This is a genomic window from Bacillus sp. RC240, from assembly GCF_044907945.1.
Taxonomy (GTDB): Bacteria; Bacillota; Bacilli; order Bacillales; family Bacillaceae_G; genus Bacillus_A; species Bacillus_A mycoides.
Map to the genome: position 1 here is coordinate 1 of NZ_JBIYCT010000003.1, position 57,671 is coordinate 57,671.

Here is a 57,671-nt window from a genome sequence, read left to right on the forward strand (position 1 = left end):
ACGGCATTATCACCAGCATGTCCCGGAGAGGAAATTGCCATGATAATGCCGTCATGGAAAGCTTCTTTGGTCATTTAAAAAGTGAAGCTTTCTACTCACAAAAGATAACAAAAGTATCCAACACAACTGTGCGAAAGATTGTGCTAGAATACATTCATTACTACAATTGTGTGCGAATTCAAGAAAAATTAAACCACCTATCCCCTAAAGAATTTAGGGAACAGATGGTTTAGGTGTTTTGATATGTGTCCCGTTTTCGGGGTTCACTTCAAAATGTAAGGGTTTTAATATGTTACACAACCAGCAATTACAATTCCGATGGAAAGTGATAAAAACATAAGGAAAAGACCAACTGCTTGATTATCTTCTTCAAGGCTTTTATTAATATTAAAACGTGGTGTAAGCCATTCCGCTAAATAAAAGACAATAATTTGAGCTAATATCCCAACAGCCCCCCATGAAACCATATCAAGAATTGAAATAGAATTAGCAGCCGTTGAATATAAAACGATAGCAAGGCCAAGTAGTCTTCCTCCAAGTACATAGCTTACCGCTTTATTTCCTTGAGCCATTAACTTAAATTCCTTAACTTTCGTTGTCACTTCCATAAGAAAAAGACCGATACATAAAAGTGCAAGTGATACTGCTAAATATAGTAAAAAATTAATCATTTATTTTCCTCCTTCTTAATACCTACCGGTAAATAATACGATTCATTTCCCGTAATTTTTTCTCCAGCACGTATACCGATGCTACTCGCTTTTCCAGCAATTAAAAACGCCCCAAACACGTACGAAAGCTTCTCAATTCCTTTTTCAGTTTCCAAAAATACAACTGGAAGATCTGTATATTTCTGAAATATAGGAAGTGATGATTTATACGTTTCATGTGCATTTCGAATCATAACATTCGTATCCTTATCACGAATCGTAATCGTGTCACCTTCTCTACCGAACGAAGGTTTTTGAACGAAAGGACTTTTCCCAAAAAATAAATCTGGCTCTAAATATGTAGGAAGCATATATTCTTTAATCCACTTTTGTTCCTCACTTGTGTAAAAAGCACCTTCTTCTGCTAATCCCCAAATAAGACATTGAATTGATTTTGGCTGAAGTAAAAAGGCTGACAAAGGATTTATAATACAAAGCTTTCCTTCTTTTACAAGTTGCAAGAGTTCCACTCCCACCAAATCCCCCGTTTCGGGATCTTGATCTTCAATCAAGTCTTCAATTGGATATGTTTGGCGATATAAAATATCAATTGGTACACCATCTCTATCTACTAAAGCATCGGCTGTAATTCTAAGTTCTGTCATTGGCATTACTTTATTTTCAACATGACATAACCCACTCAAATACATAGTCGTATTCCAATCTTCTATATGTTCATGATGAGCTGTGAAAACAACATTTGGATCTTCCATTCCTTTTGCAAACTCCATTACGGCTTTTGTAATACCAGAAGAAAGTAAGCGCTCTTGATTTGCATTTGGATTATCATATCCTAATTCTTCACAAACTTTTCCATTCATTTGAAAGCATTCCACAATAAAAGTCGGAGTGTCACTATTAAACTCAAGCATTTTAATACGATTATCATCTGTTAAAGCAAAATCAAATCGTGAAATAACAGATTCAGGATACATTCTTTTCAGTCTAATAAAAGGCAAGCTTGCAGTTGGAAAACCGAGTTCAAGAAGCTGTTCATTAGATAAATTCCGAAGAATTCTAGCAGTCTTAAAAAATATTTTCCCCATTCTTTCAGTTGCTACTTGTAATTGTTTCATCGTTTGCTCTGTTATCGGGAAAACATGAAACAAACTATATTCACATTCATATAAATCCGACCAGAAATGAGGATAATTCGAATAAAATTCTTTTCGTTTCTTTATGTATTGCGACATATTTTAACCTCCAAATCCACCTTTTGAACCGCTTCCAATTCCACCTTTAAATTCGGCCGAAGATTGATAAGTTTTAAACTCTGATGAATTTTTGAAGGCGGATTTATTTTGATAGTATGTACCACCATAAAAGTAATGTCCACGATAACCTGAACTACTATCATCACACTGCCAAACACCAAGCTCATCATCCCAATCCCAATCAGAACAACTATTATCATTCGGTTCAGGGGGAATATCTTGCGCGCAGCCAAATAAAGTGCCCGTCATTAAAGATGTTAGGACACCACCTACTAGCCATTTCGTTTTTGTCACCTTTGCACTCCCCTTTTAAAATTATATTTCTATTATATAAGATACCATGATAAAGTAGAAGAAAAAGGAAGGAGAGGGATAAAATGAGATTGGAATATCGGCTCAATGATGAAACTAACGGGTATCCGGCTTTATGGAACTACACAAATATTTCTAATTCTGAAATTGTCGCGCGCATGACTTGTGAATATTTTACAAAAGATAGAAATACATATGTCGTTACTGCAACTTCAGTAGATCCAGACGGGACAGCAGTGTTATATATACAAAAAGAAGTTTTTTTCAACGACCCTTCAGATCCTACATACTCGCACATAGGTTTTGAAATTAGGGAACTAAAGGAAACAAGCTCAATTATGATAGAAAGTAAAGATGTTTGGAATTACGAGGATATCTTACCCTCTCTCCATTCAGATATTATATATATTCAACAGGATGGAATACATTTGGAATTCACCCTAGATTCAAGAGAAATTGATGAAGACCGCAAGTGCTATATTTATTATGGGAACTTTACAGGTAAATCGAGATAACATGAGCATATATATTCAACAAAAAAACCTTACGTATAAAACGTAAGGTTTTTTATATAGTCCCACATATGCCGTTATCTATAGATGTCCATAAACCTGCTCTCACAGGTGGATGTTCTCACAAATGTTTGTAACTTCCTTCTTAAAAAGATGGCCTGCTATCTACATTTAAATATTGAACTTCCATATTATACTTATTGGTTTAAGACATACACAAGCTACGTACACCGTAGGAATTTTATATACTATTAGTTGAAATAAGACCCCCGCAAGTGCCGTCTCTCGTAAATGTCCAAAAACCCGCTACTCGCAGGTGGATGCCCTCACAGTTACCGTATATCTTCCTCCACAAGGAAGGCTTGATAATGGTCACTAAATATTGAGCTTCCGTAAAACTAACATCGGTTTTAGACATAAATAAGTTACGCACACCGCAGGATGTATTATTTACTTGTCGTTATATTATCACATTGTTTCCAATGTGTAAAATATAATATTTTTGAAGCAATCTCTTGCTTGTGACCTTATTTTAATACAAATTATTTTTGCATGCAAGTGATTAATCTTCTTCTTTTGCAATTTGATTTTCTGGATAAGAAATCCAATCACTCCAGCTACCTGTATACAACTTAACATTTTGAAAACCAGCTAATGTTAATGCAACTATGTTCGGACACGCTGTAACACCAGAACCACAATATACGATTGTTTCCTTCTCTTTATCAAGATTTTGGAAACGCCCTTGCTGTTCCTCTTCGTTTTTAAAGTGTCCCGATTCTAAAATCCCATCTTTCCAAAAATAGTTTACTGCCGTCGGAATATGCCCTGCCTTCGAATCAACGAGCTCTTCCGCACCAGCATAACGTTTTGGTTCCCTAGAATCAATTAATGTCATATTTGCACCTGCACGAATTTTCCCTCTCACATCTTCCATCGTTACAAGCATATTTTCTTGTATTTCCGGTATAAAAGGTTTTCGTGCAATAACTGGGATATTCGGCGTTGTGTGTAATCCATTCTCTTTCCAAGCTGGAAATCCACCGTCTAATATATACACTTTCTCATGTCCTACATAGTTTAATAACCACCATAAACGAGAAGCCATTGCACCAGCTTGACTGTCATACGCAATCACTGTCGTATGTTCATCAATCCCGGCCTGTGAAAGCTTGTCTGCAAACTCCTCAATATTTGGCAACGGATGGCGGCCACCATGTTCTGCTACAGGACTTGATAAATCTAAATTTAAATCAAAATATAACGCATGAGGAATATGTTCTTCCTCATACTTCTCTCTACCCCAATTAGGATTCGCTAAATCAAATCGACAATCGATTATACGGACATTCTCATCTTCTATATGCTCACGTAACCATTCGACTGTAACAACCATCTTTAACGACCTTCTTTCTCTTGCAAACGACCTACATACTCCATAACCATATCTTTTGTAACAAGTTTACGCTGCAGTGCAACACCATTTTTTGCAAGCTCATTAATTTGCTTTGTTACAACATTAATGACATCAACCGAAAATTCTTTCCCATTTGACGCAAGAGATACGGCTGCTTCAATAGCTGCTTCACGCTGCGCATCTAATTGTAAACATGCTTTTACACTTTCATTTTGTTTACGAGAATGTGCTGTAATTGCTTTATGTACTTCCATCTTCTCTTCCCCCTAAATAAGTTATACGTTCTTATTCAATTCCATTGCAAGCCGAATCATATCACGACATACAATCCCATTTTCAATAATCTCTTCTTCATAATGCTTTGAAAAGTAATCAAAATCAATAGAAAAAATACGAAATCCACATTTTTGATATAAAGCAAGTTGTGAAACACTAGAATTGCCTGTACCAACTTCAAGTTTTGACATACCATATCCTTTAGCAGTTTCTATGGCATGACTTAATAGCTTCTTTCCAATCCCTTTTCCTTGCAAATGCTCTACAACCGCAACGTTCATAATTTCCATCGTCTTCGGCCTTGTTTCCAAAAGAACATATACACCGATAACACTCTCCTCTTGCTTAGCTACATATGTTAAGCCTCTTTGTGTATATGCATCAATTTGGCTTTCACTTGGATCAGCAAGAAGTAATAAAGATTTCGGTATAGCTTCTTTCGAAATACGCTCTATGACAACAGACATAAAAATTCCCCCTCCTCTATTGTTCTAAACCCCCCTTGTCTACCATAGATAATAGAAAGGAGGGATTCACCATGGACAACAATGAGAAAAAATGCAACGTCATCTCTATTGATGGAAAGAAAAAGAAGAGCGACACATATTCCTATCCAAAATTAGTAGTAGAAAACAAAACGTATGAGTTTTCTTCATTCGTCTTATGCGGTGAAACACCAGACGGCAGACGCTTAGTTCTTACCCATATGATTTCTACTGATGAGTTTGCAGGGTTTGTAAAATCTTTAGATACTGTACTACAAAAGAAAATTGAACGAATCTTTTTTTCATAACAGCTATTTAATATAAATTTCTTTTTCAATTTCTACTAACTGCTTTTGTAGCTCTTCTTTACTTTGTTCGTATAGTGATACATCAATTGTTTCAGCTAAAGCGAATAATATACTTTCATAATAATTCTCAACATCTTGCTGCATCACTTTTTGGAATAGGTTCCATTTTGCATCCCACTCTTGCTTATAATGATGAACGAATAAATCTTCTTCATCAACTACATAGTTTGATACGAAAGGTTCTAACACTCCTTTAGCGTCTTCTTGCATAAAAGCTTTATCATTTTTTTCAAAAAAGCTTTTCTCATTTTTAAAATGTGCTAGTGCCTTTTTAAAATCTTTTATTTCTATTGAAGGAAACGGCTCTTTATGTGTAATAATTTTATATTCATAATCCACTGTTCCACCCATAGAAATCGATTCATTTTCCACTTTGCAATTCACAACAATTTCATCCTTTGCACGCTTCATCGCTTCATCTATCCATTTTTCAAGACGTAATGATGTCGCACGCATTTCTTGTAATAAATCATGTTGAATAAATGAAACTAATTCCATTACACATTGCTGCAACTGCATTTTCACATTCCCATCTGTTCGTAACGACGCCGGATTAATAAATTCAGTAAACACATCGTTATAGCGTAAAAATAGACGTTGGTGTACATAATAAAGCAATTCTTTCACTTCATTTTGCATTGCTTGCTCTTCAGCAAGTACACTATATGATGAAATAATATGAAGTAGCTGATTACGCTCTGCTTCATATTTTTTTGTTTGCTTCTCTTTCTCATCATTTCCCTGCTTTGCGCCATTTATCATATTTACAAGAAGCTGATTCGCTCCTTGCAATGCACCATATAAAGCATGCACAGATACAAGCATTAAATCCCTCATCATAAAGGACGTAAATGATTCTTCAAACTTAGTAATCCCGGAGTTTTGTAAAATACCATACTTTTCTTTATCAATACTTTTCCCTTGCTTTTCTTCAAGCGCACATAAACTTGAAATTGCAAATAAACGTGGATTTCTAATACCGTATTGCAGGAGCTGATCAGCAATATAACCTTTTACCATTTCAAGTTCTTCTTCAGATTGTGCTAAATCGGCAGCATTTATTAAGAAGAACATTTTATCAAGTGCAAATGTATCCTTTACACGACCGAGCTGAATTAAAAATTCACGATCTGCACGAGAGAAAACATGATTATAGTATGTTACGAATAAAATAGCATCTGCGTTTTTAATATACTGGAATGCAACATCCGTATGGCGCGCGTTAATAGAATCCGCCCCTGGTGTATCTACAAGAGCTACTCCTTGCCTTGTTAAAGCACAATCATAATAAAGCTCCATATACTCAACAAAGCATGATTTTTCTTCATTAGCTACATAATCAGAGAACTCCTCTAACGTAACTTGTAATTGTTCCCCTAAATGATTAGCAACTGCCTCATATCCTTTTTGTACCGCTCGCAAAAAGCTAAATGTTGTTTTTTGCTTCCCACTTGGTGAAGGGTATTTCATAATTTGATCAATTTTCGTTAACGCTTCTTCCAATGTAGCAATTTCATAGTGAAACATTTTATAAACAGCTTTCATATCTTCTAACAGCGCTTGCTCTGATTTAAACTGGACAATTACCGTTCCATGTTGTTTATCTTCTGTAACTGGCAAAATTTGATTTATTGTTGCTGTCGTTGGGTTTGGCGATACAGGAAGTACCTTTTCACCGAGCAATGCGTTAGCAAATGATGATTTCCCAGCACTAAAAGCTCCAAATAACGCTACTGTAAATTGCTTCGTTTCTACACGCTGTCTTTTGCCAACTACCTCTTGCTGTAGATGTTTCAGTGTAGGCAATGGATCTAATATCGTTTCAGCTTTCTTCACTTTTTCTAATATACGCTGAATATTTAAAGCTTTCGTTCCTTTAATCTCTTCTTCACTAGCCGCTACGTTATCATTTACAATTTCTTGCTCTTGTAGTGTAAACTTCTCACTAACAACTTGTTTTTTACTTTGTAATATTTCGTCTATTTGCAATCCATCTGGTATAGAAATATTTTCATTCCAAATATCTCCTAAATAGCTCTCATATTCCTCATACGTCTTAATGTACTGTAATTTTGTTTCTTTTGCTGTTTGTAACATCGTGTATTTTTCAATTTCTTCTTCAATACGTGCAACTTCTATCTTCACTTTCTTCTGCAATATACCCGTACTTTTTCCAAAGATTTGCTGAGATTTCATAAAGTATCTTTTCTTTAACTCATTTGCAACGTCAGCAGTATAAAGAAGTAAGTAATCACCGGTAAATCCAGCCCCCTGTTTAATTGTTTCAGCCAACACTTCCGGTCCGAAAGCAATTTCTAACGCATATATGTCTTTCCCTATTTCCTCTGTAAATAACCCTTCTTCTTTTAAGAAGGCTACAATAAATTCTTTCACATGAAAATCAAGTTGCGTTTCAACAGTCTTTTGAAGAGCAGAATAAAAAGCATCTACACGTCTCTGTTTTTCTTGCTCCGTCTTTCCTTTCGCAAATAACAAGCCAACTTTAAACTTCGTTAATTTCGTTTCTAAATATTTATTTGCCAATTCTCTCATTTCAAATGGCATTAAATACGCGTTATCTAATATGGCTTGTAAACCTTTTATAAATTCATTTCTCACATCAGATTCTTTACTAGCCACCCGATTTTTATTTTCAGTTAACTCTTCCTTTTTTTCAACTATCTCTGAAAGTGACAGTGGTGATGTTAATTCTTCTTCATATTTCATGAGATGTTTTTCATTTTCAGAAAGAATAAACGAACAATGTTCTTGCAGTAAATATTCTGTTTCTCGCTCCATTCCCTTTCTTACATACTGCTCTTTTTCTTTCATGATAGAAAAGATTAATGCTTCTAAACTTTGAATTTCATTGTATGGATGATTCATCATTCGCAATGATGTATAAAAAATACCATCTACTTCAATATCCCAGTTAGAAAACGACTGTTTTACACTATCTCTATACTCTTCAAACGATAACTCATTTGCTTTATGTTTATCTATTTGGTTTACAACGAGATAAACCGTTTTATTACGTTCTTTCAATTCTTTAACAAATTGTAAGTTAACCTCTGATTGGACATGGTTATAATCCATCATATAGAAAATAACATCTGCAAGATGGAGTGTTGATTCTGTTGCTAATTGGTGAGCATCATCTGTAGAATCAATTCCCGGCGTATCAACTAACATAACCCCATCAGGAATTGGCGCATCATTTCGATAAATATGAACACCAATTACTTCATCACCGTCTTTACATATTTGTTTTAATTCTTCTGCTGAATATGCGCCGTCATATTCATACTGTTCTCCAGACTTAATCGTTACAACAACACGATCAGATCCTCTTTCAATTTTAACAACGTTAGCACTCGTTGGAATCGGACTTGTCGGTAATAATTGCGCTTTATATAGGTGATTCATCATTGTCGATTTCCCCGCAGAAAAATGACCACAAAAAGCTAGCATAAGCTGCTCTTGTTTATATTTTTGAATCACTTCAAACAACTTCAAACTATTCTCTACATCACCGTTTTTTTGCCACTCTTCATAAAAACAAACAAGTTTTTTCATACCGTTTGTCTGTACTATGTTCGTCATCCCCTTGTTCCCCTTTATCCAAGATGTATATACTTTATCCCGCTATTTGTGGGCAGTAAAAACCCGTTTCGTACGGGATAGTAATCAGTGAGGGATAGACCTCCCCGCTGATTAAAGTTTCACTTTATTATCATACTAAATTTTCAGCATATTCACATCAAAAATAAAAAATCCCTTTCATTCTTTTTACAAATGAAAGGGATTTTATGTAATATTATTCATTTTGTTGTTCCTACTCCATTTAATACATACTTTGTAACACCAACATATATAGCAATCGTTCCTGCAACAAGTGCATATACCATATTAACACACCAACCTTTTTTGATAATGATTATCACTTTTGAATACATTTTATCATTAAAGAGAATCATTATCAACAAATTTATAAAAAAAGAAAGCTCCTTCGGGAAAAGGAGCTTTACTGCCTGTTTTAAAGAAGTTTAAAACTTGCTGTGCACTCTTATTATATCTCATAATACACATCTTAGCAGTTTTAAAAATTGGAAATTACCTATATACCCTCCTCTTTACATTTTGTATAATAAAAGGGAATTACTTAACAAGGAGGAAAATAATGACACAAAATATTTCACAAGGCGAGAGGATACATTCCATCGATATTATTAGAGGAATAGCTGTACTAGGTATTTTTCTTGTTAACTGGCCTGTTATCGCTGGGATTGATTCTCGAGACATTTCCGGCGTTTATGATGGATTAGACAGCTATATTCGCTTGTTTTATGACATGTTTATTCAAACAAAATTTTATACTATTTTTTCATTTTTATTCGGATTAGGTTTTTATATCTTTATGAGTCGTGCTGAGGCGAAAACAGATCATCCGAAAACTTTATTTGTTCGCCGCTTGCTCATTTTATTATTATTTGGGTTCTTGCATTACGTTCTTTTATGGGACGGGGACATTTTACATAGTTATGCAATCGCTGGATTTTTCTTATTGTTATTTTATAAGAGAGAACCTCGTACTATTTTGATTTGGGCATTAGTTTTACTAAGCATTTTTCAATTTTTAATGCTAATTACTAGCATTGGAATTGCCTTAATGCCAAGAGATGAGCTAGGACTCTCCTTACCAATCATGCCATTAGAGGACTGGATGTTACAAATACAAAATCGTTTCCATGCGTTTTATTCTGAAGCAATTGGGCTAAGTGCATTCATGCTTCCAGAAACAGTTGGATTATTTTTGCTTGGTTTATATGCTGGCAAAAAAGATATTTTCCGCCGCTCAAAAGAATTAGATCCAAAGCTTAAAAAATGGCAAATCATTATGTTCGTTTTAACATTACCAATGTGGTTCTTTATGGTTCGTTATTTCTTGTCAAAACAACCTTATGATCCGATTTACATGAGTGCCTTTACAATGTTTAGCGGAAAAACATTATTCATCTTCTACATTTTCACACTCATGCGTTTATTACAAAAAGAAAGATGGCAAACATTATTACGCCCATTCCAATATGTCGGACGAATGGCGTTAACAAATTACATCACGCATACGATTATTACGTTACTTGTATTCGGCCTATTTTTCAAAAAGTATTATCCCGCTCCATTATGGGTGGGACCACTATTTTGCATCGGCTTTTATACGTTACAAATCTTTATTAGCCGCTGGTGGCTTTCACGTTACCAATATGGGCCACTTGAATACATTTGGCGCCTTGGTACGTACGGTAAGATGATGCCACTTAAAAAGAAAAGCAAGGTCTCATAATGAGACCTTGCTTTTTACGCTTCTCTTACTGCACTTTGCATAGAGACTGGTTCTTCTTTTACTTTTACTTTGCGATGCGGCACCATATTAAATACGATATTTAAAAGTACTGCTGACGCACTTCCAAGTACAATTCCGTTATCTGTTAAAATACGGATGTTTTCCGGAAGCTGTGAAAATAACGTTGGAACAACTGTAACTCCAAGTCCGATTCCGACAGAACATGCGACAATTAATAAATTTTCTTGTTTTCCAAAATCAACACTGCTTAACATTTTAATACCATATGCCATAACCATGCCGAACATTGCTAGCATTGCACCGCCAAGTACTGATTTCGGAATAATTGTTGTAATGGCTGCGATTTTAGGAATAAACCCAAGAGCAATTAACATACCACCACAAGTATAGATAATGACGCGATTTCTTACTCCAGTTAATTGAACAAGTCCTACGTTTTGAGAATATGTTGTGTATGGAAATGCGTTAAAAATACCACCTAGAACCATTGCCAATCCTTCTGCGCGATAACCTTTTGTTAATTCTTTTTCACCGATCTTCTTATTACAAATATCAGATAATGCAAAATATACCCCTGTTGCTTCCACAATTCCTACGCAAGCAACGAGAATCATCGTAATAATTGGCGTTAATTCAAATGTTGGTGTACCGAAGTAAAACGGCTGAATACCGTGGAACCAATCTGCCTCTCCAACCGCTTGCAAGCTTACTTTCCCCATAAATGCTGCGACGATTGTACCGAACAAAAGACCAAGTAATATAGAGATTGAACGGATAAATCCATCAAAGAAACGATACATAATAATGATAAATAATAAAACACCAAATGCTAACGCTAAATTTTCTAGACTTCCGAAATCTTTACTTCCAACTCCTCCAGCCATATCATTAATAGCTGCTGGAACAAGTGTAACCCCAATAACTGTAACGACAGATCCTGTTACAACAGGAGGAAACAGTTTTACAAGCCTCCCAAATAATTTCGCGAAAATAACAACAAATAATCCCGCAGCAATAATTGCTCCATATATAGAGGACACGCCGTATTGTTTACCAATTGCAATCATCGGTCCAACCGCTGTAAATGTACAACCAAGTACAACCGGAAGCCCAATACCGAAAAAGCGATTTGATAATGCTTGTAAAATCGTTGCTACGCCGCACATTAATAAGTCAATCGATACTAAATACGTTAATTCTTGTTGATTTAAACCAAGTCCCCCGCCGACAATAAGAGGAACAATAATTGCGCCAGCGTACATGGCAAGCATGTGCTGAATACCAAGCGATGCGATTTTAAATGGGTGCTGCTTCATCGTTAGTTCACCTCCGCAGTTTCTTGCTGTACAAATGTAACTGTGCCGTTATCAAGTGATGCAATTTCTGCTAGTGATTCAACACGAACACCCTGTTCACGCAGCTTCTTTCCTCCATCTTGAAATGCTTTTTCAATAACAATGCCAATTCCCGCAATACTTGCCCCGGCTTGCTCTACTAAACTCATTAAACCTAAAGCAGCCTGACCATTTGCTAAAAAGTCATCAATAATTAATACATGATCATTTTCATCAATATGATTTCGAGATAATGAAATCTCGTTCGTTTCTTGTTTTGTAAATGAATATACGTTTGCAACATACATATTATCTTGTAACGTTAACGATTTACGCTTTCTTGCAAAAACTACTTTTACACCAAGCTCTAAAGCAGCCATAACCGCTGGCGCAATGCCTGAAGATTCAATCGTCACGATTTTTGTAATGTTCTCTTCTTTAAAACGCTTAGCAAATTCTTTTCCGATTTCTTGCATAAGTACTGGATCAATTTGATGATTTAAAAATGCATCTACCTTTAATACATCACCAGATAAAACCTTTCCTTCGTTCAAAATCTTTTCTTGTAATACTTTCATGTTAGTTCCTCCTCTTATGCAAATAAAAAACTCCAAAAGCCGCCACCACTCGTTACAAGTGAGAGACGTGCTTTTGGAGTTTCGCAAAAAAGAATGCTAAACAAGCAAATATATTCGTCCTCACTCATAGTCAAAGTATTTACGGTACTTCGGTAGAAACTTGCAGGCCATATCCCCGCGATTATATGAGTGTAGCTAACTTATTTATTTATAGAAGGATTATAACGCACTTTTTTCACTTTGAAAAGCATTTATCGAAAAAACACGTACGAATTTTATGAAAATACCATTTTTGTTCGAGTTTTTCAAACTTTCACATTTCATATTACAACGTCGTTAATATGATAGGACCATCCTTCGTAATCGCAATTGTATGCTCATACTGTGCAGATAATTTCCCATCCATCGTCCGTGCAGTCCATCCGTTTAAATCTACTTTAGAATATCGCATACCGGCATTTACAATAGGTTCAATTGTAATTACCATTCCTTCTTGTAATTCTGGTCCTTGCCTTGGCTTACCAAAATGAAAAATTGCTGGTTCCTCATGAATTTCTTTACCAATTCCGTGTCCCGTAAAGTCTCTTGCAACAGAAAACCCTTCAGAGGCTACATAACTTTCAATTGCGTATCCAATATCTCCAACATGGTTACCACTTATTGCTTGCTCAATCCCTTTATATAAAGCACTCTCTGCTACTAACAATAACCTTTTTGCTTCATCAGAAATATCTCCAACTATATACGTCCATGCAGAATCCGAAAGCGCACCATTTAAGTTTACTACCATGTCAATTGTCACAATATCTCCTTCACTTAAAGGAACATCTGTTGGAAACCCATGACACATTTCATTGTTCACAGATGCACATATTGCGTATGGATAATCGTTATACCCTTTCTGTTCGGATCTGGCACCATGCTCTTCTAAATATGCTTCAACAAACGTATCAATTTCTTGTGTAGTGATACCTGGTTTCATCATTTTTGCAATTTCTCTATGACAAGAAGCTAGTAACTTCCCCGATTCATGCATCAAATCTATTTCATTTTTCGTTTTAATTATAATCATACTACCTCTCCTTACTAAACTTGCTATTTGCTACTAAACTTCAATCATACACATCCTCTTCCAAAATTTCAAAACTTCTAATTACAACAAGTACAAAAACAAACATCATTTATTTCTACATCAAAATAAAAAAACAGAAGCTCTCCTCTGTTTTTTAATCATTTTCACATATATAATTCATTTTCAAAAACTCAAAACAACTACCATTTGTTTTCTGTATAAACGTTCCAACAGCTTCGAATCCTGCTCTTTTATACACTTTAATCGCTCTTTCATTAAATGTCGCTACTGATAGTGTTATATAATTGCATCCGTATTTTTCTTTACTAAAATCTAATCCAGCTTTTACGAACTGTAAACCTAATCCATTGCCTGTTATATCAGGTCTCATTCCAAGTCCTATATCAACTGTTTGATTATTTATGTTACTAAAACTAAAGAAACCAATGAGAGTACCATTTTCCTTCACAGAAAATGTATGATTCCCTCTACTCTCATCCTCTAAAAACTCAGCTAAATCTTCTTCATCTGCCTCTATATCATAAAAGGAATACTCCCCTTCATAATGCCAGTTGTATGCAATTTCTTCTGCTTCCGCTTGCGACATTACTGTAAACATATAGCCCATTTCTCTCACTCCCTCATAAAAAAAAGCTGCAATTAAGCAGCTCCTGTTTTATAACTCATAAATCTCTTTATATTTAGCTTCTAAATAATCAGCTAAGTAGTTTGCATTTAAACCTTCACCTGTCACATCTTTTAAAATTTCAAGTGGTTTTTTCGTTTTGCCATATTGGTGAATATTCTCTGTTAACCATTCACGAATTGGTGTCACGTTTCCTTCTTCTAATAATGCATCAAAGTTTGGAATATCCTTTAGCATCCTATGTTTAAATTGCGCTGCATACATATAACCAAGCGCATAAGATGGGAAGTATCCAAATGAACCACCAGCCCAGTGAACATCTTGCAATACACCTTGTGCATCGTTTTCCGGACGAATTCCTAAATATGCTTCCATCTTATCATTCCAAGCCGCTGGCAAATCCTTCACTTGTAATGTACCATCAAATAATTCTTTCTCAAGTTCATAACGAACCATGACGTGAAGCGGATATGTAAGCTCATCTGCTTCTATACGAATAAACGATGGCTTCGATTCGTTAATCGCATCATAAAACTCATCTACTGATATATCATTGAATTGACCATCGCTATACTCTTTTAATAAATCATAATTTTTCTTCCAGAATGATTTATTACGACCGATAAAGTTCTCAAAGAATAATGATTGTGACTCATGAATACCCATAGAAGTTCCACTACATAGCGGTGTACCTTCAAATTTCTCTGCAATATTTTGTTCATATACAGCATGACCACATTCATGAATCGTGCCGAAAACAGCCATACGGAAGTCTTTCTCATCGTAACGAGTCGTAATACGAACATCCCCTCTATTTAATGTAATTTCAAAAGGATGTACCGTTTCATCAAGACGACCCGCTTCAAAGTTATAGTTCAATTGTTTTAATAACTCTAAAGTAAAATTCTTTTGTTTTTCTTTTGAAAAATGTTCAGCTAAAGCATTTGTTTTTAACTCTTTTTTAGACTCAGAAATTTCTTTCACAAGCGGAACGATACGTTCACGTAGTTGACCAAATACATGATCTAACACTTCTACTGTGATTCCCGGCTCATACATGTCTAATAGCGTGTTATATTTGTACGTTTCGTAACCCCAATATGTAATAAACTTCTTTTTGAATTCAACAATTTTTTCTAAATACGGACGGAACATTTCGAAGTCAGATTTTTCGCGAGCTTCTTCCCATACACTTTCCGCTTTCGCTTCTAATTTCACATACGCTTCATATTCCGCTTGTGGAATTTTCTTATTTCTATCATATTCTTTACGACACTCTTCAACCATTTTCTTTGTCGTTTCAGAAAGTTTATTTTCAATAATTAAAGATTCTAGTTCAGTTAAATAGTTCCCCATCTCATCTGAAGTCGACATCGCAAACACTTCGGATGAAAGCATTCCAATTACTTCTGAACGCTGGTCTACTCCTTGCTTTGGTGCACCTGTTCTTAAATCCCAAAACATTAAGCTTAATGCCTCTCCGTAATTCTCTATCTTCTTCACATATGTTAAAAATTGTTTTTCCACTTCATATGTAGCAACTGTCATAGTATAAAAAACCTCCTTTTTCTACCTCAAACTTATTTCGACACTGAAACATAAATTCCTTTTCTAATAGAAAAAAAGCTTGGCAAATGCCAAACTTTTCCCTACAACATTTTTTCGCTTAAAGTACTTTTCCTTCTACCGGAAGTACTTTCTTCACTGCTTCTATCACTTTTTCATCTTCATTATCTGATAAGAATAATGATATAGCACCTTTATCTTCACTTGTACGAATTAAACGTCCAATTCCTTGGCGAAGACGTAAAATCATATAAGGCACATCTACGTCCCAGAATGGATCATTCACATGTTTACGCTTCGCCTCAAACACAGGATCGTTTGGAGGGAATGGTAATGACCAAATAATAACATGTGATAATGATGAACCTGGAATGTCTAAACCTTCCCATAAATGAACGGCACAAAGTACAGTCTCTTCTTCATTTTGGAAACGAGAAACGAGCTGACTAATTTCTTGATCTCCTTCATATAGAAACGGCACTGACATTTGCTCTTTACTTACATATTCTTTAAACGCTGCAAGTTCTTGCGTTGTACGGAATAATACGAGTGTACGTCCATTTGTTTTTTGTATATTTTCAAGTGTATATTGACACTTTCTTTCCCATTCATTTTCTTTCGTATACGGAAGTAAGTTTACTGTCATTTGCTCTTCATAATCAAACGGCGAAGCAACTGAGAATGATAAGTAATCTTTTACCCCTAGACTATTTGCAGTAAATGCGAACGAATCATTGTCAGATAATGTCGCAGAAGAGAAAATATATGGAATCTTCTTCGAGAATACTTTTTCTTGTAACACTTCTTCAACTGCACGCGGCATAATAACTAACGTGAAAGCACCATCGCCTTCTTCACCCCACGTAATTACATTTTTCTCGTGCATGAAAAGACGAAGTGAATGCTCTAACACATCTAAATGCTCATCAACAATATTTAAATCGTATGTGTTTACTGTATGCATTTCACTTTCAAATACTAATGCATCACCGACTTCACCGATTTTCGCATAAAGTCTTTTCGCTTCTGCAGTTACCTTTTCTGTCACAGTAATTTCTAAACGATCAGAACCTTCAATTTCCTTTTTATTCTCTTGTAGTACCCCAAAGAATTGTTCAGTTTGCCAAATTGTTTCTTCTACTAAATGTGCGAACTCTTCACGAATATCATTTTGTAATAATCTCGTTAAAAGTTGCTCCATCATCGTTTGTTTTAAACGGTACGTTAAAGCTTTTTGAGCTGCATATTCTACAAGATGCCCTTCATCGAATACAACGCAGCTACTTTCTGGTAATAACGGAATTTGTCCTTCACGTTTGCGAGCTTCGTACGTCCAAATATGATCCATATAGAAATCTTGAGAACAAATGATTAAATCTGCCGCTTTACGATAATGCTCGCGCGAAAGAGTTTGACCACAACGATGACGAGAATCACAAGTGAAGCAATCTTGGAAGTAATCCCAGTTTACCTTTGACCATTCCTCGTCATTTAACAGTGGAAATTCTTTTCGATCACCATAGTGAGTAAAGTTCTGCATCGTACCATGATCGAATACGAACTGAGGTAATTCGTAATATACATCTTCAATTACTTCTGGAGCTCGTCCACTCATAACATCTTCAAGTTTACGTAAACATAAATAATTATCCATTGACTTCGCAAGTCTAACATCAACAGATAGCCCTAATGCTTCAGATAACTTAGCAATGTCTCCTTCTTCTTTCACAAGCTGCTCAATTAACGTTTCATCTGCACAAGCGATAATAGCCGGCTTCCCTGTATAACGTGCATAACAAATTGCATATAGAAGATATACAATTGTTTTCCCTGTTCCTACACCTGCTTCTGCAAACATAACTTTCTTCTCTTGGAAAGCGCGCTCTAACTGAAACGCCATAAAAATCTGTTCATCACGCTCTTCAAAACCTTTTTCCGGAAGAATGTCGTAAAACACATCTCCAATCCACTCATTCAACTTATCATAAAAATTATCTTGTTTTCCTACTTCAAATGGTAACCTATTCTCAGTAAACATCCTTAGCCTCCAACCAAACAGTTTTTCTATAAAAAGATATAGCAACTGCTACTCACATGTGTGCAGCCACTTTCCCCTGTTACAATACATAGAAATACACGAAAAAAAATTTTCCTTTCGAAAAAGGAAAATTTTTTTCTATATTAATGACCTTAAATAACGTTTATCAATCGCTGTTTCATGTGAAAGAGCTGACAAATATTCTTCCTGCGCTTTTTGTATTCCCTCTACAATTGCACCTTGACTATCCACTTCTTTTCCGAGCTCATCATACGTACGGTGAATAGCTTTTTGAATCATCGAGAATTGGAAACTATCCATATCACTTCCTCCTTTACGTATTACATAATAGCCAGTATATGCGTGCTGGAGGAGTTTTATACTATGAATTACGCGGTGGACGCTTTCCGAAGTATTGATAGTAATCTGTACGGATAAATCCGTTAAACAGTTTACGCTTTTTCGATGCATCTTTCCCATAACATTTCTCAAATGCTTCATAACTTGTTAATAAATACATTGACCACGTATCTAATGGGCGGAATACCTCTCCCATTTCTTTATATAATTTTTCAACAAGCGCTCTTTCACTTAAACGTTCTCCGTATGGAGGATTCGTTACAACATAGCCATATTCCTCTTTTGTCGTGAAATCTTTTACTTGCATTTGTTTAAATGATATAAGATCCCCTAATCCAACTTCTTCTGCGTTATCTTGGGCAACTCTTATCATACGGTGATCGATATCTGATCCAATGATTTGCAATGGTTGATTATAATTAGCTAAATCTTCAGCTTCTTGACGAGCTTCGCGCCAATTTTGTTTACCAACCCAGCCCCATTCATCCGATGCAAAACCTCGGTTAAATCCTGGTGCGATATTTTGTCCAATTAATGCAGCTTCAATTGGAATTGTACCAGATCCACAGAAAGGATCAACGAAAGGACGATCCGCCTTCCAGTTTGTTAACTTAATTAAAGACGCAGCTAATGTTTCTTTTAAAGGCGCTTCACCTTGCTCAAGACGGTATCCACGTTTATGAAGACCTACACCACTCGCATCGATTGTTAACGTCGCAATATCCTTGAGCATTGCAATTTCAATACGGAATAACGGTCCATCTTCTTCAAACCAAGTTGTGCGTCTATACGTTGTTTTTAATTTCTCAACAACAGCCTTTTTAACGATACGTTGGCAGTCTGAAACGCTAAATAATGTTGATTTCAAAGATTTCCCAATAACAGGGAATTCTCCGTTCTCTGGAATATAATCTCCCCAGTTTAACGCTTTTGTTTTTTCAAATAACTCATCGAATGTTGTTGCTTTAAATTCGCCGACTTTAATTTTCACACGGTCTGCAGTACGTAACCATAAATTCGTACGACAAATCGCTTTTTCATCCGCTTCAAACGTTACCTTTCCGTTTTCCACTTCACATTCATAACCAAGATCGCGAACTTCTCGGGCAACTAACGCTTCAATACCCATTGCCGCTGTTGCAATTAAAGTAACTTTTCCCATTTGCATTCACCTCTTATGTATAATCAAACAATAATTAATAACATGTTTTCCTATTAATTATCACATATTACGAAGAATATTCTCATTTACCATTTTAACTCACAATTTATAACTTCATACAAATAAAAAGCCCTCCTCTAACAAAGGAGAGCTGAGTTATTTCATAGTTGGTTCATAACGTTCTGTAAGCCATGTTCTGTTCCTTTGTACTGCAAACGGCCCACGCCTCGTACTCCGGTGGTAATCATCTATCTACAGGTTACGAAAACCTGTCCTTTCCCATCGTTCATTTCCTTGGAAAAGATTCCCCTACCATTATTTGGGTTTCTCGCTCGTGGGGTTTACCTCGTTCCACTCCTATCATTTCTTCAAGGACTTCGTCACTGTGGCACTTTAAAGGTAGTCAAACCATATCCGAAAGGACTTAGGTTTTTTCCCTGCCGTTAAACCAGCCTTGCAGCCAGAATACCCTAGCTTATGACTTGGCTAGGCACGAACACTACAGCCATCTCAGGCCGTGCGAGCATGGACTTTCCTCTACAACGTTGGCGTTGCAGCGATTACCCAAACGTTATGACAAACATTAGTATAGTGGAAACAAAAAGATTTTGCAATGTTTTTTTCTATGTAAAATACTTTAACCTTTTTGTTACCTTAATTTATTCGTATAACTTACTTCCAAATACAGCTTTTTCTAAATTAGATAGACGTTTTAAAATATCCGTATTCGTATTGTTATACACTGGTTGTGCAACTGGTGTTTGTACCGGTTGTTGCGGAACTTGTGTTGCCGCTACTTTCTGCTCTTCTAATTCACGTTTCAAACGAACGTTTTGTTGTTTTAATTGATCAAATTCCTTATGAAAAGCTTCATAATCTTTAATAATCATATCAAGAAACTTATCTACTTCTTCTTGTTGATAACCTCTCATACCTGTTTTAAATTCTTTTTCTAAAATATCTTTCGCTGTTAATTTAATTTTATCCGAAATCATTTTCTTCACCTCTAATTTTTGCCAAAGCTTTCATTAACTAAATTTTTTCAGAAACAATGCCTTTTGTCAATCAAATATACGAGTACTATATTACATATTACTCTGCATTATTCCACTGTTCCTCTTCCATTATATCTTGTAAATCAGAAAAAAGAATAAAATAACTGTGATAATTTTCTATTTCTCCTTTTTTCTTAGCTGCTTCTACAATATATTTAGGGCTCCCAGACTTTTCTTCATCATATACAGCTAAAAGTGCATCGCTTTTTTCAATAAAAAACTGATTCTTTAATTTAAATTGCTCTGGGCTTTCGTACTTCCGTTTCGTAATACTATCAATGTGATCTGCTTGCGAAAGAATAAATTCGTAATATTCACGGTTATCTTCCTTCCAATTTTCTTCTTGTTCTAAAAAAGGAGTAAATACCGCTAATTTTAAATCTGGATATTCTACTTGAATTTCAAAAACAACTTCAGCAGCCCATAGCTCTACTCCTAACTGGCCGCTAATAATAACCCATTCCAAGCCTTCTTCTACAAAAACAGTTAATTTACGACGCAGCGCCTTTTTTATACACTCTACTCCTGGATGATCATTTTTAAATATTCCAAGTTCAAACGGCTTATATCCTGTTACAGCAACAACCTTCATATCAACACTCCAATTACAAAAAAAGAACTAGCATTTCGCTAGTTCTAACATATCATTTACTTTTTAAACATTCCACCAACGTTTGGTCCGATATTTGGTCCAAATGGTGATACATTCGGTCCTGGTCCAAATGGTGATACGTTCGGTCCTGGTCCAAATGGTGATACATTCGGTCCTGGTCCAAATGGTGATATTTGATGCCCATGGTGATGATGGCCATGACCGCATGGTCCACATCCTCCGCCGAATCCCGGATCACCAGGATCTACAACGTTTACGTTCGAGTTTGTTTGTGGAAAGAAGCTTTGATTTTTAATTTGTTGATGATGAACATGCGTTGTATGGGTTGGAAAAATGTGTGGCACCACCGTTGTTGAAAAAGAATGTGTTACGCATTGTTTTGTTGGATGAATGACAGGAGCTGTCGTACAAATAGGTCCTACAGGCTTATGCCCTCCAAAGCAAGGATGACAATGATGCATAGTTTTTTCTCTCCTCTCTCATTAAAAAAATCTGACTACACTTTACAATATGAGCGAGGGGGTAAAGCCGCTTGTTATATATACCCATTTATTTCATGGAAATTTGTCTAGTATCCAAATTCATACGTAATACCTATTATAGACAACCCCCTACTATTATTTACCAAAAAAGCCCCCGACTTGCTTAACAATCCCTGTTACTTGATTCATCGCGTTCATCATTTGTCCAGCTGTGTTCATCATTTTATTTACATCGTAGTTACCATCTGATGATTTAAATTGTGAAACAAAACTAGAAAACTGACTTGGTTGCTGTTGCTGTTGCTTTTGTTTATTTATCGTTGGATATGGTTGTTTTGGTGGATAAAACATAGCTTGTTGATTTACATATTGAGCTGGCGACATGTAGTTTTGTGAATTCATATACGCTTGCTGTGGTTGATTCGTATACATTTGCTGCGGCTGATTCATATGCGGTTGTTGCGACTGATCCATGTGCGGTTGCTGCGGTTGATTCGTATACGCTTGTTGCGACTGATTCATATGCGCTTGCTGTGGTTGATTCGTATATGCTTGTTGCGGTTGATTCATATGCGCTTGCTGTGGTTGATTCGTATATGCTTGTTGCGGTTGATTCATATGCGCTTGCTGCGGTTGATTCCCAAAAGACACTTCAAATGGTTGATAATAATTTTGGTTTCCATAATGAGGCTCGAAAGGATACATATTATATCGTAAATATGTATCCTCATTATATTGGTACATATTTTGCTGTGCATATGGATTTGCTTGCTGATATACATTAGGTTGTTGAAACATGCATTCTCTCCTCCTTGGCATAAGTTTCTACATATAGAATATGTACCTATAAAATAAAATGTGTGACGGATTACCTGTCTGTTTTTGTCGGAAGTTTAAATTTTTAAAAAAATTAGAAAGTAAACCCTTCCATGCTATGATAATAAGGAAGAAGATTCTCATGGGGGAGGAATCAACATGGTATTAGGGGATTTAAAACAAGCGTTTTCTCAAAAAAAGGGGTATTACACAGAAAATTCGAATGAACTGTTAGACTTTGCAAGACATTGTTATCTTGAAGGAAAAATATGCATATCAGATTACCGAACATTAATACGTGAATTAGAAATAAACGGTGCAACAAAACCTACAACAGTGACCGAGGCATAAAAAAACAAGAGGGTTTTCCCTCTTGTTATTTACATTGATCTACGATATTTTGCAAAGTATACGAAATAGCTTGATGAGTTTCAAAGAAACGTTTACCTTTTCCCTTATTAACAAAACATTGTAGCACATTAGTTTGTAAATTATCATACACTTGATCAATTTGTTGTACATGTATATACTTAGGTCTTTCTTCCTTTATCCACCTATAAGCTAATTCTTTCCACATCTCTAACTCAGCATCTACAATATCAACAAATGGCTTCATATCCTTATAAAAATCATATTCAGCCATCTCTCTTTTTTTCACATTCGCTTCATCATTATACTGCATTAACTTCTCCGAAGACTGGATTAATGCTTCATGTCCCATTTTGTTCCCACCTTATTATGCACTCACTACGACGTTTTGAAATGTCTTTACCCAGCTCCCTTTTTCTTCGTGATGCACTAATTTATTTTCCATATGTTCTATATGCATTTCTGTTATTTCTATCTTATTGCATATTTTTTCACCTTTATCCTTCAATGCATGATTCATTCTAATCCCAATCTTCATTTCCAGCAAATCGAGAGAACTTAACATTTGATCCATTTTTTTCATAACATCTTCCTTCTGAACCATCGCCATATTTAAAACGCCCCCTTCTTTGCCTTTCCTTTGTCATGTAATTTCGCCGATTGATTAATTACTCCTTCTCACATGACAAAACTAGTTGATATTCGTCAAAGAAATCATTTAGTATGCCATTTTTAGAAATGGTAACAATACAAAAAGGAGGTGTATTACGATGGCAAAAAATAAAAACGAAAAAAAGAAAAAGCAAAACAAACAACAAAACAAACCTGAGACTGGGAATCCAAAGCTTGATGGTCCAAATTTCCCCGCTACATAAAGTGAAACTTTAATCAGTGGGGTTTTGTTCATCCCCCACTGATTATTAGCCCGCACCAATCGGGTGTTTACGGGCAGCAGGGCTTCCACCTACCTTCTTTGCTCCAGCCGAATTTTGAGGTGGGAGTTTTACTGTCCGCAAATAGCTTGATAAAATGACACTTTAATCAAAGTGGCTTTTACAAACAACTATTTTCTAGTCTACCTTACCTCTTCGCTTTCGATAAGTGTTGAAGTTAAAGTCGTACTGCCGGCAAATAGCCGATTAGAAAGTAACTTGTTGTAGAGCATATTACTTTTAATAAAGAAGTCCCGCCTTCATTTAAGAAGGCGGGACTTCTTTATTATATCATGAACTCATCTATTCTTTTAACAAAACTACTTAATATAGAAAGAGTATGTATTTGCTCCCTCTTCTTTCTATACCATTCTGTTATATTAATTTCCCCCTTAGGTTTTTCAAGTAAAAATAATGAATCTATTTCCAACCCGTCACTAAACCAATCTTTTTCAATTAATTTTTCATGAGTGACAATAGAATACACATCCCGAAGAGCCGGCGTACATGATTTTCTAATTCCCCTTATATTACATTCATAATCCATCCTAGATCCTGTATGCCTAGTTTGCACTGCAAATTTATAAAAAGAAGCCTTATACTTTGAATGAAATAATAACCAAGCTAATTGCTTCCCCAGTTCTATACGTTTTTGCAACGTTTCAAATTGATAAACTGAAAATCCATACATTCCCCCTTCCACCATTGGAAAAATAACTGCACTAACGTGAAATATTTCTTGAAATTTGAATAGTGCAGTATCAAATACATGTTTTTGAAAGTATGCATTCTCAATTACTGGTTTTTGAATTTTATTTTGTTCATTAATAATAAGTGCCGTCATAAGCCTATTTATATCTTTTTTCTCCCAAAACGCGACCCATTCTTTTTCCATAAAAATTGATATGTTGAAAAATTGTAACAAATGAAAGAGCGGTGCACATCTCTTTTTACTTTCCTCATACAGTAATAGTTGAGGAAATGCATCTAAAAAAATGAGCCAATTGGCTTTCTCATACAAAAGAAATAATCGTCTCTTAACTGTTTGAGATAAAAGATTAGAATAATATTCTCCTTCTAAATCTGTCATGTTCCATCCCCCATTCCTTGAAACCATGCTTGCTAAAAAAGACCATCTAATTTCTCTATTTCTCAAATAATATTCTTGGTAAGATTGTGTACGTGAAATATTATCTACGTTAGCTACATCCGTGCTCTCCTTAATATTAAGAACTATAGCTTTTTCCTCTTCTGTACAAAAAATATCATTACGGGTCTGTTTAATTTTTTCGTAATCATTCCATCGAAACATGAGTAAGTCACCATACCTTTCTTGAAAAAGGTCACATCTTTTTTCATTTTTTGATATAATCACCTTTGTAAGTAAATCTTATCAAGTTGGGAGTGGACAAAATATGACCATTCGTTACCCAAATGGAAAAAGGTACGATCAAGCTTCACAACCTCATAAAACACCAATAAAAAAACATACTTACAGTAATAGAGGTATGTCCCTTGAAGAGGAATTGAATGACACCAATCAATATTACTTAACCCATAATATTGCATGCGTACATAAAAAACCTACACCTCTTCAAATTGTAAAAGTAGATTACCCCGCTCGAAGTGCTGCAGTGGTAAAAGAAGCGTATTTCAAACAACCTTCTACAACAGATTACAACGGTGTATACAAAGGGAAATACATCGATTTTGAAGCGAAAGAAACTAAAAATAAAACCAGCTTTCCACTTCAAAACTTCCACCTTCATCAAATTGAACATATGAAGCAAGTAGTCGCTCATAATGGAATTGCATTTGTTATTATTAAATTTACACTTTTTGATGAATTTTATTTATTAGATGCAAAACATATTATTGCATTTTGGAATCGTCAAAATACTGGTGGACGTAAATCGATTACAAAACAAGAAATAGAAGAGCATGGGTCTTTATTATCATGCGGTTATCACCCTCGAATTGATTATATCCGCGTACTAGACACGGTTTATTTTTCGTGATAGAGTCATCACTAAGGCTCTTTTTTCGACTTTTGGGGGAGAGAATGAAAGGTAGGAGAAAGTATAATGTCAGATAATTATCGTTCTCGTACAGAACGAAATCATGTAAAAAATCAAACGAAAGAAACAAATAATAAAGAAGAAAAACCAAAGAAAAAAGGTTCCTTTTTCAAGAGATTTCTTATAGGTTGTCTACTTCTTGGTATCGTCGGTCTCGTAGCTGGCGTTTCGGCCTTCTTTGTTATGGTAAAGGACGCTCCAAAACTAGACAAATCAAAGCTAGTCAATCCTTTATCAACAAAATTCCTTGATAAAAACGGGAATTTCTTCTATGAATACGGTGCTGAAAAACGAACCCATGTTACATACGATCAAATTCCAAAAGTAATTGAAAGTGCATTCCTTGCGACTGAGGATGCTCGTTTCTACGATCATAATGGAATTGATTTTAGACGTACTGGAATGGCAGTCATGGAAAATGTCACTGGTGGTTTTGGATCACAAGGTGGTAGTACGATTACACAGCAAGTAGTTAAAAACTATTTTCTAACGATGGACAAAACTGCAAAAAGAAAAGTGCAGGAATGGTACTTATCTTATAAGTTAGAGCAACAGTACTCAAAACATGAAATTTTAGAAATGTACTTAAATAAGATTAACCTCGGTAATCGCTCTTACGGTATTTCAACAGCAGCAAAAAAATATTACGGCAAAGATTTAAAAGACATACAACTACACGAAGCTGCAATGCTCGCTGGTTTACCCCAAGGTCCTAACATTTATGATCCAACAAAACCAGATAACGTTGATAGAGCAACGAAACGTCGTAATATCGTATTAACATTAATGAACCGACACGGGTATATAACGAAACAAGAAATGAATGACGCAATGCAAATCTCTGTAACACAAGGACTTCTTCCATCTTCAGAAGTGACTGAAATGAAGTATCAAGCATTTATAGATGCTGCTGTAAAGGAAGTTGAAAAAGAATACCCTGATGTAAATATCGGTTCAGATGGTTTAACGATTCATACAACACTTGATCAAGATGCTCAAGATTACGCTGAAAAAATTATGGATGGGAATCTCATCAAGTATCCAAACGATCAATTCCAAGGATCATTCGTATTTATGGATACTCAGTCTGGAGAAGTTCGAGCAATCGGCGCTGGTCGTAAAGAAAGTAAGTCTACTTTCAAAGGTCATAATATGGCAGTTGATTTAAAACGCCAAGTTGGTTCAACAATGAAACCAATTTTCGACTATGGTCCTGCAATTGAAAACCTTCAATGGTCTACTTATCATCAATTAAATGACTCTGAATATACTTACTCTGATGGCACAAAGATTAAAAATGCTACGGGTAATTTTAAAGGTGACGTTTCACTTCGTGAAGCATTGAAGAAGTCATTAAACATCCCGGCTTTAAAAACAGCTCAAGCAGTCGGTATTCCTAAGGCACAAGAGTTTGCTGAAGGTTTAGGAATGACGTTTAAAGATGGGAAAGCATATGAATCTACTGCAATCGGTAGTAATGAAGGCTCTCCGTTAGATGTCGCTGGAGCTTATGCAGCATTTGGAAATGACGGTGTATACAATAAACCTCATTTCGTTAAAGAAGTTATTTTCCCAGATGGAAAAAAGAAAAGCTTTAAACCGAAAGAACAACGCGCAATGCATGACTATACAGCTTACATGGTCACTGACGTTCTTCGTGACGTAGTAAAACCTGGTTCTGGCGGTACAGGTCCAACAGCATATGTTTCAGGTGTAGACCTAGCAGGTAAAACCGGAACACAAAACTTTGATAAATCTGTTATTAAAAAATACGGTATTCCAGCAGATGCCAACAGAGATAGTTGGTTCGCAGGATATACACCACAATATACAATGGCTGTATGGACTGGTTATGAAAAAGATAGCCCAGAAAATTACATTAGCGATCGTTCTACTAGAATTGCTCAGCAAATGTTCCAAGCAATGATGAGCAAATTTGCTACGGATAATTCTCGTTTCGAGCGCCCTTCTTCTGTACAAGAATTAAATGGAGAACTGTACATTAAAGGTGCGAAAAAAGATGCAGTTAAAGAAATTAAAGTAGATCCACCTAGTGGCCTTAATGTCGCTTTCGATGGCGCTAGCACAGTGACACTGAACTGGTCTGGACCATCATCAAATGTTGATGCATACGCAGCAAGCTATAAAGCTACTGACGGTTCTAGTGGTAGCTTATCAGTAAGCGGTACGACAGCTACTCTTGGTGGTATTAAACCAGGTGTTACTTACAGTTTCTCTGTAGTAGCGAAAAAGGGTACTGGAACAAGCCCTGCAGTTGGTGCATCCTTCACTGCCCCTGGTGGAACTCCAGATGCGAAAAAAGCTGACGAAGAAGCTAAGAAAAAAGCTGACGAAGAAGCCCTGAAAAAGACCAATGAAGATAAACTAAAACAAGAAGAAGCTAAGAAAAAAGCTGATGAAGATCAGCGTAAACAGCAAGAACAGCAGCAACAGCAACAGCAAGAACAACAACGTAAACAACAAGAACAACAGCAGCAACAAGAACAACAACGTAAACAGCAAGAAGAAGCTCAAAAGAAAGCCGCTGACGAAGAGGCTAAGAAGAAAGCTGACGAAGAAGCTAAGAGAAAAGCCGACGAAGAAGCTAAGAGAAAAGCTGACGAAGAAGCTAGAAAAAAAGCTGAAGAGCAACAACACCAACAAAATACCGGAGGAGATACACCTCACGCGGACGGAAATGTTGTTACAACAGAGTCTTAATAAACAAAAAAAGAAGTCGGTTTCTCTTAATGAGAAATCGACTTCTTTTTTGTTATCATTTTCTTTACATATAGCTTTTCTATTTCGATATACAACTGTACTAATTGAATATACGAATGGTAATTACTCGGTTTCTTTATAATAAATGAATATCGCTCCATAAAGTTAACAGGTTGTACTTCCAATTTATTCGTATTTACTTGCATCTCATTCAAACTATGAACAGGCTGCTCATTTAACCAATATATAACCGATAGAAAGTGCGCTGCAAAAAGAATCATCGGACCCTCAGCTTCTTGTTTTTTTCTGTTCCGAAATAGTATAGCAATTTCTTCATGCTTGCTTTTCCATATATTTAACACCGCTGGAATACTTGTTTCAATTTCATTCCATGGTTCATATTGTCTTTCAATATCAAATATAAAGTAAGTATTTTGTATTATTTCTTCAAAAGATTGGTCTGTGTGATACGTAATCGAATTTGCACTCTCTTTAAAAAATGGTACGCACCGAAACTCTTTCGGTATTTCTATAACTCGCTCCATCCTTTATTTCCCCTTCATTCGTTTCTTTCCTTCACGACATATTTCTAGTAATCGACACTCTTCACATTGTGGTCGCTGCGCCTTACAGTAATAACGTCCGAAGAAAATCATACGGTGGTGTGTAACTCCCCACTCATCCATTGGAATTTTCTTCATCAATGTCTTTTCCACTTCTAACACAGAATCTTTCCATCTACAAATTGCTAACCGTTTACTCACTCTCTCTACATGCGTATCAACAGCAATCGCTGGAATCCCAAATGCTACCGAAACAACTACATTCGCTGTCTTTCTCCCTACTCCTGGTAATTTCGTCAGCTCATCACGGTCTTCTGGAACTTTCCCGTTATAATCATCTAGTAACATCCGGCACAATTTTTGAATATTTTTCGCCTTATTTCTAAACAATCCAATGGAACGTATATCTTGTTGTAATTCTTCTAAAGGCACACTTAAATAATCTTCTGGTGTTTTATATTTTTGAAATAAGTTTTTCGTCACCTTATTCACAAGTGCATCTGTGCATTGTGCAGATAATGCCACTGCGATTACAAGTTCAAATGGATTATCATGAATTAATTCACAATGCGCTTCTGGATACATATCCGCCATTGTATCTAAACAATAACGAATTTGCGTTTTGTTCAACATATCTTTCCTCCTACACTACTGCTCCAACCAATTATAAAAAGGCACTTTCCCAGTAAATTTCGTCTCTTGTTTTGTCGTTTGTTGTGTGCGTTGTTGATTCGCTCTAAATTTCTGGCCTTGATTTTGCGCTTGATCTACCGTTTTAATTCCGTTCTTTTTCCACTCAAACAAAATACGATCAATATACCGGAAATTAAGTTTACCACTCATAACAGCTTCACGAAGAGCCGCTTGAATTAAATTCGGATGGTGTTGATCTTGATCTTCCCACATCCCTAATGTTTCACATTCAAATGGCGAAAGTGGTCTTCCGAATTCTTTTTCAAATACTGTATATAAATTTACTTGAATTTGTTTTTGTTCTTTTTGCTCTTCCTCTATAGATTCATTCATTAAAAAGTGCAATATTTTTTCCCACAGTGGTTGTAAAGAATAACTTTCACACATCATCGCTTCAGATCTTCGTCCACCTTCTAGTGCTAAAAAACCTTTTTGGATTAAAGTCTGAATCACTTCCATGCATTTCATTTCTGTTATCGTCATCCGTTCTGAAATCTCCGAAGGAGTCGGGAACGAATTACCTGATTCTAAAAATGTGTGTACATGAAGTACTACCATAAATTCCGTCTCATTTAAACCTAGCTTTTTATAATGCATCATAAGCAATTTAGGAATCGCTATGCTTCCCTGTTCAAACCATTGTAACATCATTTTCTTTTTCATCACCAAACACCTCGTTCTCTAGTATAACACACCTTTAGCCATTTCTTTTTGCCACAATTCGTCAAAAAAACCTCCCTATATATAGGGAGGTTTTTTACCATTTACTACAAGAAACAGACGATTAAGCCTGTACCTTACTTTTCATGAACGTATGAATTCGTTCTAATGCTTTCTCAACTTGCTCAAGAGATGTCGCATACGATAATCGAACGTTATTTGGTGCACCAAATCCTGTACCTGGAACAAGAGCCACCTTTTCTTCTTCTAATAATGCTTTTGCCCACTCATCAACTGTATCATACCCAGCTAACGCTACGGCTTCTTTTACATTTGGGAATAAGTAAAAAGCACCGTGTGGTTTGATACAAGTGAAACCAGGAATTTGAATTAATTTATCATAAATAATGTTCAATCTTTCTTCAAACGCTTGACGCATTGTTTCTACGGGTTCTTGTGAGCCTGCATACGCAGCAATTGCACCGTATTGAGCAATTGAAGTAGGGTTTGACGTACTATGACTCGCTAAGTTCGTCATCGCTTTAATAAGCTGCTTATTTCCTGCTGCATATCCAATACGCCAACCTGTCATAGAATGTGATTTAGATACACCATTAATAATAAGTGTTTGTTCTTTTAGTGCATTAGAAAGCTGGGCAATTGAAGTATATTCCGCGTCACCATAAATTAATTTTTCATAAATCTCATCTGAAACGATTAAGATATCATGCTCTAAACATACTTCTCCAAGCTGTTGTAATTCTTCTTTGCTGTAAATCATCCCTGTTGGATTGCTCGGTGAATTAATAATAACAGCTTTCGTTTTCTCTGTAATTGCCTCACGCAGCTGCTTTGCTGTAATTTTGTACTCATTGCCTTCTAGACCTTCTACATAAACTGGCTTACCACCAGCAAGCTTTACTTGCTCAGGATAACTTACCCAATAAGGAGTTGGGATGATAACTTCATCTCCTTCATCAAGTAACACTTGGAATAATGTATATAATGCATGCTTGGCACCATTACATACAATAATTTCAGATGGATCATACGCAATTCCTTGATCACGAGTAAACTTCTTCACAATTTCTTGTTTTAACGCTTGTAATCCACCTGTTGGTGTATATTTCGTATGTCCTTCTAACATCGCTTTATGCGCAGCATCCATAATATGTTTTGGCGTATTAAAGTCAGGTTCTCCTGCTCCTAATGCAATTACATCATGACCTTCTGCTTTTAATGCTTGTGCCTTTGCTGTAATTTCTAAAGTTGCAGATGGTGTTAAAGCAGCTACTCGCTTTGCTAATTTCATTTGTAGTTCCCCCTACATCTATTTTTCAATGCTATAGTGTCCAGCATAAACCCCATTTTGAAACTCTAAATAGTAATACGTATAACGATCTTCCTGATCAATATATGTAATTTCCCACAATGGAATATCGTTTTGAGCACCTAATTTTACTTTTATAATTTCTTTTGGTTTCGGCTTCGGCTCAGCACCTTCTCCTGTAGCTTGTTCAGCCAATTTTTGCAAAGCTTCTTTTTTAGAAATACCTTCGCTCTTTTTCTTCACAAGGACATTTCCTTTTTTATCAGGCACCCAAACGATAAGTTGTTCTCCTTTTTCATCTGCACCTTGTACGACTGTATATGAAGATTTTCCATTATAATAATCAACAGTATTTACCTTTGTAAGCTTTGCCTTTTCTTTCGCAATTTCTACAGACTTTGACTCTTTTGGAATTTTCTTTTCCATCGCTTTATTATAAACATATGCCCCATATATTCCGCTAGCAACGATAACGATAATGATTGTAAAGATCCACTTTTTCATTGTATCACTACGTTCTGTAAATCGTAAATACAGCTGTTTCTTTATCTTTTTCGTCTAATGCTAATCCGAACATGAGGTCCTGCTCTTTTAACGTACGATTCAAACCATCAACAATTTTATACAAGTCAGACGAATATTTAATACGCGTCGTTGATAGGACTTCGATTTTCTTATCCATGAAAAAACTCCTCCGTTACACAAAAATTTCTAATTATAGAAGAACGCAATGCGGTTACAATAAGAGTACATTCTTTACAACCCCTGCTTCATCACCCATCTATTATAGCAGGACATGTACAGCAAAAAAAGGTTTCAAATCGAAAAGCAATATATTTTGTATACAAGAAGTAAGAAAAATAAAATTCCTCCTACCCACATTTTTTACGCCTGAAGTTTAAATGTACTTCAGGCGTATTTTTCTTCCAATTTTATTCATTTGACGATTCTTCTAACTGTACTAACAATTCTTCTAACGGTCCTTCATAGAGCGGTACAGTTGGGACTGATTGTAAAAATCGTTTTCCATAAGAAGAACTTGTCAAACGACGATCTAATACAAATACAGTTCCCGTATCTGTATTTGTTCTAATAAGACGACCAAACCCTTGTTTAAAACGCAAGATTGCTTGTGGGAGCGCCAACTTATCGAATACGTCTTCTCCTTGATTTTTTAACCACTCTCCTTTTGCTTCCATCATCGGCTGATGAGGAGGGGTAAAAGGCAGACGGACAATGACAAGACAACTCAGAGCATCTCCAGGTATATCTATCCCTTCCCAAAAACTACTTGTTCCTAACAAAATCGATTTGTCGAACTCCTGGAATTTGCGGATTAGACGACTTCGGCTCTTATTATTCACACTTTGCGTTAATAATAAATATCCTTCTAATGTCTCATCATTTTTCAAATTCGTATACGCTTCTTTCAACATTTCATACGAAGTGAATAAAACGAGCATTCTACCTTTTGTAGCTTTCGCTATTTTCGCAATATGTGCCGATATAGACTCAATATATTCTTCATTACTTGCTTTCTTAATAAAAGGTACATCCGTTGAAACCATTAATTTCATTTGCTCTTCAAAACGGAATGGTGATGGAACCTTTAATGTATTGGGAGCAAAATCATGTAAACCTAGCTCCTCTTTTATATAGTCGAATGAATCATTAACTGTTAACGTTGCTGATGTGAAAATAACACTCTTTTTCTGGGTTAAAAATTCATCAGCAAATCTTTCACCAATATGAATAGGCTGCGCATATAGAACTGTTGAATGAATCGTTCCCTTCGTTTCAGTCTCCATCCATGTCACGTATGAATTTTTTTCTAAAATGAGTAATTGTAAAGATTGTGCCATCTTTCTCAACAACTCAATTAAATGCATAAATTCACCTGTAACGACATGCATCTCCCATTCTAATTTACTTTGCAATATTTCAACTTGCTTCTCAAGTGTAGTCAATAACTTTCTTACATCATACACAAATCGATTTGTTAACTCGGTAATGCTATCCCATAACTTACCTTTCTCTACTTCCGTGTTATATCGATAAATGAGTGGCATATTGCTCATCCCTTGTTCCTGCTTTGTTTGTTTAAATACGAAAGTCCGTAACATTTGAAATAGTTCATCCGCATCAAATTTCAATTCCTTCAAACTATGACTCACCATACGGAAAGTCGAACGCGATGCTTGCTCTGATTTTTTCATCATTTTATATACTTTAGAAAGTACATCATCTGTTTCTAGCGTACCAAGACGAGATAAAGCTACTTGAAAATACATGCATGAGAACTGTTCACCTAATGTTCTACTCGCCGCTTCCTCGATATGATGAGCTTCATCAAAAATAATATGTTCACATGAAGCAAATAGTGGTTCTTCACTTGAAAAATCTTGAAATAATAACGCATGATTTGTAATAACGATATCTGCAAATAATGCTTTATTCTTTGCTCTTTGATAAAAACAACGACTATACCAGTTGCTTTGCATCCCGCCTGGACTATGTACATCACTACAAATACGGTTCCAAAGTAACTTGCCGCCCTCAGGAATATTTAATTCATCACGATCGCCAGTTTCCGTTTGCAATAACCACACTAAAATTTTTGCTTTTGTGAGCGCCATATCATAATTTTTCTCTTCCTCTTGCAAAGCATATTCAAATTTATGTAGACACAGATAATGCTTTCTTCCTTTCAGAAGAGCTACTTCAAATGAAAATGGCATTATTTTCTTTAATAAAGGAATTTCTTTTTCTAGTATTTGTTGTTGCAATTGTACAGTTTGTGTACTTATAATGACAGGTTCTTCTTTTTTCTTTGCGAAATAAATACTTGGAAGTAAATATGCAAGCGTCTTCCCCGTACCTGTTCCTGCTTCAATCAGTGAAAACCTAGAATCTCTTAGCGCTGTATATATTTCCTTCATCATAATCTGTTGGCTTTCTCTTTTTTCAAACTTTGGCATATTCAATTCAAGTTTATCGATTGTCTTATGTAAGAAAGCATCAAATTTAGATGAGTATATTTCACTGAGGCTTAAAGAATAATTCCGCTTTCGAAGCGCAATATTTCGATACACCTCATAATCCTCTGCCTCTTCTTTACCATGCATCATTTTCTTTAAAATATTTTCAGAAAGTACATCAGCTATATCACTTTGGAAAACATCACTTAATTCATAAAGCGATTGTAATGTGACAAGTGGTAACTTTTCAATTTCACTTAAAAATTGTAAAAACAACTCCGCTGTTGCAAGAGCATCACTATCCGCACGATGTGGTTGATCGTGCTCTAGTTCATGCTGCTTAGCTAAATCACGTAATTTATAACTATCAGCTGTCGGCAAAAGAATTTGCGCCAATTCAACTGTATCAATTTTAGGACAATGTACTTCTGTATATCCAGCCTGCCTTAATTCTTCATTTAAAAAATTCCAATCAAAGTGAACGTTATGTGCAACAAAAGCCGCACCTTGTAATAGCTCAACAATCATCGGGGCTACATCTCGAAATAACGGGGCTTGTTTTACAAGATCTTCATCAATCCCAGTTAATTCTGTAATAAATAGGGGAATCTCTCTCTTCGGATTAATAAAAGATGAAAAAATCTCTAATATCTCTCCATCTTCCACTACAACAGCTGCAATTTGGGTGATTTTATCCTTCCCATCCTTCCAGGAGTTCCCTGTCGTCTCTAAATCAACAACGACATAACGCTTACTCATATATGTAACACCTCAATTTCTTACCTATCAAACACAAAAATTATATAATGTTACTATACCACGTTTTACCTCATCTTAATGAAAAGATGCACAAAAAAGCTATCTCCTTAATTAGAGATAGCCTTCCTACTTATAATATCGTGCCAGCTTTTTCAGCACCTAACATTTCAATAATTTGATTATCATCGTCTAATACTGCAATTTTCGGCTCTTGTTTATGAATATTTTCTTCTGCCACTAAACCATAGCAAATAATAATAACTTTATCACCCGGTTGTACAAGCCTTGCAGCTGCACCATTTAAACACACAACACCGCTACCGCGCTCTCCTTTAATAACATATGTCTCTAAGCGAGCTCCATTGTTGTTATTTACAATTTGTACTTTTTCATTTTCTACAATATTTACCGCATCCATTAAATCTTCATCAATTGTAATACTACCTACATAATTTAAATTTGCTTCTGTTACAGTTGCACGATGTAACTTCGCTCTCATCATTGTGCGAAACATAGATGCTCCCCCTTATTTCCCCATTAATGTTATATTGTCAATTAATCGTACATTTTCAAACTTAACTGCAATCGCTAAAATGATTCTTCCTTCAATTTTATTTATTGCTTTTAAAGAAGGATATGCATATAAATCAGCATAATCTACAGTGCCTTTCGTATACTTCTCAATATGCTCTTTCACAAGATTCATAATGATTTCCGGATTACGTTCGCCTGCCTCAATTCGTTCTTTCGCTATACATAGACTGCCGTATAAATGAGGAGCCTCTTCACGTTCTTCTAGTGATAAATACACATTACGAGAACTTTTCGCTAATCCATCTTCTTCCCTTACAATATCAACTGGTACGATCGTAACGGGAATATTAAAATCAGTTACGAATCCTTCAATTACAGCTACTTGCTGTGCATCTTTCATACCGAAATAAGCACGCGTTGGCAATGTAATATTAAATAGTTTCATTAGTACAGTCGCAACACCAGCGAAATGACCAGGTCTTTGTTTGCCACATAATACGTCGGTACGCTTCACAACTTCTACTGTTGTCGTTTGTTCTGCTGGATACATCTCTTCTACACTCGGATAAAATAAATAATCAACACCATTTTCTTTTGCTACATTTTCATCTCTATCAATATCACGTGGGTATCGATCTAAATCTTCATTTGGTCCAAATTGTAGTGGATTTACAAATACACTTAAAACTACAATTTCATTTTCTTCCCTTGCCTTACGTAGTAACGTAGCATGCCCTTCATGTAAATACCCCATCGTTGGAACAAAACCGATACTTTTTCCACTTGCATGCAGTTCGTTTGTAATTTGCTGCATCTCTTGCACTGTAGTTATGATTTTCATTATTGTTTTCCTCCGTATAACGCTAAGCACTCTTCCTCTTTCATTGTGAATGAATGTTTTTCTTCAGGAAATTGCCCTGTCTTTACTTCAGTAACGTATTGCGAAATCCCTCGCACAATCTCCTCTTGAACAGACGTATATTGCTTCACAAATTTCGGAACACGATTTACGCCGTACGAGATAAGATCGTGGTATACAAGAACTTGCCCATCTACTTTTTGTCCTGCTCCAATTCCGATTGTAGGAATTGCTAACTGCTCTGAAATAAGTTCTGCTAATTGCATTGGCACACATTCTAGCACAAGTGCTATCGCACCAGCTTCCTCACATTTCTTTGCATCTTCTATTAATTTTTTTGCACTTTCAGCATCTTTCCCTTGTACTTTATACCCACCTAGCACTCCTACAGATTGAGGAGTTAAACCTAAATGCGCCACAACGGGAATTCCCGCATTCGTTAAGTAGTGAATAGTTGATATAACTTCTCCAGCACCTTCTACCTTTAATGCATGTGCCCCGCTCTCTTGAACAATGCGACGTGCATTAATCATCGTATCTTGCAATGAGACATGATAAGACATAAATGGCATATCAGTTACAATAAACGTCTCTTTCGCTCCGCGGCGTACAGCTTTCGTATGATGAATCATATCCTCTACTGTTACTGGAACTGTTGAATCATACCCAAGTACAACCATTCCTAGAGAATCACCCACTAAAATCATATCGACTTTAGCTTCTTCTGCTAATTTAGCAGATGGATAATCATACGCCGTTAGCATTGTAATCGGCTCACCTTGCTCTTTCATTTTCAAAAAATCTGTTGTTGTTTTCAAAAACTACTCCTCCTTTATGCAGGAGAGAGGAGATGGCCGAAATCATATAAAAAACCCCTCTGGCCATAAAAGGGCAGAAGGGTTGTGTGTTAGTCGGCATTATTCATCCCTCTGTCCCAGTCCGTTATTGGATCAAGGCAGAATCCAAATTATTATTTTTCATACTGCGTAAAATAATGGTGCAGTTCGCTTTGATACTGCCCATATTCGAACTAATTATAGCAAACTCTGAAAAGGAATTGCTACATTTTTTCGAAAAAATAATTTTCTATCCCTATTACGGTATGTGAAATTTATTAGTATCTAAATGACAAAAAGAAGCTCCAAAATAGGAACTTCTTTTACTTAATTTCTATATCAGCAGAATGAATGTGGTGCACTTGTCCTTGATGATCCTCAAGTAACAATACACCATCCTCCGTAATTCCTTTTGCTAGCCCATTAATAGTTTCCTTCATCGTTCGAGCTGTAATTTCTTTTCCGATACTTACTGCGTAACTTTCCCAAAGAATTTTAATAACAGAGAAGCCATTTTTTAAATACTCTTCATACAATTTCTCTAGTTGCAAGAAAATTTGTTGCATAAGTTCCGCACGAACAATCGGCTTACCCGATTCAATTGCTAATGAAGTTGCAATTTGCTGAATTTCCTCATCAAAATGTTCTTGTTTCTGATTTGCATTAATGCCAATTCCCATAATAACAGCATTAATTTTATCTGGATCAGCTTGCATCTCCGTTAATATACCGACAGCTTTTTTACCTTGAATTAAAATATCATTCGGCCATTTAATCCCTACGTTTACACCGGTACATTTTTCAATTGCTTGCGCTACGCTAACAGCTGCTAATAAAGTAAGCTGTGGTGCATGATGAACTGGAATCGAGGGACGCAAAATAATACTCATCCAAATTCCTGTTCCTTTTGGGGAATACCATTTTCTACTTAAACGTCCTCTACCTGCTGTTTGTTCTTCAGCAACGACAATTGTTCCCTCTTCTGCGCCTTCATAAGCAAGTCTCGCTGCAATATGCTGAGTAGACTCAACCGATTCTTCAAAATAAACCGTTCTACCGATACGCTCTGTTTGTAATCCTAATTGAATCTCATTCGCAGTTACTTTATCTGGTTTACTAGCAATTCGGTACCCTAAGCGGCGTACAGCTTCTAGTTCATACCCTTCATTACGAAGGTCCTCCATATGCTTCCATACAGCGGTTCTCGAACAACCAAGTTTGTCACTAAGTATTTGACCAGATACAAATGCACCATCTGCTTCAGAAAAAACTTGTAATAACCGCTTTCTTATAGTAGATTGCATCTTTGTAGCCACTCCCTTATATCCTCTTTCTTATTAACTAAATCTCCTTGTACGATTGCTTCTTCAATATTTCGAAGCATTTCGGCAACCCACGGACCTGGCTTTTTATCTGTCCAGCTTAATAAATCATTACCAGTCACATTCATTTCTTGACGATTTTTTATCGGCAATGCATGAAATAATGATTGTACTTGCTTAACAGATGCACTATTATAACTTTCTATTATCGCTTCATATACTCTTTCCGCCATCTCAGCGATGCGAATCCCAGTTTTATAAAGAAGGATTGTATCCCACTCCTTCTCCTTTCTAGAACGAATTGCTAATATAACCGCTACGATATCTTTAATCTTTTTATTCGAGAACTTCCATTGACGCAAAAAGACAGATGGATGCTCTTCTCCGATACAATATAAGAAAAATGCCCACGCCTCAACGTCTGTTTCAAAAGAATCCCATTTATACTGCGTAGCTTTCAAGAGTCTTTCTTCTGACATTTGCAAATATGGCAGATGAGAAAATAGCTTAGTTTCTACTAACTCTTGAAGACCATTCACACAATATGTACCGGTCAACAATTTTTCAAATTCAACTGTAATTCTTTCAATCGCTATATGTTCGAGCAAATGCCCATACGTTTCAATTGCTTGTTTCGTCTTTATTTCCAAAGAGAAACCTAACGTACTTACGAACCGAATACCACGCATCATTCGCAGTGCATCTTCTTGAAAACGGTCTGCAGCATCTCCAACCGTTGTAATTTCCTTCAGACGAATCGCTTCTTTCCCAGCAAATAAATCAACCATTTCGCCTTCCTCTGTCATTGCAATTGCATTCATCGTGAAATCACGTCGTTTTAAATCCTCTTCTAATGAACGGACAAATTGAACACTACTAGGTCTTCGAAAATCTTCATATTCGCTTTCTGTTCGAAAAGTAGTTACCTCATACGGTTCACCATTTTCTACAACAATTACAGTTCCATGCTCAAGACCAACCGGAACATGTCTTGGGAAAATAGCCATTACTTCTTCTGGTAAAGCAGATGTTGCGATATCGATATCTCCAATCGGTCTATCGATAATAAGATCGCGTACACTTCCACCAACGAAGTAAGCCTCATGTCCGTGCTGTTTTAACATCTCAATAATTGAACTAGCTTTTTTAAATCTTTCCATTCTTGTCATCCCTTAGTATGTCATAATAAATCGCCTCATACTGTGAAACGATTTTTTCCGAACGAAACTGCTCATATACAGATTTCATCGCTCGCTCTCCCATATTACGGTGAAGTTCTTCATTTTCTAGTAGCTGAATTGCTTGCTTAGCTATTCCGTCTGTATCTCCAACTTCACATATATATCCTGTTTCACCATGTTGAATGACCTCTGGAATGCCCCCAACCCTCGTTCCGATACTAGGCACACCACACGCCATCGCTTCTAATATAACAAGACCAAAACTTTCCTTTTCTGATAAAAGTAGCATTAAATCACTCATCGCAAGAAGCTCTGCAACATTATCTTGCTTTCCTAGGAATAAGACACGTTCCTCAATATGTAAACTTTTCACCAATTGTAAAATAGTACAGAACTCTGGTCCATCACCAACAAGAAGCAATTTCGCATCTACTTCCTTTACAATTTTGGCAAATGACTGCACAACATCCTGTACACGCTTAACCTTTCGGAAATTTGAAATATGAATCAACACTTTTTCATTTTCTCGTATACCATATTCTTTTTTTAATTGAGACATATCACGTTTGAAATAAACACGTTCATCTACAAAATTGTATACCGTCTCAATTTCTTTATCTGGTTTTACAAGTTCATTTGTTTCTTCAATTAACGAATGTGACACAGCTGTAACAACATCAGATTGTTCAATACCAAAGCGAATTAAATTATTTAACGAAGGGTCGGAACCTAACACAGTAATATCCGTTCCATGTAAGGTCGTAACAATTTTAATACGCTCCCCAATCATTTGTTTTGCTAAATATGCACAAATAGCATGAGGGATTGCATAATGCACATGTAAAATATCAAGGTTTTCTCTTTGAGCAACCTCTGCCATTTTACTCGCTAATGCTAAATCGTAAGGTGGATATTGAAAAACAGAATATTGATTTACTGTTACTTCGTGAAAATAAATATTCGGGTACACTTTATTCAACCGAAATGGTACACCCGATGTAATAAAATGAATTTCATGCCCGCGTTCCGCCAATTGCTTTCCTAACTCTGTCCCAACAACCCCAGAACCACCTACAGAAGGATAACATGTAATACCTATTTTCAATTTCATTTACATCCCCCTATTAAATCAGCATGTAATAAAACCGGTTTCTTACTCATAAATCCTTCGGCATACAGCACTCCAACTTCTTTCCCAAACATCTTCTCCCGAGCGATTACAGTTTCAACGTATCCTTCGGTTAATGGCGTCTTAACACCATCACTCCCTGTTGAAAACTGACTTTCATACGCTTCTAACGCTTCCACCTTTTTAGAAAGGTATTCACTAATATCTATACAAAAATTCGGTTTATGAAAACCATTAATCATATAATTATAAAAAGACTCTACACGGTGCGGCGGAAGTTCAGGCATATATTTACGAATTCCCGCTGAAAAGATAGCTTCTTCCACAAGTTTCGCGCAATTAGCATGGTCTGGATGACGATCTTCGTAGTATGGTGCGAAAATTAGTGTTGGTTTATATGTACGAATAATCTTTACAATTTCACGTATATATTCTTCTTTCATATACAAACCACGGTCTGGCATTGCTAAATTAATTCTCGTTTTTACTCCCATAATACGAGCTGCAGCCTTTGCTTCTTCTTTTCTTAGTTCTACCGTTCCATTTGAAGAAAGATCAGCTTCTGTTAAATCGCAAATGCCTACTTCATATCCTTGCTTCGTATACTTTGCAATGGTACCTGCCATGCCGATTTCAACATCATCGGCATGAGCACCAAACGCTAATATATGTAATCCACTCATAATTGTTCCCCTCATTTTCTTAACTTTCGGTAATCTAAATCTCCCCGCTCTAATGCATGCATTAGCATTTCAGCACTTGCCATATTTGTTGCTAATGGGATGGCGTATACATCACATAAACGAAGTAACGCATTAACATCTGGTTCATGCGGCTGGGCTGTTAGTGGATCCCGGAAAAAAATCACCATATCCATCTCATTTTTTGCAATCATTGCTCCAATTTCTTGATCGCCACCAAGAGGACCGGATTGATATCTTGTTACAACTAAACCAGTTGCCTCCATAATACGAAGTCCTGTCGTTCCTGTTGCAAAAAGTTCATGTTTTTCAAAAATTGGTTTATATGCGTATGCGAACGAAACCATATCATCTTTCTTTTTGTCATGTGCGATTAAGGCAATTTTCATCCGTTGTCTCCCCTTTAGTCGATAATATTTTCTAAACCGTACACAAGATGATCAAGGTTCATTACTGTTTCAATTGATAGTTTTACACCTGACATAAATGATGCACGGTTGAATGAATCATGACGAACTGTTAACATTTGTCCATCTCCGCCGAACATTACTTCTTGGTGTGCAATAAGCCCTGGTAGACGTACGCTATGAATGTGAATACCGTCTACATTTGCACCACGTGCCCCTTCTAATTGTTCCGTTTCATTAGGATGCCCTTGCTCTTTTGGCACACGATTTTGACGGATTAATTCTACTGTTTTTACAGCTGTACCAGATGGTGCGTCTAATTTTTGATCATGGTGTAATTCAATTACTTCAACATCTTGGAAGTACTTCGCTGCCATTTGTGAAAATTTCATCATAAGAACTGCACCAATCGCAAAATTTGGAGCGATAATTGTTCCTACTTCTTTTTCTTTTGCGTTTTCTGTTAATTGCTTTAGTTCTTCTTCAGTAAATCCAGTTGTACCAATAACTGATCGAAGTCCACGTTCAACTGCAAGTGTCACATGTTTCTTTCCAATTTCTGGTGTTGTTAAATCTAACAATACATCTGCTTCTACTTCATCTAAACAAGTATGTAAATCCGCGTAAATAGGTGCATCTAGCGCTGGCATTCCCGGTAAATCAGAAATTTTTTCTCCGCCATGCTTATAATCAATTGCTGCTACTAAATTGAAATGCGCTGTTCTTTCCATAAGAAGGACTGCTTCATATCCCATGCGTCCTCGTGGTCCAGCGATAATTACTTTAATTTCTTTCATGCGTCTTTCTCTCCCTCATCAATACGTGTCCAACGATCTTTATCACGTGTATTAAATTTATTCATTACAATGTTATGCGCTGTTTCTAAATCAATATTTAAACTATTTGCCATACAAATCATAACAAATAAAACATCTCCAAGCTCTTCCTCAACACTTCGTTCTTTCTCAGTCGTTTTCTTTGGTTTCTCACCATAATAATGATTAACCTCTCTTGCAAGCTCTCCCATTTCTTCAGTTAAACGAGCCATCATTGCAAGCGGACTAAAATAACCTTCTTTAAATTGACCGATATATGCATCTACTTCTTTCTGCATATCTTTCATCGTTTTTGCTTCCATACTAGTCACCTCTTATTCCTTCCTCTTTCATGTTAGCCAATTCATCGCGATTTGACAAATATTATTCCCTCATATCACTATTTACGACTCTTTTTAGGATAGACTATAGTCAACTCCCTCCACTGAGTTGAAACGTTTCAGTAGAGGCTTGAGTTAGAAATCTAGGTCTTTTCATCTATCGCTAGACAGTTTGACGCTCTAGAATTCATGCCACCTTACGGTAACACCCCAAGTATGTTTTTGGTTGGTACTGGCAACGAACTATTGTTTTCTCACTTGCACCACCCTTTCGAAAAAGAGCAGTTCTTCCTTATAGAAGAAGCCACCACTCAGATGAATCTGGCGTGTGCTACAAGCCCCGACAAGTCGAGTACACATGGATGGTTGACACACCCACTAAGCTATGCGCGAAGCAACAGCCTTACGTTTTTGCACTTCTAATAGAATCGGCGTTTTCACTTTGAGATTTTCATCCAATTCTACAACTTTTGATTTTTGCAATGTATTCAATGCACCATTAATATCAGCATGGATACATGTTCCTGCTTTACTTTGGTACAGACCACGCGTGATTCGTTTGCCACTAAAGTGATAATGCATCCTATCATCCTTAGACCAAACTGGAACCCTATCTTTATCAAGAAAACTAGCTTTTGAAGTATAGCTTTCTTCTTGTTTCAAAAATCGGATGCCTTCTTTTACACATTTATTCTCAATTGCTGCAATCAGTTTATGAAATGGGATTTGAACAAATGTTTGATTATTCTTTTTTCCCATATCAGATTTTTGTTTCCAACCAGCGTTATACCCTACGACAACCGTATCTATGTTAAATGCTTTCACTTTTTTGAACAACAGGCCTACAGTTTGTGAAATGTAACCATTTATTTGTCGTTCTCGTTTATGCCAAAGTGCAGCCATTTTATTCGTTACAACTCGTTTTGAAAGTCCATTCCCCCTATTTTTCTGTTGCAGATTACGTATCATTTTGTTGAAGTATTGGTTAATGGATTTTAATTTTTTTCCATCAATTAAGAATGTATCACCTGCATTTGTTGCACACCTTAATAATCTGTCTACACCTAAATCGCAACTCAAAGCGTTACTAGTAGTCGTTGATTGTTTCTTCATTTGAGAAACGTGCATCTCATATGTATAATGCACCTCAAAGAACCGACCTTTTTGCTTCGGTACAATCTCAATGTAGGAGATTTTTTTATTTCTTACATTTTTAGGCATACGTATTTTAATGGAACCGAATTTTTTTCTGCATGCAACATTCATCGGAATCATCCAATACCCGTTATCATCAACTTTTGGAACTTGATAGATTTCAATGATTCGTTTGTCAGTTGAACCAGAATAATTCGGAAACTTAGGACGACCTGTGAATATTTCAGGGTTTTTCGTCCACTGTTCCAATGCTTTAAAAAAGCTCTTCACTTCTGTAAATAAGGCTCTACGAATCGCTTGAACAGAGTTTGATTGCATACCCGAGTAGTTCATATCGGCTTGCATGGCAGTGTCCACTTCTTTTACAGTAGCCATTTTATTATGGTTCAAAAAACTTTGTTTTATGGTGTACAATCCAACATTTCGCAACGCTTTTGAACTATGCGACATGCGTTGAAGTAAACGAAATTCTTTTGCAGTAAGGCAAGCTCGTCCGATATTTTGTTTTTGAGTGAATCGTTGCAGGTTTTCTCTTTTCTTTTGTTTACGTAATACTTTCACTGCTTTCTTTTTAGCCATTGTTTTCACCACCTTTCTTAGAAGGTTCATTACTATTGACAAATCAATATTGGAACTGAACGGAACAAAATGTGAACATGGTCTTCATCGTGATTCCTTTTGATTCAAGTAACCGAATGATTATTATTATCCAATTTCGTTTTCTTACGATATATTCCCTCTTTATCTACGACAGATTATATCGTAAGATAAAAAGAAACAAATATTCGCCCTCAAAAAAATTGTTATGAACGAAAAAAAGTGTTTGGTCTACCTTCTGACGGCAATTCCTCTCCACCTTAATTGTTGGGTTTCACCCGTAACACAAATCAGATGGAATCTTCTTGCCTAAAGGAATAAAGTGAAACTTTCTTTTGCGATTTTTGCAAAAAATTAGCCCGTACCAATCGGGTTCCAACGGCTGGTTCGCCTTTCTTCTTTGCTTTACCTCCTACCAGGCGTTGGAACGGGAGAAAGTGAAACTTCTTTTGCACGCTTTTCGCAAAAGATTAGCCAAAACCAATCGGATTTTTTTAGCCTTCACTATTTTTACTAACAACTAGAAATTACTTATTATTATGTCTTACCGTTTAAGCGGAGCAATTCCAATCATTACATAACTAGGGGGATTTCTATATGAAAGCAAACTTGAAGATTCGAAATATCATTTTTATTTTAATCGGTTCCGCTATTTTTTCTTTCGGTATTGTGAATATCAATATTGAAAACCATCTTGCAGAGGGTGGATTTACCGGCATTACGCTATTATTATATTTTAAATTTTCACTTGATCCTTCCTATACAAACTTAATTTTAAACGTCCCTCTATTTTTCATTGGCTGGAAATTACTCGGCCGAACAACATTTTTATACACATTAATCGGTACATTTAGCGTCTCTTTATTCCTTTGGGTGTTTCAGCGCTACGAGGTTCTCAACTTACATTTAAACTTGCAAAATGATATGACACTGGCTGCTTTATTCGCTGGGGCATTTATCGGCATAGGACTTGGAATTATATTCAAATACGGCGGGACTACTGGCGGTGTTGATATTATCGCAAGGCTAGCTCACAAATATGTTGGCTGGAGTATGGGAAAAACGATGTTTATGTTTGATGCGGTCGTTATCATTATCTCTATTCTTACATATTTATCATATCGCGAGGGCATGTATACGTTAGTTGCTGTTTTTATCGGGGCTAAGGTTATTGATTTCATGCAAGAAGGTGCTTATGCAGCAAAAGGAGCAACTATTATTTCTGATAAAAACGATGAAATTGCTTCAAAAATTTTATCAGAAATGGAGCGCGGAGCAACCTTTTTAAAAGCAGTTGGATCCTATACAAAAATAGAACGTAATGTACTATATTGTGTTGTTGCTAAAAATGAAATCGTAAAATTAAAAAATATCATTATTTCAGTAGATCCACATGCCTTTGTCGCTGTAAGTGATGTACATGATGTAGTTGGTGAAGGTTTTACGTTAGATGAAAATAAAAATCCGTTACATAATTAAATTCAACTAGAAAAGCTCTGTAGCTTTTCTAGTTTTTTATTATAAATCTTTTAAGTTTCTCCAAATCCTCATAAATAAGCTCTAACAAACTCCGATTATAGAAAATAGAAGCTGGATGAAAGGTCGGAAAAATATGATATTCTTCTTCTGACCAAATAAATTCTGTACTGCTGCTATCTTTCAATCGCTGCACAGGTTGCTTTAACAATTCTCCATGAACATCCGTAATTTTATTATTTTTACCAACTAAACGCTGTAATGCAATATTACCAAGTGTGACAATAACCGGCTGCTGTATAAATTCCAGTTCATAATCTAGCAAAGGTGCATGGGCAAGTATCTCACCTTGATTCGGTGTTCTATTGTACTTCTTCTGTATTATTTCGCCATTTCGTTCCCTTTTCTCTCTCCATTTATAAGGTCTACTCCGGACCGCACTCGTAATATATACTTCTTCCCTTGTAACGTGAATAAGTTCTAAAAATTCCATTAAATGTTTTCCCGCTCTCCCACTAAATGGAATCCCATTATTAATTTCTGTTTCACCAGGTGCTTCTCCAACAAGCATTAATTTCGGGTTTTTAGGGCCCTGTCCACTTAAAAAACCTTCTAATTGGTATGTAGCACTACGCTCCTTCACTTGTTTAACTAAATAATATGGATATTCTATGTCCGTCACCTTCTTTCATCATTCCATACTTACCTTTATTTTAACTAGTTCTATACCCCATATTCTCTCTATTATTTCCATTTGTAACATATTCTAAGATTCAATCCACAAAACAAAAAAAGACTATCAAAATTGATAGTCTTTAATCGTCGCTACGCTGCATACCAGTATAAATTAATACGAGACGTAATAATTCAAATACTGCTACAGCAGCTGCTGCTACATATGTTAATGCTGCCGCATTTAATACTTTACGAGCTTGACCGTACTCATCTGTTGATACGATACCAAGTGCTTCAATTTGTTGCATTGCGCGTTTTGATGCATCAAACTCAACTGGTAATGTAACAAGTTGGAAAATAACACCTGCTGCCATTAAAATAATTCCTAGTAACAACAAACCAGACATTTGCGCAAATACACCAATTAGGACAAAAACCCATGACATGTTTGAACCAAAATTAGCAACTGGCACTAACGAATGGCGTACACGCATAAAGTTATAATCTTTCGCATCTTGAATTGCGTGTCCTACTTCATGTGCTGCTACAGCTGTACCAGCAACTGAATGACCATAATAGTTATCTGTCGATAATCTAACCGTCTTTACACGCGGGTCATAATGATCTGACAAATGACCTGGCGTTTCTTCTACGGCTACATTGTACAATCCATTTTCATCTAAAATTTTTCGAGCCACTTCCGCTCCTGTCATACCTGATGTTGAATAAACTTGTGAATACTTGCTATAGGCACTACGTACTTTTGACTGTGCATACAACGGTATGATCAAAATGATCGCGAAGTAAATTAAATAAAACATCATAAACCTCCATTGAAGTTTTAATTATAGTACTTCTCATTCTATTTTTTTCTTCCACCGTTGTCAATAAATAAACCTTACAATCCGTATCTTTATTTATGCGTATTACCTATCTTTAGAATGCAAGTTGCTTCTCCGCTTCTCTCTCTCCCCTTTATACTTTCTCCATCCAACATACGTTAAAGTGAACAAAATAAGTCCTCCAGTAATTGTCATAAACCAAATGAGAGAGGGAGCAATCTCATCTTTTTTTACTGTATGAAATATTTTTTGCAAATCACCTTTAATAATCCCTAGTTGCATTTGTCCACCTTTCGTTTTTAACATAACGTTACGAAATTCATCCAAATAAGATAAATGTGCATTTACACGCTGCGCTTCGTTTTCTGGCAGAGCAATCATTAAACTAGGATAAATAATATTAAATTCATTTAAAAATGTATTTAGCGTCTGTTGGAACTGTCCATCATCTTCTTTTTCCATCGCCTTTTCTACTTGAGAAAAAGCATTCATTATCTTTCTTTCTCTTTCCATCCAAAGTGGCTGATATTTAGATACTTGTGCATCAACAGCAAGTTGTAACGCTAACATATTATCCACTTTAACTTGCCTATCTGAATCTTCCGCGAGAGATTGTTTCGCCTTATCGTATGCTAAAGAAACGACTCTAATTTGTCCCGGAGTTACTTTTGAATTATTTTCATTCTCCTTTGATAGAAATTGCTCTGAGAAATGGTACAGTACTTGTATTGCCTTTTCATCTTCTTTTTTCTTCACTAACTGCAAAGAGTCATCTAGCAATCCAGTTAGTTCGCTCCACTCTTCAGCATATATACGTACTGGAAACATTATAATTAGAAATGCTATCAGTCCAATTAATGTTCTCTTCATCCCGGTCCCCCCTATAACTACTAGTACAAAATATGTGGAATTGGACAAGAATAGAACAGAACAAAACCAAAAAATATATTATCTCTATGAAAACAAAAAAATTCTCTTTAAACAGAGAATTTTTTCTTTGAAACCCTTTTCTTTTTCACTAAATATTTATACACACCGTAACAAAGCATGCTACCACCTAAAATCAATAATAAAATAATACATGCAGCATGCATAAAGAATTCTTCCGGTAACATTAAAATAACCGGATCTGTTTCAATATCAAACATCCAATAATCATTGCTAAATAAAAGCTTATGAAATAATACGAAACTCTTTTCAAAATTAATAGCAATTGGTAACGTAAGAGCTATTGGAAAAATAATTGTAAGAATCGCTCCGTGAAGTAAAAACTTTTCTTTTTTCTTTTTTAATAAATACGCTCCTCCTAATACAGCAATTACAATCGTTCCATACATTATATATTGAATCTTTACTAAAATATTTTTAACATCTACAAAATGAATGCGTCCATTTGTGGACATATCTAATGTCGGCAATTGTAATGCACCTTCATAAAACGGCGATAAATATGTAATAAGCACATCATAGTTTCTCTTAATTTCATCTTTCGTCATATCCGCTAAATCTGGAATATTTAAAAAATCAATTTCAAAATAATACAACCATTTTCCATATACAACTACCGTTGTCGCGAGAGCGAAAACAGAAAATGCTATGCTATAGGAAACTACTAAAGTGATCAATCGATCCAATATGTTTATACCGCTCTTATTTTTCTTCATTTTCTCCCCCTAAATGTCCTCACCATCATAAAGAAAACTGTTTTCGGTTCTCACGTAAGCAATAATAATATGTAATACACAGTACAGCAATACTTAACCAAAACGTAAAATAACCAATTTTCTCTACAAACAAATGCATAATCCCATATCTCGGCATTTGCCAAAATAAATAATCAATTGCATCATTATGTAATGTCCATATGCCAGCTACAGTGAAGTGCCATTTTTTTATCCGATAAAACGGAGCATATAACATTCCCTGCACTGCCATCGCAAAATGAGATAACATTAACATATATCCCATAAGGCCAATAGGGCCTTTTACATAAATCATAATTGCATTTACAACAACAGCCCAAACACCATATTTTATTAAAGTAACTATCGCTAGCGCTTCTATTAACCCCCAGTTCTTCTTCATCAAAAAAGCAATTAAAACAAAGACAAAAAAGAGAGTCGCCATAGGGCTATCTGGTACAAACGGCCAAAATATAGGTGAGGTTTCTTTTAATTGATTTCCATACCATATGAATCCGTAAATTGTACCTAATATGTTAACAACCAATAAAAATAATAGTACCGAACGTTGCCTTAACATTGCATACAAGTAAGCCAAGCTGTATGTCCAACACCTTTCAAACAAAGTAATTCTTTCATCGAACTCTACTCTATTATATAGCAAACTTTCCGTCATCGTAGAGTAGAAAACTGAAACAGATTAAATTTTCTTTAGGGATGGCTTTGCTATCCCTTTTCTGTTTCAGCTTCCCCTCATCAAACCGTACGTGAGGTTTTCCCTCATACAGCTTTCCGATGCTCTTCCTTCTTTAGCTTTCAGTTTGTTCTAGCTTCCTACTTTCACGAGTGTGTATGTTATTTTCTACATCAAGTCCTTGATACGACCATGTTTCTTTTCTTATTCCAGAAAAGGTTAAGCCGTTCTAAGACGTACCAATTTATTTTACCGAGCCACTTCTGTCCAATTGAAGATAGACTATAATAATTTTTGAATCCTTGTAGAATTCTATTTAAACCTTTCACCATCAAACAGTGCCCAGCTTAGCTGGGCACGCAAAATAAAAAGCTGACCACAGATTTTGTAGTCAGCTTTTCTATTATTTTTTATTATACTTTGCAACGAATTCCGAAAGCTTTTTCAGTTCCTCATCTGTACCTTTAAATACACCTTTAGGCATTGAACCTTTTCCATCTTTCGCAATTTTAGCGATTTCTTCTGGTTTTAAAGTTAAGTTTTGCAAAGCCGGTGCTGCCGCTCCGCCCTGTAAATTGTCACCATGACATGTTAAACAAGTATTTTTTTGCATCAACTTGTAGCCGTCATCATTTTTATCAACTGGTGCTGTTTTTACAATTGCTCCTTGTTTTTTTGCAGCTTCCCAATCGTGGTGTGCTACAGATTCCCAAGTTAAAAAAATAATCGATGCAATTGCTAAAAGCATAAACCCCGTTGCTACAGGACGCTTCAATGGCGCTCTTTCTGGGCCTCGATCTAGAAACGGAGCTAATAGTAACGCTCCAAACGCAATCCCCGGCATAATAAACGCACCAATTACAGTAAATGAGCCTGAAGCATACGAATACTTTAATAACTGATACAAGAATAAGAAATACCAATCTGGAAGTGGTATATATCCTGCATCTGTAGGATCCGCCATTCTCTCAAGCGGTGACGGATGCGCCACTGTTAAACATAAATAACCGACTAAAAAAACTGCACCAACCATCCATTCTTTTAACAAGAAATTCGGCCAAAACGCTTCTGTTTTCCCTGGATATTCAGAATAATCTTTTGGAATATTTGGTTTCCGGGCTACTGGTACCCGAGAATCTCCTACAAACTTCATCCCTTTGCCGCGATGCATAATCTCCCTCCTTTTGTTCTTTCCCCTTTAATTTAGCAATCTCTTATAGCGGACCGGAAATACCTTGTTTGCGAATCATGATGAAGTGGAAGGCCATTAAACCTAGAAGTGCTGCTGGTAAGAAGAAGACGTGAATAGCAAAGAAGCGAGTTAATGTTTGAGCGCCAACGATTTCGGAATGACCAGCGAGTAATGTTTTAATATAAGGACCAATGAGCGGCGTTTGCTCTGCAATTTGAATCCCTACTTTCGTAGCAAATAACGCTTTCATATCCCACGGTAATAAATATCCGGTAAAACCAAGACCTAACATAACAAAGAAAATAAGAACACCAACAATCCAGTTTAACTCACGAGGCTTTTTATACGCACCTTGGAAGAAAACTCTGAGTGTATGTAAAAACATCATTACAATTACGAGACTAGCGCCCCAGTGATGCATACCACGAACAATTTGCCCGTAAGCTACTTCATTTTGTAAATAATAAACCGACTCCCAAGCATTTTTAATATCCGGCACATAATACATCGTCAAAAACATTCCGGACAAAATTTGAATTACTGTAACGAAAAAGGTAAGTCCTCCAAAGCAATAGACGAATGCAGAAAAGTGATGTGCCGGGTTAACATGCTCAGGTACTTCATGATCAGCGATATCACGCCATATCGGTGTAATATCTAAACGTTCGTCTACCCAATCATAAATTTTATTTAGCATCTACTTTGCACCCCCTCTTGGCTTCGCTTTTCCTAAATACAGCGTTCCATCTTTCACTTTAGACTCGTACACATCAAGCGGAGCAAGAGGCGGTGTGCCTTTAATGTTCATCCCATCTTTTGTGTAACGTCCCCCGTGACACGGGCAAAAGAATTGATTAGGATGTGCTTTGTCCGAATTCCAGTTCACTGTGCAACCTAAATGTTTACATACTGGAGAAAACGCAACAATTTCTCCACTTTCATCTTTATGCACCCAAGCAGATTTTGGCTCTTCAGACTTGTACCATCCGTCAACCTGCTTCACCTTAAAATCGAAGCGCTTCGGCTCTGTTGTAATATCCTTTACTTGCCCAACAGCAACCATATCTGTTCCCGCTTCTTTTCTTAACACCGGATCAAGCGCAAACCTCGTCATCGGCAGTAAAATACCCGCCGCCATAAAGCCTCCTACCCCTGTAAGTGTGTAATTTAAAAACTGTCTTCTTGACACACGATGTTCTTTCTCGCTCACGAAAATTTCCCCCCTCTATCAGAAATTGTCCCCTCGTGAAAAAATTATATAAAAAATAAAAACTAGGACACTATCATGATATAATACCCTCTTGTATAGGTCAATATCATACTACTCATAATAATAAGAACTTTCTGTTTATTATTATTTTATCCATCTTTCTTCCAACATTTCCATAATATTTTTTATGTGTGCACGAATAACTTCCCTTTTCGCTTGGTCACTAAATTGCTCTAATGATAACGATGGAAACCAAAATAAATCACCCTGCACATCTCTCATATCTTCTTTCCATGAAAAGTCACTTGTCACATAGGCAATATGCTTAAAACCTTGCCTTTGCAAATGATCTGTCCATTCTTGCAAACGGTCTTTTTCATTCTTTTGGCTCTCTACCAAATACGTAAATGCGGGCAGTAAAAGCACTCTTCCTTTATACTCCCTTTCCAACTCCATACTCAAAGCCTCAATAAATTCGCCTTGCTCTACAACCATTTTCATCCCTTTTGCTGCCGAAATAGACAAAAGGGGTATAATCCCTGTATCTACATACTCCCTCGCTTGCTCAAACTGTTCTACATCTTTTACAATCCATTTCACCTTTTCTCCCCTCCTCCATTCGAAATAACAGAACTTTCACTTTATATATATTAAACCATACTAAAAGAGGTAAAAAAAGAAAAACTACCTATTATTAAGTAGTTTTTCTTAAAAAGTCTGAATTTCGTAAAGATTACATAATCAAAATGAATTCTATAAAATTTTCAACTCTGCTGTTAACCTATGAAATGCTTCCTTATCTTGCTTATCCAAAGCTTCATCAATTTGTTTCAAAAGACGTTCTCTTCTAAATGAGAATACACTTTCTTCTAAAAATCGTTCTGCAAGCAATCGATCTTTTTCATTCACTTCAATATGCTTTGGCAAATATGGGTTTTCTTCTAATACAGCTACATAGTTTGCATTTTGGAACGATGATTTAAAATTAAGCTGAATATAAATATCCTCATCTCGATTCAAACGAATATCATGAAACGATTTTTCTGCATCTGTTGTCATTACATTTTGTTTGAAAAAGTGAAACGGTGTGTCTTTCACACAATTTGCTGACATTACTAAGCCACGCGGACAATATTTTGCATGTTCTACGAAGTGGACTTTATGCATTAATTGATCGTGACTCATTAAATAATTCAAAATCCATACACATTCACGCTGTTTCAGTTGGTAATTATTCAAAAACCATTTTACAAAATCCTTCTTCTCGTTTACAGAAACAGGGGTATTCATAGCGATTAAGTCCCTCCTCTGTCTTTCTCTTTTCTTTTTAGATTCAAGAAGCGGCATTCAGTTTCCTTCCAACTTATGAAAAATCCTCTAAATTATATAACAATTCTTCAATATGAATTTGTGTCGGGTCTAGTTGTATTAACTGCGTAAATACTTCTTTCGCCTCTTTTCGCATTCCTTCTTCTAATAAGAAATAACCGTACTCTTCCAAGAAATCTGGATGATTCTTAAAAGAAGTATATGCACTTTCATAGTGTTTTAATGCATCCGAATACATTTCTAATTGTTTTTTTGCAAATGCAAGATCCCAAAGTAGTTGTGTATCTGGTTCTCCACTGTCAATTGCACGCTCTACAACTGCAATTAGCTCTTCGTATTTCTCTTGTTCTTTTAAAATATACGCATATTTTAATATCGCACCTAAATGTCCCGGATCTAGCTCCAGCGCTTTTTGAAGCACTTCTTCAGCCTCCGCTATTTTACCTAATTTCGCCGCAATATTCGCTAATTCTACATAGAAAGGAACAGACAGCTCATCTACTTTAATTCCTTCTTGAAGTGTTTCATAGCTTTCTTGAAGCATGCCTTCTTTTTCATAGCTTTTCGCTAAATACATGTATAACGATGCGTATTCAGGATCTAATTCTTTTAATTCTTGCCAAGCACCAATTGCTCTTTGATATTCTTCTCCTTGGTATAATGTGAAGGCATATCCAAATAATGAGTGAATATCTTTTTGCTCTTCTAACCCCGCTTCATAGTAAGAGATTGCCTCTTCCCAGTTTCCAATAGCACTTAAAGTTTCTGCTAGACGAAGCGCAATGACAACACCACCCATAACTTTATGTTCTGCTAGTAACGATTCATAATAAGTGATCGCCTTTTGCTCTTCACCTTTACTACTATATAATTCTGCTAACCCAAACGTAATAACAGGTTCGTCTGGCATCATTTCTTTCGCCTTTAATAGTTTTTGTTCTGCTACATCATCAAAACCTTGCATTTGGAATAAATCCGCTACAAGTAATAACGATTGAACATATAAATCATCGTTTTCTGGAATATCATGAAGCACTTCAATCGCTTCATCTTCTTTATCTAAATCAATATATAATTCTGCTAAAAATACCGTAAATTCACTTTCTTCCGGATATAGCAAGCGTAAGTCTTCAGTAATTGCTAACGCCTCATCCATAAACCCAAGTGTATGATAGTAACGAGCGATATCATACTTCTCTTCATCATTAGCAACTCGTAGTTGTTCTTTTAATAATTGTAATCCTTTTTCTGCTTCACCGTTTTCAATATAAGAAACAGCCTGTTCAAACTTTTGCATAAACGTCTCCTTTAATTCAAAAAATATTCTCTTCTGTTCATTTATCATAAGCAACTAGGTGTAAGAACGCAACCTTTTGAGTGAGCTACCTCTTCCTATACTTTCTCTCATAGCGCAGCTAATTGTTCGAAAAATTCCGGATACGATACAGCGATCGCATCACTATTCTCTATTTTCACTTCTCCATCTATAATACACGATGCGATTGCAAGCATCATCCCAATACGATGATCGCCGTGACTATTAACAGTATTTCCTTTTAAACTTTGTTTACCATATATAATCATACCATCTGGTGTAGCTTCAATCTTCGCACCTAATTTGCCTAATTCATCTACAACCGTATCGATACGATTTGTTTCTTTTACTTTTAACTCCTCAGCGTTTTTAATAACAGTAATTCCTTCTGCCTGCGTTGCCAATAAAGCAATTACAGGAATTTCATCAATTAATCTTGGAATAAGAGTTCCACCAATTTCTATTCCTTTTAGTTTAGATGTTTCAATCGTAATATCCCCGCACGGTTCAAACTCTTTATTTCTAATATGATCGATAGAAATAAGTGCACCCATCTTTGTTAATACATCTAAAATCCCTGTTCTCGTCGGATTTAAACCAACGTTTTCCAATACAAGCTTACTATTTTGGACAATTGCACCAGCTACTAAGAAAAATGCCGCCGAAGAAATATCTCCTGGAACTTCTATGTCTGCACCTTTAAGTTGTTGTCCACCTTGTAATGAAACGGTCCGTCCATTAACATCTACGGTACAACCGAATGCACGCAACATTCTTTCCGTATGATCACGAGATTGCATAGGCTCTGTTACCGTAGTAATCCCTTCTCCTTGCAAACCCGCAAGTAAAACTGCTGACTTCACTTGTGCGCTTGCTACTGGTGAATGGTAATGCATACCTTTTACTTTACCACCGCGAATAGATAAAGGTGTATATTGTCCGTTTTCTCTACCATCAATTTGAGCATTCATCTTACTAAGCGGGTCTGTAACACGTTTCATAGGACGTTTTCCAATTGATGCATCACCAATTATCGTACTATGGAACGGTGTATTTGCTAAAATCCCAAGCATAAGACGAATAGTCGTCCCTGAATTCCCCACATCTAATACTTCTTTCGGTTCTTGTAAATTATGTAATCCTTTACCGTAAATCGTGACATCGTTACCAAACTGTTCAATCTGGACACCTAGTTTTTGAAAACATGCAATTGTACTTAAACAATCTTCTCCTAATAAAAAATTTGATACTTTCGTCGTCCCTTCCGCTATCGCTCCAAACATAACAGAGCGATGCGAAATAGATTTATCTCCTGGAACAACAATTTTCCCATTCAAACTATTTTTTCGTCCTACTAGTTTCAAACTGTATCCTCCTCACATTTTAAATAAGTTATATGTACAATAGTTCTTCTTATACGTCTACTTCTATTGTAACGTTTTCTTTCTTGAACGTGCAAACAACTCCCCTTATTGCAAGTTCAAATGAAAAAGGCTCCTGTAACAGGAGCCTCCACCATTTCTTAAGAATACGTTTCTTCTTTCTTCACTTGTTCTTTTACAAGTTCCGTAAGTAATTCAATAATCTCATCATTTTCTTCTTTTAATCCAACAGTAATACGAATACCATCATGCATACCAAATGCTGCACCAGAACGAACGATATATCCTTTTTTCATTAATCGTTCGAAAGCTTCATTACCAGGTATACCAAGTTTCAAGAAAATGAAATTCGCTTGAGATGGATAGTAGAATACGTTATATTCCTTACAAAATCCATAATATTGATTTAATCCTCCGGCATTTTTCTTCACACACTCTTGTAAAAACTGTTGATCCTCTATTGCCGCTAATGCTACCGCTTGGGCGATAGTCGATGTGTTAAATGGTAGTCTTGCTACCTCTAGCTGCCCAAT

General features: G+C 36.1%; 63 protein-coding genes, 3 other RNA genes and 1 riboswitch (1 of these 67 running past the window's edge). Of the genes, 9 read left to right on the forward strand and 57 right to left on the reverse strand.

What is annotated here, in order from left to right:
• On the forward strand, positions 1–233 hold a 233-nt coding region (locus ABH955_RS11540; protein ID WP_404491131.1), incomplete at its 5' end, for an IS3 family transposase.
• Positions 234–284: 51 nt separating this feature from the next.
• Here ABH955_RS11540 and ABH955_RS11545 read toward each other — a convergent pair.
• The 3 genes from ABH955_RS11545 to ABH955_RS11555 are packed head-to-tail and all read right to left on the reverse strand — an operon-like array spanning position 285 to position 2,218.
• Entirely contained in the window at positions 285–671 is a 387-nt protein-coding gene (locus ABH955_RS11545; RefSeq protein WP_002117799.1) for a DUF350 domain-containing protein, read from the reverse strand.
• Positions 668–1,903: a glutathionylspermidine synthase family protein gene (locus tag ABH955_RS11550; protein ID WP_404447361.1), complete on the reverse strand. Its 1,236-nt coding sequence runs from the start codon at positions 1,901–1,903 to the stop codon at positions 668–670. The genes ABH955_RS11545 and ABH955_RS11550 overlap by 4 nt, the downstream gene beginning before the upstream one ends.
• A 3-nt stretch (positions 1,904–1,906) precedes the next feature.
• The gene (locus ABH955_RS11555; protein ID WP_113937080.1) at positions 1,907–2,218 is read right to left on the reverse strand and encodes a hypothetical protein; all 312 of its coding nucleotides are present in this window, start codon (positions 2,216–2,218) and stop codon (positions 1,907–1,909) included.
• A gap of 83 nt (positions 2,219–2,301) precedes the next feature.
• On the opposite strand from ABH955_RS11555, the gene ABH955_RS11560 reads away from it, so the two are divergent.
• The gene (locus ABH955_RS11560) at positions 2,302–2,751 is read left to right on the forward strand and encodes a hypothetical protein (RefSeq protein ID WP_404447364.1); all 450 of its coding nucleotides are present in this window, start codon (positions 2,302–2,304) and stop codon (positions 2,749–2,751) included.
• A gap of 55 nt (positions 2,752–2,806) precedes the next feature.
• Here the strand turns inward: ABH955_RS11560 and ssrS (ABH955_RS11565) are convergent.
• The 5 genes from ssrS (ABH955_RS11565) to ABH955_RS11585 form a co-directional block, all read right to left on the reverse strand.
• Positions 2,807–2,990, reverse strand: a non-coding RNA gene (gene ssrS, locus ABH955_RS11565) — 6S RNA.
• A gap of 21 nt (positions 2,991–3,011) precedes the next feature.
• Positions 3,012–3,194: non-coding RNA, 6S RNA (gene ssrS, locus ABH955_RS11570), on the reverse strand.
• A gap of 116 nt (positions 3,195–3,310) precedes the next feature.
• A complete protein-coding gene (locus ABH955_RS11575) occupies positions 3,311–4,144 on the reverse strand; it encodes a sulfurtransferase (RefSeq protein WP_242309099.1) in 834 nt (277 codons plus the stop codon).
• 2 nt (positions 4,145–4,146) lie between these two features.
• Positions 4,147–4,419, reverse strand: coding sequence for a YpbS family protein (locus ABH955_RS11580; RefSeq protein ID WP_113937077.1), 273 nt, complete (start codon positions 4,417–4,419; stop codon positions 4,147–4,149).
• Between the two features lie 21 nt (positions 4,420–4,440).
• Positions 4,441–4,908, reverse strand: a complete 468-nt coding sequence (locus ABH955_RS11585; RefSeq protein ID WP_404447368.1) for a GNAT family N-acetyltransferase — start codon at positions 4,906–4,908, stop codon at positions 4,441–4,443.
• A 71-nt stretch (positions 4,909–4,979) separates the two neighbouring features.
• Here ABH955_RS11585 and ABH955_RS11590 point away from each other — a divergent pair, with 71 nt between their 5' ends.
• Positions 4,980–5,234 (forward strand): DUF3931 domain-containing protein, encoded by a 255-nt coding sequence (locus ABH955_RS11590; protein WP_000369740.1) that lies wholly within the window; start codon positions 4,980–4,982, stop codon positions 5,232–5,234.
• 3 nt (positions 5,235–5,237) lie between these two features.
• Here ABH955_RS11590 and ABH955_RS11595 read toward each other — a convergent pair whose 3' ends face one another.
• A complete protein-coding gene (locus ABH955_RS11595; protein ID WP_404491132.1) occupies positions 5,238–8,897 on the reverse strand; it encodes a dynamin family protein in 3,660 nt (1,219 codons plus the stop codon).
• Between the two features lie 218 nt (positions 8,898–9,115).
• Positions 9,116–9,238, reverse strand: a complete 123-nt coding sequence (locus tag ABH955_RS11600; protein WP_273541939.1) for a hypothetical protein — start codon at positions 9,236–9,238, stop codon at positions 9,116–9,118.
• A gap of 236 nt (positions 9,239–9,474) precedes the next feature.
• On the opposite strand from ABH955_RS11600, the gene ABH955_RS11605 reads away from it, so the two are divergent.
• Entirely contained in the window at positions 9,475–10,638 is a 1,164-nt protein-coding gene (locus tag ABH955_RS11605; RefSeq protein WP_404491134.1) for a DUF418 domain-containing protein, read from the forward strand.
• Positions 10,639–10,652: 14 nt separating this feature from the next.
• On the opposite strand, the gene pbuX is transcribed toward ABH955_RS11605, so the two are convergent.
• The 13 genes from pbuX to ABH955_RS11670 all read right to left on the reverse strand — a co-directional run bounded on the left by pbuX (position 10,653) and on the right by ABH955_RS11670 (position 22,363).
• Positions 10,653–11,975 carry a xanthine permease PbuX gene (pbuX, locus tag ABH955_RS11610; RefSeq protein WP_404447378.1) on the reverse strand — a complete coding sequence of 441 codons (1,323 nt, stop codon included), beginning with the start codon at positions 11,973–11,975 and terminating at the stop codon, positions 10,653–10,655.
• Between the two features lie 2 nt (positions 11,976–11,977).
• Positions 11,978–12,571, reverse strand: a complete 594-nt coding sequence (locus ABH955_RS11615) for a xanthine phosphoribosyltransferase (RefSeq protein ID WP_002086571.1) — start codon at positions 12,569–12,571, stop codon at positions 11,978–11,980.
• A 107-nt stretch (positions 12,572–12,678) separates the two neighbouring features.
• Positions 12,679–12,780: riboswitch (purine riboswitch) on the reverse strand.
• A 116-nt stretch (positions 12,781–12,896) separates the two neighbouring features.
• Positions 12,897–13,643: a type I methionyl aminopeptidase gene (locus tag ABH955_RS11620; protein WP_016101466.1), complete on the reverse strand. Its 747-nt coding sequence runs from the start codon at positions 13,641–13,643 to the stop codon at positions 12,897–12,899.
• 154 nt (positions 13,644–13,797) lie between these two features.
• A complete protein-coding gene (locus ABH955_RS11625) occupies positions 13,798–14,271 on the reverse strand; it encodes a GNAT family N-acetyltransferase (protein WP_113937072.1) in 474 nt (157 codons plus the stop codon).
• Between the two features lie 48 nt (positions 14,272–14,319).
• Complete coding sequence (gene ypwA / locus ABH955_RS11630) at positions 14,320–15,837, reverse strand: carboxypeptidase (RefSeq protein WP_404447386.1); 1,518 nt, start codon at positions 15,835–15,837, stop codon at positions 14,320–14,322.
• A gap of 118 nt (positions 15,838–15,955) precedes the next feature.
• Positions 15,956–17,893: an ATP-dependent DNA helicase gene (locus tag ABH955_RS11635; protein WP_002011942.1), complete on the reverse strand. Its 1,938-nt coding sequence runs from the start codon at positions 17,891–17,893 to the stop codon at positions 15,956–15,958.
• A gap of 138 nt (positions 17,894–18,031) precedes the next feature.
• Positions 18,032–18,214, reverse strand: a complete 183-nt coding sequence (locus ABH955_RS11640; protein WP_113937070.1) for a DUF3921 family protein — start codon at positions 18,212–18,214, stop codon at positions 18,032–18,034.
• 61 nt (positions 18,215–18,275) lie between these two features.
• Positions 18,276–19,415, reverse strand: coding sequence for a THUMP domain-containing class I SAM-dependent RNA methyltransferase (locus tag ABH955_RS11645; protein ID WP_002011868.1), 1,140 nt, complete (start codon positions 19,413–19,415; stop codon positions 18,276–18,278).
• 180 nt (positions 19,416–19,595) lie between these two features.
• An RNA gene (gene rnpB, locus ABH955_RS11650) (RNase P RNA component class B) lies at positions 19,596–19,987 on the reverse strand.
• Between the two features lie 87 nt (positions 19,988–20,074).
• Positions 20,075–20,410 carry a cell division regulator GpsB gene (gene gpsB / locus ABH955_RS11655; protein WP_000622428.1) on the reverse strand — a complete coding sequence of 112 codons (336 nt, stop codon included), beginning with the start codon at positions 20,408–20,410 and terminating at the stop codon, positions 20,075–20,077.
• A gap of 97 nt (positions 20,411–20,507) precedes the next feature.
• Positions 20,508–21,062, reverse strand: a complete 555-nt coding sequence (locus ABH955_RS11660) for an SLOG family protein (protein WP_002011870.1) — start codon at positions 21,060–21,062, stop codon at positions 20,508–20,510.
• A 56-nt stretch (positions 21,063–21,118) separates the two neighbouring features.
• On the reverse strand, positions 21,119–21,544 hold the full coding sequence (locus tag ABH955_RS11665) for a CotD family spore coat protein (protein ID WP_002011871.1): 426 nt from the start codon (positions 21,542–21,544) through the stop codon (positions 21,119–21,121).
• A gap of 156 nt (positions 21,545–21,700) precedes the next feature.
• Entirely contained in the window at positions 21,701–22,363 is a 663-nt protein-coding gene (locus ABH955_RS11670) for a YppG family protein (RefSeq protein WP_404447394.1), read from the reverse strand.
• Between the two features lie 177 nt (positions 22,364–22,540).
• Between ABH955_RS11670 and ABH955_RS11675 the strand changes: the two genes are divergently transcribed.
• Positions 22,541–22,732 (forward strand): YppF family protein, encoded by a 192-nt coding sequence (locus ABH955_RS11675; RefSeq protein WP_012260642.1) that lies wholly within the window; start codon positions 22,541–22,543, stop codon positions 22,730–22,732.
• A 25-nt stretch (positions 22,733–22,757) separates the two neighbouring features.
• On the opposite strand, the gene ABH955_RS11680 is transcribed toward ABH955_RS11675, so the two are convergent.
• Together ABH955_RS11680 and ABH955_RS11685 are read right to left on the reverse strand one after the other, a co-directional pair.
• Complete coding sequence (locus ABH955_RS11680) at positions 22,758–23,102, reverse strand: YppE family protein (RefSeq protein WP_002011864.1); 345 nt, start codon at positions 23,100–23,102, stop codon at positions 22,758–22,760.
• A gap of 15 nt (positions 23,103–23,117) precedes the next feature.
• On the reverse strand, positions 23,118–23,360 hold the full coding sequence (locus tag ABH955_RS11685; protein ID WP_002011865.1) for a hypothetical protein: 243 nt from the start codon (positions 23,358–23,360) through the stop codon (positions 23,118–23,120).
• 118 nt (positions 23,361–23,478) lie between these two features.
• On the opposite strand from ABH955_RS11685, the gene ABH955_RS11690 reads away from it, so the two are divergent.
• Entirely contained in the window at positions 23,479–23,625 is a 147-nt protein-coding gene (locus ABH955_RS11690; protein WP_306475192.1) for a phage portal protein, read from the forward strand.
• 343 nt (positions 23,626–23,968) lie between these two features.
• Here the strand turns inward: ABH955_RS11690 and ABH955_RS11695 are convergent, their stop codons facing one another.
• On the reverse strand, positions 23,969–24,994 hold the full coding sequence (locus tag ABH955_RS11695; RefSeq protein ID WP_219301832.1) for a DUF2515 domain-containing protein: 1,026 nt from the start codon (positions 24,992–24,994) through the stop codon (positions 23,969–23,971).
• A 103-nt stretch (positions 24,995–25,097) separates the two neighbouring features.
• Here ABH955_RS11695 and recU point away from each other — a divergent pair, with 103 nt between their 5' ends.
• Both recU and ABH955_RS11705 read left to right on the forward strand, forming a co-directional pair.
• Complete coding sequence (gene recU / locus ABH955_RS11700; RefSeq protein WP_002030800.1) at positions 25,098–25,700, forward strand: Holliday junction resolvase RecU; 603 nt, start codon at positions 25,098–25,100, stop codon at positions 25,698–25,700.
• Positions 25,701–25,766: 66 nt separating this feature from the next.
• Positions 25,767–28,481 carry a PBP1A family penicillin-binding protein gene (locus tag ABH955_RS11705; RefSeq protein WP_404447399.1) on the forward strand — a complete coding sequence of 905 codons (2,715 nt, stop codon included), beginning with the start codon at positions 25,767–25,769 and terminating at the stop codon, positions 28,479–28,481.
• Between the two features lie 26 nt (positions 28,482–28,507).
• Here the strand turns inward: ABH955_RS11705 and ABH955_RS11710 are convergent, their stop codons facing one another.
• From ABH955_RS11710 to ABH955_RS11795, 18 genes are all read right to left on the reverse strand, one after another.
• The gene (locus ABH955_RS11710) at positions 28,508–29,026 is read right to left on the reverse strand and encodes a YpoC family protein (RefSeq protein WP_113937066.1); all 519 of its coding nucleotides are present in this window, start codon (positions 29,024–29,026) and stop codon (positions 28,508–28,510) included.
• 3 nt (positions 29,027–29,029) lie between these two features.
• Positions 29,030–29,677, reverse strand: coding sequence for an endonuclease III (gene nth / locus ABH955_RS11715; protein WP_061688853.1), 648 nt, complete (start codon positions 29,675–29,677; stop codon positions 29,030–29,032).
• A gap of 15 nt (positions 29,678–29,692) precedes the next feature.
• The gene (dnaD, locus tag ABH955_RS11720) at positions 29,693–30,400 is read right to left on the reverse strand and encodes a DNA replication protein DnaD (RefSeq protein ID WP_000728546.1); all 708 of its coding nucleotides are present in this window, start codon (positions 30,398–30,400) and stop codon (positions 29,693–29,695) included.
• Between the two features lie 121 nt (positions 30,401–30,521).
• Positions 30,522–31,709 (reverse strand): aspartate transaminase AspB, encoded by a 1,188-nt coding sequence (gene aspB, locus ABH955_RS11725; protein WP_113937065.1) that lies wholly within the window; start codon positions 31,707–31,709, stop codon positions 30,522–30,524.
• A gap of 18 nt (positions 31,710–31,727) precedes the next feature.
• Positions 31,728–32,231, reverse strand: a complete 504-nt coding sequence (locus ABH955_RS11730) for a cell wall elongation regulator TseB-like domain-containing protein (protein WP_113937064.1) — start codon at positions 32,229–32,231, stop codon at positions 31,728–31,730.
• A 7-nt stretch (positions 32,232–32,238) separates the two neighbouring features.
• Positions 32,239–32,409 carry a YpmA family protein gene (locus ABH955_RS11735; protein WP_002086589.1) on the reverse strand — a complete coding sequence of 57 codons (171 nt, stop codon included), beginning with the start codon at positions 32,407–32,409 and terminating at the stop codon, positions 32,239–32,241.
• A 250-nt stretch (positions 32,410–32,659) separates the two neighbouring features.
• On the reverse strand, positions 32,660–35,464 hold the full coding sequence (gene dinG, locus ABH955_RS11740) for an ATP-dependent DNA helicase DinG (RefSeq protein ID WP_404447406.1): 2,805 nt from the start codon (positions 35,462–35,464) through the stop codon (positions 32,660–32,662).
• Positions 35,465–35,594: 130 nt separating this feature from the next.
• On the reverse strand, positions 35,595–35,978 hold the full coding sequence (gene panD, locus ABH955_RS11745) for an aspartate 1-decarboxylase (RefSeq protein ID WP_000490176.1): 384 nt from the start codon (positions 35,976–35,978) through the stop codon (positions 35,595–35,597).
• 12 nt (positions 35,979–35,990) lie between these two features.
• Positions 35,991–36,839 (reverse strand): pantoate--beta-alanine ligase, encoded by an 849-nt coding sequence (gene panC / locus ABH955_RS11750; RefSeq protein WP_002086591.1) that lies wholly within the window; start codon positions 36,837–36,839, stop codon positions 35,991–35,993.
• Positions 36,839–37,675 carry a 3-methyl-2-oxobutanoate hydroxymethyltransferase gene (gene panB / locus ABH955_RS11755; RefSeq protein ID WP_404447414.1) on the reverse strand — a complete coding sequence of 279 codons (837 nt, stop codon included), beginning with the start codon at positions 37,673–37,675 and terminating at the stop codon, positions 36,839–36,841. Before panB ends, panC begins: the two co-directional genes overlap by 1 nt.
• A gap of 341 nt (positions 37,676–38,016) precedes the next feature.
• On the reverse strand, positions 38,017–38,997 hold the full coding sequence (locus ABH955_RS11760; RefSeq protein ID WP_404447603.1) for a biotin--[acetyl-CoA-carboxylase] ligase: 981 nt from the start codon (positions 38,995–38,997) through the stop codon (positions 38,017–38,019).
• Entirely contained in the window at positions 38,982–40,175 is a 1,194-nt protein-coding gene (locus tag ABH955_RS11765) for a CCA tRNA nucleotidyltransferase (RefSeq protein ID WP_404447416.1), read from the reverse strand. Before ABH955_RS11765 ends, ABH955_RS11760 begins: the two co-directional genes overlap by 16 nt.
• Positions 40,162–41,307 carry an N-acetyl-alpha-D-glucosaminyl L-malate synthase BshA gene (bshA, locus tag ABH955_RS11770; protein WP_002086596.1) on the reverse strand — a complete coding sequence of 382 codons (1,146 nt, stop codon included), beginning with the start codon at positions 41,305–41,307 and terminating at the stop codon, positions 40,162–40,164. The genes ABH955_RS11765 and bshA overlap by 14 nt, the downstream gene beginning before the upstream one ends.
• On the reverse strand, positions 41,304–42,008 hold the full coding sequence (gene bshB1 / locus ABH955_RS11775; RefSeq protein ID WP_002011848.1) for a bacillithiol biosynthesis deacetylase BshB1: 705 nt from the start codon (positions 42,006–42,008) through the stop codon (positions 41,304–41,306). The genes bshA and bshB1 overlap by 4 nt, the downstream gene beginning before the upstream one ends.
• Before the next feature lie 11 nt (positions 42,009–42,019).
• Positions 42,020–42,415, reverse strand: a complete 396-nt coding sequence (gene mgsA / locus ABH955_RS11780; RefSeq protein WP_000684753.1) for a methylglyoxal synthase — start codon at positions 42,413–42,415, stop codon at positions 42,020–42,022.
• Positions 42,416–42,429: 14 nt separating this feature from the next.
• A complete protein-coding gene (dapB, locus tag ABH955_RS11785) occupies positions 42,430–43,230 on the reverse strand; it encodes a dihydrodipicolinate reductase (RefSeq protein ID WP_002126457.1) in 801 nt (266 codons plus the stop codon).
• Positions 43,227–43,571 carry a nucleotide pyrophosphohydrolase gene (locus tag ABH955_RS11790; RefSeq protein WP_002011846.1) on the reverse strand — a complete coding sequence of 115 codons (345 nt, stop codon included), beginning with the start codon at positions 43,569–43,571 and terminating at the stop codon, positions 43,227–43,229. The genes dapB and ABH955_RS11790 overlap by 4 nt, the downstream gene beginning before the upstream one ends.
• Before the next feature lie 396 nt (positions 43,572–43,967).
• The gene (locus tag ABH955_RS11795) at positions 43,968–45,323 is read right to left on the reverse strand and encodes an RNA-guided endonuclease TnpB family protein (protein WP_404457309.1); all 1,356 of its coding nucleotides are present in this window, start codon (positions 45,321–45,323) and stop codon (positions 43,968–43,970) included.
• Positions 45,324–45,938: 615 nt separating this feature from the next.
• Here ABH955_RS11795 and ABH955_RS11800 point away from each other — a divergent pair.
• Positions 45,939–46,820, forward strand: a complete 882-nt coding sequence (locus ABH955_RS11800) for a YitT family protein (RefSeq protein ID WP_404447424.1) — start codon at positions 45,939–45,941, stop codon at positions 46,818–46,820.
• A gap of 28 nt (positions 46,821–46,848) precedes the next feature.
• Here ABH955_RS11800 and ABH955_RS11805 read toward each other — a convergent pair whose 3' ends face one another.
• From ABH955_RS11805 to hisC, 13 genes are all read right to left on the reverse strand, one after another.
• The gene (locus ABH955_RS11805; RefSeq protein ID WP_404447426.1) at positions 46,849–47,499 is read right to left on the reverse strand and encodes a uracil-DNA glycosylase; all 651 of its coding nucleotides are present in this window, start codon (positions 47,497–47,499) and stop codon (positions 46,849–46,851) included.
• 133 nt (positions 47,500–47,632) lie between these two features.
• A complete protein-coding gene (locus ABH955_RS11810) occupies positions 47,633–48,313 on the reverse strand; it encodes a zinc metallopeptidase (protein WP_002086606.1) in 681 nt (226 codons plus the stop codon).
• 105 nt (positions 48,314–48,418) lie between these two features.
• Complete coding sequence (ypjB, locus tag ABH955_RS11815) at positions 48,419–49,204, reverse strand: sporulation protein YpjB (RefSeq protein ID WP_002141040.1); 786 nt, start codon at positions 49,202–49,204, stop codon at positions 48,419–48,421.
• Positions 49,205–49,311: 107 nt separating this feature from the next.
• Positions 49,312–49,998, reverse strand: coding sequence for a lipoprotein intramolecular transacylase Lit (gene lit / locus ABH955_RS11820; protein WP_002064533.1), 687 nt, complete (start codon positions 49,996–49,998; stop codon positions 49,312–49,314).
• A 25-nt stretch (positions 49,999–50,023) separates the two neighbouring features.
• Positions 50,024–50,614 (reverse strand): lipoprotein heptaprenylglyceryl N-acetyltransferase LhaT, encoded by a 591-nt coding sequence (gene lhaT / locus ABH955_RS11825; RefSeq protein WP_002086612.1) that lies wholly within the window; start codon positions 50,612–50,614, stop codon positions 50,024–50,026.
• Positions 50,615–51,113: 499 nt separating this feature from the next.
• Positions 51,114–51,881: a menaquinol-cytochrome c reductase cytochrome b/c subunit gene (gene qcrC, locus ABH955_RS11830; RefSeq protein ID WP_002011836.1), complete on the reverse strand. Its 768-nt coding sequence runs from the start codon at positions 51,879–51,881 to the stop codon at positions 51,114–51,116.
• Between the two features lie 43 nt (positions 51,882–51,924).
• Positions 51,925–52,599, reverse strand: coding sequence for a menaquinol-cytochrome c reductase cytochrome b subunit (gene qcrB / locus ABH955_RS11835; RefSeq protein WP_000932700.1), 675 nt, complete (start codon positions 52,597–52,599; stop codon positions 51,925–51,927).
• Positions 52,600–53,112, reverse strand: coding sequence for a menaquinol-cytochrome c reductase iron-sulfur subunit (qcrA, locus tag ABH955_RS11840; RefSeq protein ID WP_002135282.1), 513 nt, complete (start codon positions 53,110–53,112; stop codon positions 52,600–52,602).
• Positions 53,113–53,256: 144 nt separating this feature from the next.
• Positions 53,257–53,712: a YpiF family protein gene (locus tag ABH955_RS11845; protein ID WP_002064531.1), complete on the reverse strand. Its 456-nt coding sequence runs from the start codon at positions 53,710–53,712 to the stop codon at positions 53,257–53,259.
• A gap of 153 nt (positions 53,713–53,865) precedes the next feature.
• Complete coding sequence (locus tag ABH955_RS11850; protein WP_002086615.1) at positions 53,866–54,402, reverse strand: ReoY family proteolytic degradation factor; 537 nt, start codon at positions 54,400–54,402, stop codon at positions 53,866–53,868.
• Between the two features lie 73 nt (positions 54,403–54,475).
• Positions 54,476–55,738, reverse strand: a complete 1,263-nt coding sequence (locus ABH955_RS11855) for a tetratricopeptide repeat protein (RefSeq protein ID WP_002086616.1) — start codon at positions 55,736–55,738, stop codon at positions 54,476–54,478.
• 107 nt (positions 55,739–55,845) lie between these two features.
• Positions 55,846–57,120, reverse strand: coding sequence for a 3-phosphoshikimate 1-carboxyvinyltransferase (gene aroA, locus ABH955_RS11860; RefSeq protein WP_404447436.1), 1,275 nt, complete (start codon positions 57,118–57,120; stop codon positions 55,846–55,848).
• Between the two features lie 158 nt (positions 57,121–57,278).
• Positions 57,279–57,671, reverse strand: partial view of a histidinol-phosphate transaminase gene (hisC, locus tag ABH955_RS11865; RefSeq protein WP_404447439.1) — the end only. It continues 720 nt past the right edge of the window; the window shows 393 of its 1,113 coding nt (coding positions 721–1,113); its start codon lies beyond the right edge, outside the window — the gene reads right to left on this strand; its stop codon occupies positions 57,279–57,281.

Excerpts from the sequence above, each read along its gene's own strand:
- ABH955_RS11545 (WP_002117799.1), bottom strand. The coding sequence starts at position 671 with ATGATTAATTTTTTACTATATTTAGCAGTATCACTTGCACTTTTATGT.
- ABH955_RS11550 (WP_404447361.1), bottom strand. The coding sequence starts at position 1,903 with ATGTCGCAATACATAAAGAAACGAAAAGAATTTTATTCGAATTATCCT.
- ABH955_RS11560 (WP_404447364.1), top strand. The coding sequence starts at position 2,302 with ATGAGATTGGAATATCGGCTCAATGATGAAACTAACGGGTATCCGGCT.
- ABH955_RS11575 (WP_242309099.1), bottom strand. The coding sequence starts at position 4,144 with ATGGTTGTTACAGTCGAATGGTTACGTGAGCATATAGAAGATGAGAAT.
- ABH955_RS11580 (WP_113937077.1), bottom strand. The coding sequence starts at position 4,419 with ATGGAAGTACATAAAGCAATTACAGCACATTCTCGTAAACAAAATGAA.
- ABH955_RS11585 (WP_404447368.1), bottom strand. The coding sequence starts at position 4,908 with ATGTCTGTTGTCATAGAGCGTATTTCGAAAGAAGCTATACCGAAATCT.
- ABH955_RS11590 (WP_000369740.1), top strand. The coding sequence starts at position 4,980 with ATGGACAACAATGAGAAAAAATGCAACGTCATCTCTATTGATGGAAAG.
- ABH955_RS11595 (WP_404491132.1), bottom strand. The coding sequence starts at position 8,897 with ATGACGAACATAGTACAGACAAACGGTATGAAAAAACTTGTTTGTTTT.
- ABH955_RS11605 (WP_404491134.1), top strand. The coding sequence starts at position 9,475 with ATGACACAAAATATTTCACAAGGCGAGAGGATACATTCCATCGATATT.
- pbuX (WP_404447378.1), bottom strand. The coding sequence starts at position 11,975 with ATGAAGCAGCACCCATTTAAAATCGCATCGCTTGGTATTCAGCACATG.
- ABH955_RS11615 (WP_002086571.1), bottom strand. The coding sequence starts at position 12,571 with ATGAAAGTATTACAAGAAAAGATTTTGAACGAAGGAAAGGTTTTATCT.
- ABH955_RS11620 (WP_016101466.1), bottom strand. The coding sequence starts at position 13,643 with ATGATTATAATTAAAACGAAAAATGAAATAGATTTGATGCATGAATCG.
- ABH955_RS11625 (WP_113937072.1), bottom strand. The coding sequence starts at position 14,271 with ATGGGCTATATGTTTACAGTAATGTCGCAAGCGGAAGCAGAAGAAATT.
- ypwA (WP_404447386.1), bottom strand. The coding sequence starts at position 15,837 with ATGACAGTTGCTACATATGAAGTGGAAAAACAATTTTTAACATATGTG.
- ABH955_RS11635 (WP_002011942.1), bottom strand. The coding sequence starts at position 17,893 with ATGTTTACTGAGAATAGGTTACCATTTGAAGTAGGAAAACAAGATAAT.
- ABH955_RS11640 (WP_113937070.1), bottom strand. The coding sequence starts at position 18,214 with ATGGATAGTTTCCAATTCTCGATGATTCAAAAAGCTATTCACCGTACG.
- ABH955_RS11645 (WP_002011868.1), bottom strand. The coding sequence starts at position 19,415 with ATGGGAAAAGTTACTTTAATTGCAACAGCGGCAATGGGTATTGAAGCG.
- gpsB (WP_000622428.1), bottom strand. The coding sequence starts at position 20,410 with ATGATTTCGGATAAAATTAAATTAACAGCGAAAGATATTTTAGAAAAA.
- ABH955_RS11660 (WP_002011870.1), bottom strand. The coding sequence starts at position 21,062 with ATGAAGGTTGTTGCTGTAACAGGATATAAGCCGTTTGAACTTGGAATA.
- ABH955_RS11665 (WP_002011871.1), bottom strand. The coding sequence starts at position 21,544 with ATGCATCATTGTCATCCTTGCTTTGGAGGGCATAAGCCTGTAGGACCT.
- ABH955_RS11670 (WP_404447394.1), bottom strand. The coding sequence starts at position 22,363 with ATGTTTCAACAACCTAATGTATATCAGCAAGCAAATCCATATGCACAG.
- ABH955_RS11675 (WP_012260642.1), top strand. The coding sequence starts at position 22,541 with ATGGTATTAGGGGATTTAAAACAAGCGTTTTCTCAAAAAAAGGGGTAT.
- ABH955_RS11680 (WP_002011864.1), bottom strand. The coding sequence starts at position 23,102 with ATGGGACATGAAGCATTAATCCAGTCTTCGGAGAAGTTAATGCAGTAT.
- ABH955_RS11685 (WP_002011865.1), bottom strand. The coding sequence starts at position 23,360 with ATGGCGATGGTTCAGAAGGAAGATGTTATGAAAAAAATGGATCAAATG.
- ABH955_RS11695 (WP_219301832.1), bottom strand. The coding sequence starts at position 24,994 with ATGTTTCGATGGAATGATTACGAAAAAATTAAACAGACCCGTAATGAT.
- recU (WP_002030800.1), top strand. The coding sequence starts at position 25,098 with ATGACCATTCGTTACCCAAATGGAAAAAGGTACGATCAAGCTTCACAA.
- ABH955_RS11705 (WP_404447399.1), top strand. The coding sequence starts at position 25,767 with ATGTCAGATAATTATCGTTCTCGTACAGAACGAAATCATGTAAAAAAT.
- ABH955_RS11710 (WP_113937066.1), bottom strand. The coding sequence starts at position 29,026 with ATGGAGCGAGTTATAGAAATACCGAAAGAGTTTCGGTGCGTACCATTT.
- nth (WP_061688853.1), bottom strand. The coding sequence starts at position 29,677 with ATGTTGAACAAAACGCAAATTCGTTATTGTTTAGATACAATGGCGGAT.
- dnaD (WP_000728546.1), bottom strand. The coding sequence starts at position 30,400 with ATGAAAAAGAAAATGATGTTACAATGGTTTGAACAGGGAAGCATAGCG.
- aspB (WP_113937065.1), bottom strand. The coding sequence starts at position 31,709 with ATGAAATTAGCAAAGCGAGTAGCTGCTTTAACACCATCTGCAACTTTA.
- ABH955_RS11730 (WP_113937064.1), bottom strand. The coding sequence starts at position 32,231 with ATGAAAAAGTGGATCTTTACAATCATTATCGTTATCGTTGCTAGCGGA.
- ABH955_RS11735 (WP_002086589.1), bottom strand. The coding sequence starts at position 32,409 with ATGGATAAGAAAATCGAAGTCCTATCAACGACGCGTATTAAATATTCG.
- dinG (WP_404447406.1), bottom strand. The coding sequence starts at position 35,464 with ATGAGTAAGCGTTATGTCGTTGTTGATTTAGAGACGACAGGGAACTCC.
- panD (WP_000490176.1), bottom strand. The coding sequence starts at position 35,978 with ATGTTTCGCACAATGATGAGAGCGAAGTTACATCGTGCAACTGTAACA.
- panC (WP_002086591.1), bottom strand. The coding sequence starts at position 36,839 with ATGAAAATCATAACTACAGTGCAAGAGATGCAGCAAATTACAAACGAA.
- ABH955_RS11760 (WP_404447603.1), bottom strand. The coding sequence starts at position 38,997 with ATGCAATCTACTATAAGAAAGCGGTTATTACAAGTTTTTTCTGAAGCA.
- ABH955_RS11765 (WP_404447416.1), bottom strand. The coding sequence starts at position 40,175 with ATGGAAAGATTTAAAAAAGCTAGTTCAATTATTGAGATGTTAAAACAG.
- bshA (WP_002086596.1), bottom strand. The coding sequence starts at position 41,307 with ATGAAATTGAAAATAGGTATTACATGTTATCCTTCTGTAGGTGGTTCT.
- bshB1 (WP_002011848.1), bottom strand. The coding sequence starts at position 42,008 with ATGAGTGGATTACATATATTAGCGTTTGGTGCTCATGCCGATGATGTT.
- mgsA (WP_000684753.1), bottom strand. The coding sequence starts at position 42,415 with ATGAAAATTGCCTTAATCGCACATGACAAAAAGAAAGATGATATGGTT.
- dapB (WP_002126457.1), bottom strand. The coding sequence starts at position 43,230 with ATGAAAGAAATTAAAGTAATTATCGCTGGACCACGAGGACGCATGGGA.
- ABH955_RS11790 (WP_002011846.1), bottom strand. The coding sequence starts at position 43,571 with ATGGAAGCAAAAACGATGAAAGATATGCAGAAAGAAGTAGATGCATAT.
- ABH955_RS11795 (WP_404457309.1), bottom strand. The coding sequence starts at position 45,323 with ATGGCTAAAAAGAAAGCAGTGAAAGTATTACGTAAACAAAAGAAAAGA.
- ABH955_RS11800 (WP_404447424.1), top strand. The coding sequence starts at position 45,939 with ATGAAAGCAAACTTGAAGATTCGAAATATCATTTTTATTTTAATCGGT.
- ABH955_RS11810 (WP_002086606.1), bottom strand. The coding sequence starts at position 48,313 with ATGTTTTATTTAATTTACTTCGCGATCATTTTGATCATACCGTTGTAT.
- ypjB (WP_002141040.1), bottom strand. The coding sequence starts at position 49,204 with ATGAAGAGAACATTAATTGGACTGATAGCATTTCTAATTATAATGTTT.
- lit (WP_002064533.1), bottom strand. The coding sequence starts at position 49,998 with ATGAAGAAAAATAAGAGCGGTATAAACATATTGGATCGATTGATCACT.
- qcrC (WP_002011836.1), bottom strand. The coding sequence starts at position 51,881 with ATGCATCGCGGCAAAGGGATGAAGTTTGTAGGAGATTCTCGGGTACCA.
- qcrB (WP_000932700.1), bottom strand. The coding sequence starts at position 52,599 with ATGCTAAATAAAATTTATGATTGGGTAGACGAACGTTTAGATATTACA.
- ABH955_RS11850 (WP_002086615.1), bottom strand. The coding sequence starts at position 54,402 with ATGAATACCCCTGTTTCTGTAAACGAGAAGAAGGATTTTGTAAAATGG.
- ABH955_RS11855 (WP_002086616.1), bottom strand. The coding sequence starts at position 55,738 with ATGCAAAAGTTTGAACAGGCTGTTTCTTATATTGAAAACGGTGAAGCA.